This is a genomic window from Plantibacter sp. VKM Ac-2885, from assembly GCF_015351205.1.
GTDB classification, from domain to species: domain Bacteria; phylum Actinomycetota; class Actinomycetes; order Actinomycetales; family Microbacteriaceae; genus Plantibacter; species Plantibacter auratus.
In genome coordinates, this window is the sequence record NZ_JADKSK010000002.1 from 483877 (window position 1) to 539248 (window position 55372).

The 55372-nt window shown below is 69.3% G+C and carries 55 protein-coding genes and 4 tRNA genes (2 of these 59 running past the window's edge); 39 read left to right on the top strand and 20 right to left on the bottom strand.

Annotation, left to right across the window (positions count from 1 at the left end; genetic code table 11):
• From ITJ66_RS14875 to ITJ66_RS20210, 4 genes are all read left to right on the top strand, one after another.
• Window positions 1-27 (top strand) — tRNA-Tyr (locus tag ITJ66_RS14875) (it extends 55 nt beyond the left edge of the window).
• 490 nt (window positions 28-517) lie between these two features.
• On the top strand, window positions 518-1789 hold the full coding sequence (locus tag ITJ66_RS14880) for an HNH endonuclease signature motif containing protein (protein WP_194645110.1): 1272 nt from the start codon (window positions 518-520) through the stop codon (window positions 1787-1789).
• Between the two features lie 567 nt (window positions 1790-2356).
• Window positions 2357-3184 (top strand): inositol monophosphatase family protein, encoded by an 828-nt coding sequence (locus ITJ66_RS14885; RefSeq protein WP_194645111.1) that lies wholly within the window; start codon window positions 2357-2359, stop codon window positions 3182-3184.
• A gap of 260 nt (window positions 3185-3444) precedes the next feature.
• Complete coding sequence (locus tag ITJ66_RS20210; protein ID WP_194645112.1) at window positions 3445-4647, top strand: M23 family metallopeptidase; 1203 nt, start codon at window positions 3445-3447, stop codon at window positions 4645-4647.
• 501 nt (window positions 4648-5148) lie between these two features.
• Here the strand turns inward: ITJ66_RS20210 and rfbB are convergent.
• On the bottom strand, window positions 5149-6147 hold the full coding sequence (gene rfbB / locus ITJ66_RS14895; RefSeq protein WP_071258697.1) for a dTDP-glucose 4,6-dehydratase: 999 nt from the start codon (window positions 6145-6147) through the stop codon (window positions 5149-5151).
• A 55-nt stretch (window positions 6148-6202) separates the two neighbouring features.
• Window positions 6203-7939 carry a ubiquinone-dependent pyruvate dehydrogenase gene (gene poxB, locus ITJ66_RS14900; RefSeq protein ID WP_194645113.1) on the bottom strand — a complete coding sequence of 579 codons (1737 nt, stop codon included), beginning with the start codon at window positions 7937-7939 and terminating at the stop codon, window positions 6203-6205.
• Between the two features lie 244 nt (window positions 7940-8183).
• On the opposite strand from poxB, the gene ITJ66_RS14905 reads away from it, so the two are divergent.
• The 4 genes from ITJ66_RS14905 to treZ all read left to right on the top strand — a co-directional run bounded on the left by ITJ66_RS14905 (window position 8184) and on the right by treZ (window position 15520).
• Window positions 8184-9245 (top strand): serine/threonine-protein kinase, encoded by a 1062-nt coding sequence (locus ITJ66_RS14905; RefSeq protein WP_159453425.1) that lies wholly within the window; start codon window positions 8184-8186, stop codon window positions 9243-9245.
• Window positions 9246-9339: 94 nt separating this feature from the next.
• Complete coding sequence (gene glgX, locus ITJ66_RS14910) at window positions 9340-11388, top strand: glycogen debranching protein GlgX (protein WP_194645114.1); 2049 nt, start codon at window positions 9340-9342, stop codon at window positions 11386-11388.
• Window positions 11385-13739 carry a malto-oligosyltrehalose synthase gene (gene treY / locus ITJ66_RS14915; RefSeq protein ID WP_194645115.1) on the top strand — a complete coding sequence of 785 codons (2355 nt, stop codon included), beginning with the start codon at window positions 11385-11387 and terminating at the stop codon, window positions 13737-13739. The genes glgX and treY overlap by 4 nt, the downstream gene beginning before the upstream one ends.
• Window positions 13740-13744: 5 nt before the next feature.
• Window positions 13745-15520, top strand: coding sequence for a malto-oligosyltrehalose trehalohydrolase (gene treZ, locus ITJ66_RS14920; RefSeq protein WP_194645116.1), 1776 nt, complete (start codon window positions 13745-13747; stop codon window positions 15518-15520).
• A gap of 202 nt (window positions 15521-15722) precedes the next feature.
• On the opposite strand, the gene ITJ66_RS14925 is transcribed toward treZ, so the two are convergent.
• The gene (locus ITJ66_RS14925) at window positions 15723-17507 is read right to left on the bottom strand and encodes a glycoside hydrolase family 13 protein (RefSeq protein ID WP_194645117.1); all 1785 of its coding nucleotides are present in this window, start codon (window positions 17505-17507) and stop codon (window positions 15723-15725) included.
• 138 nt (window positions 17508-17645) lie between these two features.
• Between ITJ66_RS14925 and ITJ66_RS14930 the strand changes: the two genes are divergently transcribed.
• From ITJ66_RS14930 to ITJ66_RS14945, 4 genes are all read left to right on the top strand, one after another.
• Window positions 17646-18023 carry a PGPGW domain-containing protein gene (locus ITJ66_RS14930; RefSeq protein ID WP_194645118.1) on the top strand — a complete coding sequence of 126 codons (378 nt, stop codon included), beginning with the start codon at window positions 17646-17648 and terminating at the stop codon, window positions 18021-18023.
• 45 nt (window positions 18024-18068) lie between these two features.
• A complete protein-coding gene (locus ITJ66_RS20215; RefSeq protein WP_370582672.1) occupies window positions 18069-19007 on the top strand; it encodes a lytic transglycosylase domain-containing protein in 939 nt (312 codons plus the stop codon).
• 80 nt (window positions 19008-19087) lie between these two features.
• Window positions 19088-19159, top strand: a tRNA-Thr gene (locus ITJ66_RS14940).
• Window positions 19160-19201: 42 nt separating this feature from the next.
• Window positions 19202-19278 (top strand) — tRNA-Met (locus tag ITJ66_RS14945).
• A gap of 100 nt (window positions 19279-19378) precedes the next feature.
• On the opposite strand, the gene ITJ66_RS19850 is transcribed toward ITJ66_RS14945, so the two are convergent.
• The gene (locus tag ITJ66_RS19850) at window positions 19379-19711 is read right to left on the bottom strand and encodes a trehalose-phosphatase (protein ID WP_228501938.1); all 333 of its coding nucleotides are present in this window, start codon (window positions 19709-19711) and stop codon (window positions 19379-19381) included.
• Window positions 19712-19824: 113 nt separating this feature from the next.
• On the opposite strand from ITJ66_RS19850, the gene ITJ66_RS14955 reads away from it, so the two are divergent.
• Window positions 19825-20130, top strand: coding sequence for a nucleotidyltransferase family protein (locus ITJ66_RS14955; protein WP_194645119.1), 306 nt, complete (start codon window positions 19825-19827; stop codon window positions 20128-20130).
• A 39-nt stretch (window positions 20131-20169) separates the two neighbouring features.
• Here the strand turns inward: ITJ66_RS14955 and ITJ66_RS14960 are convergent, their stop codons facing one another.
• Window positions 20170-20667: a DUF3592 domain-containing protein gene (locus tag ITJ66_RS14960; RefSeq protein ID WP_194645120.1), complete on the bottom strand. Its 498-nt coding sequence runs from the start codon at window positions 20665-20667 to the stop codon at window positions 20170-20172.
• A gap of 37 nt (window positions 20668-20704) precedes the next feature.
• A complete protein-coding gene (locus ITJ66_RS14965) occupies window positions 20705-21232 on the bottom strand; it encodes a hypothetical protein (protein WP_194645121.1) in 528 nt (175 codons plus the stop codon).
• 129 nt (window positions 21233-21361) lie between these two features.
• On the opposite strand from ITJ66_RS14965, the gene ITJ66_RS14970 reads away from it, so the two are divergent.
• On the top strand, window positions 21362-21733 hold the full coding sequence (locus tag ITJ66_RS14970; protein WP_191941787.1) for a PH domain-containing protein: 372 nt from the start codon (window positions 21362-21364) through the stop codon (window positions 21731-21733).
• A gap of 31 nt (window positions 21734-21764) precedes the next feature.
• Here the strand turns inward: ITJ66_RS14970 and ITJ66_RS14975 are convergent, their stop codons facing one another.
• Both ITJ66_RS14975 and ITJ66_RS14980 read right to left on the bottom strand, forming a co-directional pair.
• A complete protein-coding gene (locus ITJ66_RS14975) occupies window positions 21765-22331 on the bottom strand; it encodes a hypothetical protein (protein WP_194645122.1) in 567 nt (188 codons plus the stop codon).
• 152 nt (window positions 22332-22483) lie between these two features.
• Complete coding sequence (locus ITJ66_RS14980; protein WP_191941785.1) at window positions 22484-22882, bottom strand: MerR family transcriptional regulator; 399 nt, start codon at window positions 22880-22882, stop codon at window positions 22484-22486.
• Between the two features lie 92 nt (window positions 22883-22974).
• Between ITJ66_RS14980 and ITJ66_RS14985 the strand changes: the two genes are divergently transcribed.
• Window positions 22975-23676 carry an SDR family oxidoreductase gene (locus ITJ66_RS14985; protein WP_194645123.1) on the top strand — a complete coding sequence of 234 codons (702 nt, stop codon included), beginning with the start codon at window positions 22975-22977 and terminating at the stop codon, window positions 23674-23676.
• Window positions 23677-23777: 101 nt separating this feature from the next.
• On the opposite strand, the gene ITJ66_RS14990 is transcribed toward ITJ66_RS14985, so the two are convergent.
• The 3 genes from ITJ66_RS14990 to ITJ66_RS15000 form a co-directional block, all read right to left on the bottom strand.
• Window positions 23778-24467, bottom strand: coding sequence for a M23 family metallopeptidase (locus tag ITJ66_RS14990; protein WP_194645124.1), 690 nt, complete (start codon window positions 24465-24467; stop codon window positions 23778-23780).
• A 103-nt stretch (window positions 24468-24570) separates the two neighbouring features.
• A complete protein-coding gene (locus ITJ66_RS14995; RefSeq protein WP_194645125.1) occupies window positions 24571-25221 on the bottom strand; it encodes a M23 family metallopeptidase in 651 nt (216 codons plus the stop codon).
• A gap of 110 nt (window positions 25222-25331) precedes the next feature.
• On the bottom strand, window positions 25332-25703 hold the full coding sequence (locus ITJ66_RS15000) for a hypothetical protein (RefSeq protein ID WP_194645126.1): 372 nt from the start codon (window positions 25701-25703) through the stop codon (window positions 25332-25334).
• Between the two features lie 154 nt (window positions 25704-25857).
• On the opposite strand from ITJ66_RS15000, the gene ITJ66_RS15005 reads away from it, so the two are divergent.
• The 8 genes from ITJ66_RS15005 to ITJ66_RS15040 all read left to right on the top strand — a co-directional run bounded on the left by ITJ66_RS15005 (window position 25858) and on the right by ITJ66_RS15040 (window position 30550).
• Window positions 25858-26301, top strand: a complete 444-nt coding sequence (locus tag ITJ66_RS15005; protein WP_085512825.1) for a helix-turn-helix domain-containing protein — start codon at window positions 25858-25860, stop codon at window positions 26299-26301.
• Window positions 26246-26692 (top strand): ImmA/IrrE family metallo-endopeptidase, encoded by a 447-nt coding sequence (locus ITJ66_RS15010; protein ID WP_191941779.1) that lies wholly within the window; start codon window positions 26246-26248, stop codon window positions 26690-26692. The genes ITJ66_RS15005 and ITJ66_RS15010 overlap by 56 nt, the downstream gene beginning before the upstream one ends.
• A gap of 21 nt (window positions 26693-26713) precedes the next feature.
• A complete protein-coding gene (locus ITJ66_RS15015) occupies window positions 26714-27067 on the top strand; it encodes a DUF3253 domain-containing protein (RefSeq protein ID WP_191941778.1) in 354 nt (117 codons plus the stop codon).
• A gap of 9 nt (window positions 27068-27076) precedes the next feature.
• A complete protein-coding gene (locus tag ITJ66_RS15020; protein ID WP_079003262.1) occupies window positions 27077-27667 on the top strand; it encodes a histidine phosphatase family protein in 591 nt (196 codons plus the stop codon).
• Window positions 27664-28461: a sulfite exporter TauE/SafE family protein gene (locus ITJ66_RS15025; RefSeq protein WP_191941777.1), complete on the top strand. Its 798-nt coding sequence runs from the start codon at window positions 27664-27666 to the stop codon at window positions 28459-28461. The genes ITJ66_RS15020 and ITJ66_RS15025 overlap by 4 nt, the downstream gene beginning before the upstream one ends.
• A 63-nt stretch (window positions 28462-28524) precedes the next feature.
• Window positions 28525-28974 (top strand): MaoC family dehydratase N-terminal domain-containing protein, encoded by a 450-nt coding sequence (locus ITJ66_RS15030; RefSeq protein ID WP_191941776.1) that lies wholly within the window; start codon window positions 28525-28527, stop codon window positions 28972-28974.
• The gene (locus tag ITJ66_RS15035) at window positions 28971-29402 is read left to right on the top strand and encodes a MaoC family dehydratase (protein WP_228501940.1); all 432 of its coding nucleotides are present in this window, start codon (window positions 28971-28973) and stop codon (window positions 29400-29402) included. The genes ITJ66_RS15030 and ITJ66_RS15035 overlap by 4 nt, the downstream gene beginning before the upstream one ends.
• 11 nt (window positions 29403-29413) lie before the next feature.
• Entirely contained in the window at window positions 29414-30550 is a 1137-nt protein-coding gene (locus ITJ66_RS15040) for a UDP-N-acetylmuramate dehydrogenase (RefSeq protein WP_194645127.1), read from the top strand.
• A 46-nt stretch (window positions 30551-30596) separates the two neighbouring features.
• On the opposite strand, the gene ITJ66_RS15045 is transcribed toward ITJ66_RS15040, so the two are convergent.
• The 4 genes from ITJ66_RS15045 to aceA form a co-directional block, all read right to left on the bottom strand.
• Complete coding sequence (locus ITJ66_RS15045) at window positions 30597-31808, bottom strand: pyridoxal phosphate-dependent aminotransferase (protein WP_194645128.1); 1212 nt, start codon at window positions 31806-31808, stop codon at window positions 30597-30599.
• A gap of 60 nt (window positions 31809-31868) precedes the next feature.
• Complete coding sequence (locus tag ITJ66_RS15050) at window positions 31869-32495, bottom strand: hypothetical protein (RefSeq protein WP_194645129.1); 627 nt, start codon at window positions 32493-32495, stop codon at window positions 31869-31871.
• A gap of 168 nt (window positions 32496-32663) precedes the next feature.
• Entirely contained in the window at window positions 32664-34319 is a 1656-nt protein-coding gene (gene aceB / locus ITJ66_RS15055; protein ID WP_194645718.1) for a malate synthase A, read from the bottom strand.
• A gap of 94 nt (window positions 34320-34413) precedes the next feature.
• Window positions 34414-35760, bottom strand: a complete 1347-nt coding sequence (gene aceA, locus ITJ66_RS15060; RefSeq protein WP_194645130.1) for an isocitrate lyase — start codon at window positions 35758-35760, stop codon at window positions 34414-34416.
• 151 nt (window positions 35761-35911) lie between these two features.
• On the opposite strand from aceA, the gene ITJ66_RS15065 reads away from it, so the two are divergent.
• A complete protein-coding gene (locus ITJ66_RS15065; RefSeq protein WP_194645131.1) occupies window positions 35912-37405 on the top strand; it encodes a helix-turn-helix transcriptional regulator in 1494 nt (497 codons plus the stop codon).
• A 60-nt stretch (window positions 37406-37465) separates the two neighbouring features.
• Here ITJ66_RS15065 and ITJ66_RS15070 read toward each other — a convergent pair whose 3' ends face one another.
• Window positions 37466-38539, bottom strand: a complete 1074-nt coding sequence (locus tag ITJ66_RS15070) for an alkene reductase (RefSeq protein ID WP_191941770.1) — start codon at window positions 38537-38539, stop codon at window positions 37466-37468.
• 271 nt (window positions 38540-38810) lie between these two features.
• Between ITJ66_RS15070 and ITJ66_RS15075 the strand changes: the two genes are divergently transcribed.
• Window positions 38811-40079 carry a low temperature requirement protein A gene (locus ITJ66_RS15075; protein ID WP_194645132.1) on the top strand — a complete coding sequence of 423 codons (1269 nt, stop codon included), beginning with the start codon at window positions 38811-38813 and terminating at the stop codon, window positions 40077-40079.
• Here the strand turns inward: ITJ66_RS15075 and ITJ66_RS15080 are convergent.
• The gene (locus ITJ66_RS15080; RefSeq protein WP_194645133.1) at window positions 40054-40614 is read right to left on the bottom strand and encodes a DUF805 domain-containing protein; all 561 of its coding nucleotides are present in this window, start codon (window positions 40612-40614) and stop codon (window positions 40054-40056) included. The genes ITJ66_RS15075 and ITJ66_RS15080 overlap by 26 nt on opposite strands.
• A gap of 140 nt (window positions 40615-40754) precedes the next feature.
• Here ITJ66_RS15080 and ITJ66_RS15085 point away from each other — a divergent pair, with 140 nt between their 5' ends.
• The 9 genes from ITJ66_RS15085 to ITJ66_RS15125 all read left to right on the top strand — a co-directional run bounded on the left by ITJ66_RS15085 (window position 40755) and on the right by ITJ66_RS15125 (window position 48636).
• Window positions 40755-41354, top strand: coding sequence for a hypothetical protein (locus tag ITJ66_RS15085; protein ID WP_194645134.1), 600 nt, complete (start codon window positions 40755-40757; stop codon window positions 41352-41354).
• An 81-nt stretch (window positions 41355-41435) separates the two neighbouring features.
• Window positions 41436-42791, top strand: coding sequence for a signal peptidase I (locus ITJ66_RS15090; RefSeq protein ID WP_194645135.1), 1356 nt, complete (start codon window positions 41436-41438; stop codon window positions 42789-42791).
• A 173-nt stretch (window positions 42792-42964) separates the two neighbouring features.
• Window positions 42965-43037: transfer RNA gene (locus ITJ66_RS15095), tRNA-Trp, on the top strand.
• Between the two features lie 41 nt (window positions 43038-43078).
• Entirely contained in the window at window positions 43079-43351 is a 273-nt protein-coding gene (gene secE, locus ITJ66_RS15100) for a preprotein translocase subunit SecE (RefSeq protein WP_079706702.1), read from the top strand.
• Between the two features lie 139 nt (window positions 43352-43490).
• Window positions 43491-44453 (top strand): transcription termination/antitermination protein NusG, encoded by a 963-nt coding sequence (gene nusG / locus ITJ66_RS15105; protein WP_079706703.1) that lies wholly within the window; start codon window positions 43491-43493, stop codon window positions 44451-44453.
• Between the two features lie 93 nt (window positions 44454-44546).
• Entirely contained in the window at window positions 44547-44978 is a 432-nt protein-coding gene (gene rplK, locus ITJ66_RS15110; protein ID WP_056014074.1) for a 50S ribosomal protein L11, read from the top strand.
• Window positions 44979-45092: 114 nt separating this feature from the next.
• Window positions 45093-45782 carry a 50S ribosomal protein L1 gene (gene rplA / locus ITJ66_RS15115; RefSeq protein ID WP_079706704.1) on the top strand — a complete coding sequence of 230 codons (690 nt, stop codon included), beginning with the start codon at window positions 45093-45095 and terminating at the stop codon, window positions 45780-45782.
• Window positions 45783-45861: 79 nt separating this feature from the next.
• Complete coding sequence (locus ITJ66_RS15120) at window positions 45862-46419, top strand: N-acetyltransferase (RefSeq protein ID WP_194645136.1); 558 nt, start codon at window positions 45862-45864, stop codon at window positions 46417-46419.
• A gap of 165 nt (window positions 46420-46584) precedes the next feature.
• On the top strand, window positions 46585-48636 hold the full coding sequence (locus ITJ66_RS15125; RefSeq protein WP_194645137.1) for a hypothetical protein: 2052 nt from the start codon (window positions 46585-46587) through the stop codon (window positions 48634-48636).
• A 33-nt stretch (window positions 48637-48669) separates the two neighbouring features.
• On the opposite strand, the gene ITJ66_RS15130 is transcribed toward ITJ66_RS15125, so the two are convergent.
• Window positions 48670-49626, bottom strand: a complete 957-nt coding sequence (locus tag ITJ66_RS15130; protein WP_191942133.1) for an NADP-dependent oxidoreductase — start codon at window positions 49624-49626, stop codon at window positions 48670-48672.
• Window positions 49627-49927: 301 nt separating this feature from the next.
• Here ITJ66_RS15130 and ITJ66_RS15135 point away from each other — a divergent pair, with 301 nt between their 5' ends.
• A complete protein-coding gene (locus ITJ66_RS15135; RefSeq protein WP_194645138.1) occupies window positions 49928-50557 on the top strand; it encodes a Pr6Pr family membrane protein in 630 nt (209 codons plus the stop codon).
• Complete coding sequence (locus ITJ66_RS15140; RefSeq protein ID WP_194645139.1) at window positions 50554-51327, top strand: DUF998 domain-containing protein; 774 nt, start codon at window positions 50554-50556, stop codon at window positions 51325-51327. Before ITJ66_RS15135 ends, ITJ66_RS15140 begins: the two co-directional genes overlap by 4 nt.
• Here the strand turns inward: ITJ66_RS15140 and ITJ66_RS15145 are convergent.
• Together ITJ66_RS15145 and ITJ66_RS15150 are read right to left on the bottom strand one after the other, a co-directional pair.
• Window positions 51294-52520 (bottom strand): ROK family transcriptional regulator, encoded by a 1227-nt coding sequence (locus ITJ66_RS15145; protein ID WP_194645140.1) that lies wholly within the window; start codon window positions 52518-52520, stop codon window positions 51294-51296. The two genes, ITJ66_RS15140 and ITJ66_RS15145, sit on opposite strands and share 34 nt — an antisense overlap.
• Window positions 52521-52562: 42 nt before the next feature.
• The gene (locus tag ITJ66_RS15150; protein ID WP_194645141.1) at window positions 52563-53225 is read right to left on the bottom strand and encodes a YqaJ viral recombinase family protein; all 663 of its coding nucleotides are present in this window, start codon (window positions 53223-53225) and stop codon (window positions 52563-52565) included.
• A 154-nt stretch (window positions 53226-53379) separates the two neighbouring features.
• Here ITJ66_RS15150 and ITJ66_RS15155 point away from each other — a divergent pair, with 154 nt between their 5' ends.
• The 3 genes in view from ITJ66_RS15155 to ITJ66_RS15165 are tightly spaced (each overlapping or abutting the next) and all read left to right on the top strand, a layout consistent with a single transcriptional unit that may run on beyond the window.
• Window positions 53380-54126: a TIM barrel protein gene (locus ITJ66_RS15155; protein WP_194645142.1), complete on the top strand. Its 747-nt coding sequence runs from the start codon at window positions 53380-53382 to the stop codon at window positions 54124-54126.
• Window positions 54123-55232, top strand: a complete 1110-nt coding sequence (locus ITJ66_RS15160) for a Gfo/Idh/MocA family protein (protein ID WP_138945157.1) — start codon at window positions 54123-54125, stop codon at window positions 55230-55232. Before ITJ66_RS15155 ends, ITJ66_RS15160 begins: the two co-directional genes overlap by 4 nt.
• Window positions 55229-55372: the 5' end (the start) of a Gfo/Idh/MocA family protein gene (locus ITJ66_RS15165; RefSeq protein ID WP_194645143.1), read on the top strand. The gene runs 975 nt beyond the window's last position; the window shows 144 of its 1119 coding nt (coding positions 1-144); the start codon lies at window positions 55229-55231; its stop codon lies off the right edge, out of view. The genes ITJ66_RS15160 and ITJ66_RS15165 overlap by 4 nt, the downstream gene beginning before the upstream one ends.

A 55372-nucleotide genomic window follows, 5' to 3' on the forward strand; every position in this document is an offset into this window, starting at 1 on the left:
TCGGGGGTTCGAATCCCTCACTCGCCACGGACAAATCGCCTCATCCTCCGGATGGGGCGATTTTTCGTCGTGCTGCTCGGACGGTCGTGCACCCATCCGCTCCCTGCGCTGCGCCGCACTGAGCCGGTCGAAGCGTCGAAGGACCCGCGAAGAACCCCGCCAATCCGCCTCGCCTCCGCCGGTCCCTGAGTAACCCTCTCCGGTCCCTGAGTAACCCTCTCCGGTCCCTGAGTAACCCTCTCCGGTCCCTGAGTAACCCTCTCCGGTCCCTGAGCAACCCTCTCCGGTCCCTGAGCAACCCTCTCCGGTCCCTGAGCTTGTCGAAGGGTACACGGAGAACCCCGCGAATCCGGCATGCCTCTTCCGGTCCCTGAACTTGTCGAAGGGCACACGGAAAACAACGCCAATCCGGCCGACCTTCACCGGTCCCTGAGCTTGTCGAAGGGCACACGAGCAACTTCCACAACCGGCTCGACTCAGCATCTGGAACGTCAGTGGTCCATGGTGGACTTGTTCCATGACCGAGACCACCGCCTCCGCAGTTCGAGCTGGCGACGAGTGCGCCGCGCAGCTCGCGGAGTTCTCGGATGCCTTCGCGGATATCCAGCGTCGGCGTGCTGCTCTGGACGCCGAGGAGGCTCGGCTGCTCGCTCGCTCTGCGGCCTACGCCGATGCCTTCGCAGACGTCACGGTCCCGGCGATCTTCCCGCCGGCCGGGCGCCTGGCGCTCTCGCGCCGGTCGACCTGCGCAGCGCTTGCGATGGCGACGCGCACGCCTGAGCGGACCATGCAGCGGGCGACGAACGACGCCGAGCGCCTCGTCAACGAAGCCCCAGCAGTTCTCGCCTCGCTCGAGGCGGGCCGCATCTCAGCGCGGCACGCGCAGACGATCATCGATCAACTCAGTGACGTGCCGACCGCTGGGCGGTCGGCGTTCCTCGCTGAAGTCCTGGCGGTCGCGGAAGAGTCCACCAACGCGAACCTCCGCAGGCGCGCCCGAGTGCTCCGCGAGCGCCTCCACCCCGAGTCCATCACTACCCGAGCGGCCCGCTCCGAGGCCGACCGTCGGGTCGAGTTCGAGCCCGCGGCCGATGGCATGGCTTGGGTGCATCTCTTCACCACGGCGCCCATCGCGCAGGGCATCATCGAGCGCATCGAGGCGGCCTCCGCCGAGTCGCGTCAGGTCGGCGACACCCGGACGTGCGCTCAGCTGCAGGCCGATGCCCTCGCGGCGCTCGCCCTGACCGGTGTCACTCCCGACGACGTGATGTCGAGCCCGGTGCTCCCGCACCCGATCGAGGTCCAGGAGCACATCAAACCGACCGTTCAGATCACCGTCCCGGCGCTGAGCATGGCCGGTGTCAGCGACGCTCCGGCCACCCTCGACGGCTACGGCCTCATCGACCCGGAGACCGCGGCACGTATCGCGGTGAACGCCCCAAGCTTCTCCCGCGTCCTCGTCCAACCCGAGACCGGCGCGGTGCTCTCGGTCGGGCGGAATCAGTACCGGGTCCCGGCCGACCTGCAACGCGCGGTCCGCTTGCGGGACGGCACCTGTCGGGCACCTGGGTGCGGGAGGCGCGCCAGGGCCTGCGATCTCGACCATTCGGTCGCGTGGGACGACGGCGGGACAACGGATGTCGGGAACCTCGCCTGCTTGTGTCGACATCACCACCGGATGAAGCACCTGCCCGGGTGGAACCTCGACCACGGACCCGGCGGGGTCCTCGAGTGGACGACACCCGACGGGAAGCAGTATCGGACGGAACCGGACCCCGCGCCGTTCTGACCTCCGCCGGTCCCAGAGCCTGTCGAAGGGTTTCTCGTGGGCACTTCGACAGGCTCAGTGACCGGGACAGGTGTGCCCGGAACGATGAGGCATCCTCGTGCGCACTTCGACAGGCTCAGTGACCGGAAGAGGTGTGCCCGGAAAGATGAGGGTTCCTCGTGCGCACTTCGACAGGCTCAGTGACCGGGAGGGGTGTGCCCGGGAGGCACCGGTCCCTGAGCTTGTCGAAGGGCACTCGGGGTGCGCTGCCTCAGTGACCGGGAGAGGTGTGCCCGGAACGGTGAGGGTTCCTTGTGGGCACTTCGACAGGCTCAGTGACCGGGGGAGGCGTGCCCGGGAGACACCGGTCCCTGAGCTTGTCGAAGGGCACTCGGGTTGCGCTGCCTCGGTGAGCGGGGAGAGGTGTGCCTGGAACGCTTCGGTCCCTGAGCTTGTCGAAGGGTGCTCGGGTCGCGCCGGGTCGGTTTGCGGAGGAGGTGTGCCCGGGTTCGCTTCGGTTCCTGAGCTGCACCGCACTGAGCCCGTCGACATGTCGAAGGGCGGCAGGGGTCGCCATAGGGTGGTGGGGTGAGCGGACACGAAGAACTCCTCCAGATCGCCACCGACATCGCCGCAGAGGCCGGCGAGCTGATCCTGCGCCGACGCCGTGAGGGCGTCGAGATCGCCGCGAGCAAGTCGTCGGTCGAGGACGTCGTGACCCGAGCCGACCGCGAGTCCGAGCAGTTCATCCGCGAACGCCTCATGGCAGCACGACCGGACGACGGATTCCTCGGCGAGGAGACCGGTGCGGAGGGCGGCGCGACGGGGACCTCCGGCCTGACCTGGGTCGTCGACCCCATCGACGGCACCGTCAACTACCTCTACGACATCCCGGCGTACGCCGTCAGCATCGGCGTCGTCGAAGGCGAACCGGACCCGGCCACCTGGACCGCCCTCGCCGGAGCCGTGGTGAACCCGGTCCTGGGCGAGCACTACACCGCCTCCCGCGGCGGGGGAGCACGACTGAACGGCCGCGCCCTCGAGGTCAACCGAGGCGTGGCCCCGAACGTGGCTCTCCTCGGCACCGGTTTCTCCTACACCGCCTCGCGGCGCATGGAACAGGCTGCCGTGCTCGGCGCCCTCCTCGGGACCTTCCGCGACGTCCGTCGGATCGGCTCCGCTGCACTCGACCTCTGCAGCGTCGCGTCCGGCCGTCTCGACGCCTACTACGAGAGCGGCCTGAAGCCGTGGGACCAGGTCGCAGGCGCGCTCATCGCCGCCGAGGCGGGCGCGACGGTCGCCGGCTTCGACGGTGCTCCGGCCACCACACAGCTCATCATGGCCGCCGATGCGCCGCTGCTCGCGGTCCTCGAACGGCTCCTTGTCGAGCAGGGCTTCGCGACGCCGATCGGGTGAAACTCCGTGCGCGCTGCCGCGGCTCGCGGTAACGCTCCGGCGGCGACTCGTTCATAAGAGAACTCTCATATGGCCTCTGACCAGGACTTTATCGGATAAAACCGAGCACTGCCATGGCTTTTTCAGCCTCCCGTTGCTAGCATTTATGCATTCGTTACCTTCGCGTTCCCCCGCGCGGATGGACGTCGAGACCTTCCTGCCAGCCCCATTGAAAGGCCCCCGCCCCCTTGTCACGCCATGCCAGCCCTGAGGACACCCCTGTGCTTCCCGACCCTCAGGACCCGCAGAACACGTCTGTCGAGCACGACGCTGCATCCCCGCAGACGCCGCCGCTCAGCCGCCGTGAACTCCGCGAACGTGAGCGTCAGGCGGCGGCCGCACTGGAGCACCAGGAGTCCGTGCTGCAGGACCCGACGCACGAGGCCAGCACCGACCAGGAGGAGACGGCCGCGGCCATCGACCCGGTCGACCAGATGATCGCCGAGGCGATCGACGCCGTGCACACCACCGACGTCGCCGACATCGCGCCGGTCGAGGCAGAGCCGCTCATCACCGAACCGGCCGTGGCTTCCGACACCACTCCGGCCACCGAGTCCATCACCGTGGCGGTCGACGCGTCCACGGTCGACGCCCCCCGTGCGCGCCGAGCCGCTGCACCGAAGCCGGCCTCGAAGCCCCGCGCATCGTCCCGCCCGGCTGCCGCACCGGCGTCGCCCCGCCCGACGACGATCGCGCGCAAGCGTCGCATCACCACCAAGATCTTCGCGGGTGCCGCGATGGGCTTCGTCGCCCTCATGGCCGTGGCCACCTCGGTGCCCGCCAACGCGCTGCTCACCGCTGAAGACGTCGCGACCTCGGTGGCCGAGGCCTCGCAGGCCGAGCTCGGCGACGGCAACGGGCTGAGCAACCAGGCCTCGCAGTCGCTCGACAGCGAGGGTTCGGCAGAGCTGACCTTCACCCGCGACGACTACACGACGAGCACCGTCGAGGAAGCCGCCGCCGCGATGGGTATCCGCCCGGCGAACACCTTCACCAACAACCCGAACGGGACCATCCAGTGGCCATTCGCGGTCGGGGTCACCATCGGCGACCGCTTCGGTGCCCGCGACTGCGCCGGGTGCTCCAGCGACCACCACGGCCAGGACTTCAACCCCGGCAACGGCGCGCCCATCCAGGTCATCGCCGACGGCGTCGTCCGCCACGTCGAAGACGGTGAAGGCTCGCTCGGCGTCAACGTCATCGTCGACCACACCATCAACGGCCGCCTCGTCTCGAGCGTCTACGCGCACATGCAGCACGGCTCGGTCCGCGTCGTCGAGGGGCAGGCGATCAAGGTCGGCACCATCCTCGGCCTCACCGGCAGCACGGGCATGTCCACGGGCCCGCACCTCCACTTCGAGATCCGACTCGACGGCGTCACCTGGGTCGACCCGCTCGAATGGCTCTACGCGAACGTCGACTGACGCCGCGCAACCCGAACGCTTCGACTGCCTCGCCCGACTCCGGGCGGGGCAGTCGTGTTTCACCCCGGGGACGGGTGCCCTTCGACAGGCTCAGGGACCGGGGTGGGTGTCCGAGACTGCGGATGGGGTTCTCGTGTGGTGCGGCGTACTTCCTTCGGTCACTGAGCTTGTCGAAGTGTCTACGAGGTACGCCGCCCTTCGACAGGCTCAGGGACCGGAGTTGGGGCTCAGGGACCGGTGGTGGGCGTCCGGGGTTGGGGATGGGGTCCTCGTGGTGCGGGGTACTTCCTTCGGTCACTGAGCTTGTCGAAGTGCCCACGGGGTGCGCCGCCCTTCGACAGGCTCAGGGACTGGGGCGGGGGCTCGGGGCCGGTGATGGGGCTGAGAGGGGTCGGTGGTGGGAGCTCAGGGGCCGGGTCTTGAGGCTCAAGGCGCCGGGCACGGAACGACGAAGGCCCGCCCGGCTGATGCCGGGCGGGCCTTCGTGACGGTGTCTGAGGGTTACTGACCCTGCTCCTGGTACTTCGCCTCGGTGGCGGCCTTCTGCGGCTTCCACCACGACTCGTTGTCGCGGTACCAGGCGATCGTGTCGGCGAGGCCGGCCTCGAAGTCGCTGAACGCCGGGGTCCAGCCGAGCTCCGTGCGCAGCTTCGACGAGTCGATCGCGTAGCGGAGGTCATGGCCGGGACGGTCGTTCACGTGGTCGTAGGCGTCCGCCGGCTGACCGAGCTGGGTGAGGATGAGCTCGACGACGTCCTTGTTGTTCTTCTCGCCATCGGCACCGATGAGGTACGTCTCGCCGATGACCCCCTTGTCGAGGATCGTGAGGACGGCGGACGAGTGGTCGTTCGCGTGGATCCAGTCGCGCACGTTCTCGCCCGTGCCATACAGCTTCGGGCGCTCGCCGCCGAGTACGTTCGTGATCTGGCGCGGGATGAACTTCTCCACGTGCTGGTACGGACCGTAGTTGTTGGAGCAGTTCGAGATCGTCGCCTTGACGCCGAAGGACCGCACCCACGCGCGGACGAGGAGGTCGCTGCCGGCCTTCGTGGAGGAGTACGGGCTCGACGGGTTGTACGGCGTCTGCTCGGTGAAGCGCTCCGGGTCGTCGAGCTCGAGGTCGCCGTAGACCTCGTCGGTCGAGATGTGGTGGAACCGCGTGCCGTGCTTGCGAGCCGCCTCGAGCAGCGTGTACGTGCCGATGATGTTCGTGTCGAGGAACGGGCGCGGGTCGTGGAGGGAGTTGTCGTTGTGCGACTCCGCCGCGTAGTGCACGACGGCGTCGTGACGGGCGAAGAGCTCGTCGACGAGCGTCGCGTCCTGGATGTCGCCGACGACGAGCTCGAAACGATCGGCCGGGAGGCCGTCGAGTGAGGCGCGGTTGCCCGCGTAGGTCATCTTGTCGAGGACGGTCACCGAGTGATCGGTGTTGTTCAGGACGTAGTGGACGAAGTTCGAGCCGATGAATCCGGCGCCGCCGGTAACGAGAAGTCTGGACACGGTAGACGAGTCTACCCGGCGGTCTCTGGATACCGCGGGGGAATCCGGCCGTCGCTCAGTGACCGGGCAGGATGCGGCGCAGCAGGTTCGTGTTCGCGAGGTCGAGCAGTTCGTCGCCGCGGCCCGACATGACCGTCCGGAGCGCGTACAGGGTGAACCCCTTCATCTGCTCGGCGGTGATCGTCGGCGGGATCGACAGCTCTTGTCTCGCCGTCACGACGTCGACGAGCGCTGGACCGTCGTGATCGAAGGCCCGACGGATGGCGCCCTCCAACTCGCTCGCCCGCTCGACGCGTTCGCCGTGGATCCCCATGCCCTCCGCCACACGCGAGAAGTCGGGGTTCACAAGGTCGGTGCCGAAGTTGACGAACCCGGCGGCCTTCATCTCCAGCTCCACGAAGTTGAGCGAGGAGTTGTTGATGACGATGATCTTCACGGGCAGCTTGTTCTGGGTGAGCGAGATGAGTTCGCCGAGCAGCATGGTGAGTCCGCCGTCGCCCGCGAGCGCGATGACCTGGCGGCCGGGGTGGGACGCCTGGGCTCCGAGACCGTGGGAGACGGCGTTCGCCATGCTGCCGTGGCTGAACGAGCCGATGAGTCGGCGCCGCCCGTTCATGGTGAGGTAGCGCGACGCCCAGACGACGGGGGAGCCGACGTCGGGGATGAACACGGCGTCGTCCGTCGCCAGCTGGTCGACGACCTTCGCGAGGTACTGCGGGTGGATCGCCTGGCCGTCGTGGTCCGCTGTCGCGAGGTCGTCGAGGCCCTTCCGCGAGCTGCGGTAGTGCTTGAGCGACTCCTCCAGGTGCTTGCGGTGCGTCTTGCGCTCGAGCTTCGGCAGCAGCGCCTCGAGCGTGTCCCGGACGGTCCCGACGAGCGGCAGGTCGACCGGGTGACGCCGGCCGATCTGCTCACCGCGGATGTCGACCTGGATGACGGTCGCGTGCTCGGGGAAGAACTGCGGATAGGGGAAGTCGGTGCCCAGCATGAGGAGGACGTCGCACGAGAGCATGGCGTGGTAGCCGCTGGCGAATCCGAGGAGGCCGGTCATGCCGACGTCGAACGGGTTGTCGTACTCGACGTGCTCCTTGCCGCGCAGGGCGTGGACGATGGGGGCGCCGAGCGCGTCCGCGGTCGCGATGAGCTGCTCGTGCGCTCCGGCGACTCCGGCTCCGGCAAGGATGGTGACCCGCTTGCCGCCGTTGAGCAGGCGAGCGGCCTCGTCGAGTTCGTGCTCCGACGGCAGGATCCGGGGTCGCGTCGCCCGGATGGCGGCGACGTGCTCCGAGACCGCGTGCTGGAGCATGACGTCGCCCGGGACGACCACGACGGCCACGCCGCGGCGCTCGACCGCGGTGCGCATCGCGATCTCGAGCACCCGCGGCAGTTGCTCCGGCTGGGAGACGAGTTCCACGTAGACGCTGCACTCACGGAACAGCTCCTGCGGGTGGGTCTCCTGGAAGTAGGTGGTCCCGATCTCGGAGCTCGGGATGTGGGCGGCGATCGCGAGCACCGGTACCCGTGAGCGGTTCGCGTCGAAGAGGCCGTTGATGAGGTGCAGGTTGCCGGGGCCGCAGCTCGCCGCGACGACCGCCAGCTCGCCGGTCAGCTCCGCTTCCGCCGCCGCGGCGAAGGCGGCCGCCTCCTCGTGGCGCACGTGCACCCAGTCGATGCCGCCGGAGGAGCGGAGAGCATCGGTGAAGCCGTTCAGGGAGTCGCCGGGGAGGCCGTAGACGCGTTGTACACCGCTGGCCTGGAGGGTGGCGACGACGGTTTCAGCGACAGTGGACATGGGTGCTCCTCGCAGCAGACGACTCGGCCCGGGTTCCCCGGCCCTCTCCATGGTCCTCGTCGCGGTTCGGGGCCCGCAAGGGAGCATCGGGGTCTTGCAGACGCCTACCAGGTGCGCTAGCCGTTCTCAACACTCCGACACGAATCCGCCTGAACGACGAACGCCTTGTAACGTGGTTGCTGGAACAGCCTGCCGAGAACACGGTGGCGCGGCCAACATCGACTGCACCGTGAAGGGGGCGGCCGTGAGCGACTCCCTGCACCGACCGCCGGCACACGCCGGATCGATCACCGATCCAGCTGCGATGTTCACCGAGCACACCGAGACGGTCGTCACCGGCGTCAGCCTGTCGAACGGGCGTTACAGCATCGGTGAGCAGCTCGGCTCCGGCGGGTCCGCCAACGTCTACCGCGCACGCGACGAGCTGCTCTCGCGCCCCGTCGCCGTGAAGCTCTTCCGCGACGAGGCCGCGACCGCGAACGACCGGCTGCGTCAGGAGCGGGAGATCCGTCTGCTCGGGGAACTCCGCCACCCGGGCCTCGTCGAGCTCTACGACTCCGGTTCCGTCGTCCACCGCGGCGTCGAGCACCGGTTCCTCGTCATGGAGTACATCCCGGGCGCCACGCTCACCGACAAGCTGCAGGCCGGCCCGATGCTCCCGCGTGACGCAGCCGCCCTCGGTGCGCAGGTCGCCGACGCGCTGTCCTTCATCCACACGCGGTCGATCGTGCACCGCGACATCAAGCCCGACAACATGCTCTTCAGCGACATCGCCGCGTTCGGCCACGCGAACCTCGTGAAGCTGTCCGACTTCGGGATCGCGCACTTCGTGGGCGGGTCGCGCCTCACGAACACCGAGGCCATCTCCGGCACGGCGTCCTACCTCTCGCCCGAGCAGGCGCTCGGCGACACCGTCGGCACCGAGACGGACATCTACTCGCTCGGACTCGTCCTGCTCGAGGCCGTCACCGGGCGCCGGGAGTTCGACGGCGGTCTCGTCGAGGCCGCCATCGCACGCCTGCACCGTGACCCGGTGATCCCGCCCGAGCTCCCCGCCGCCTGGCACCCGCTGCTGCGGTCGATGACCGCCCGCAAGCCGGAGGACCGACCCGCCGCCCACGAGGTCGCGGCCAGCCTGCGCGAGATCTGGTCGGAGTCGCGCGTGCGCCGGGTCCGTCGGGTGCGTGCACGGCTCGGTCTCGTCGTCGACCAGGGCGTCGACCCGCGGATCGCGTTGCTCCTCGCCGCCGCGACGGCCGCTGCGGGGCTCGCCATCGGTGTCGCGATCGGCATCTTCGCGTTCTGATCGGCCCATTACCACGTTTCGTCCGGAACCGGGGAAGTCATCCGGCCGGTGTACCGTCTCAACAACGATCGATCCCTTCGAGTGAAAGGGCGCCATGACGCTCTCGACCCCCTATCCGCTCGGCGTCACCCTTCGGGGCGATGGTGCGAACGTCGCCATCTACTCGGAGACCGCCGACGCCGTCACCGTGTGCATCTTCCCCGAGGGCGGGGAGGAGCAGCAGACGCGCCTCGAACAGCGCACCGGACACGTGTTCCACGGACTGGTGGAGGGCCTCGTCCCCGGGACGCGGTACGGCATCCGCGTCGACGGCCCCTGGGACCCGGCGAACGGTCTCCGCCACAACCCGGCGAAGGTGCTGCTCGACCCGCACGCGACGGCGGTCACGGGGCGCTACGACCTCGGCCAGGCGCAGTTCAGCCACCGCCTCGACGCTCCGGAGACGATGGACGACACCGACTCCGCAGGCCACGTCGCGCTCGGTGTGGTCACCGACCCGTCCTCGTTCGACTGGGACGCCGACGGCCAGGACGTCGCTCCGCGCATCCCGCTCGCCGAGACGATCGTGTACGAGGTCCACGTGAAGGGCTTCACCAAGCAGCTCGCCGAGGTGCCCGAGGAGATCCGCGGCACCTACGCCGGCCTCGCCCACCCGGCAGCCATCCGCTACCTCACCGACCTCGGCGTGACCGCGGTCGAACTCCTCCCGGTGCACCAGTTCGTGCAGGACAGCCACCTCGAGGAGAAGGGGCTCCGCAACTACTGGGGCTACAACTCCATCGGCTTCTTCGCCCCGCACGGCGAGTACGCGGCCGCCGGCGACACCGGTGGGCAGGTCGACGAGTTCAAGGCCATGGTCAAGGCGATGCACGCCGCCGGCCTCGAGGTCATCCTCGACGTCGTCTACAACCACACGGCCGAGGGCAACCACATGGGCCCGACCCTGTCGTTCAAGGGCATCGACAACGCGGCCTACTACCGTCTCGTCGACGAGGACCGCGAGCACTACTTCGACACCACGGGCACGGGCAACAGCGTCAACGTCGGCCACCCCGCGGCGCTCGGCCTCATCATGGACTCCCTGCGCTACTGGGTGACCGAGATGCACGTCGACGGCTTCCGCTTCGACCTCGCGACGACGCTGACCCGCCAGGACGGTTCCGCCGAGATCCACAGTGCGTTCCTCTCGCTCATCGAGCAGGACCCGGTGCTCGCCCCGATCAAGATGATCGCCGAGCCGTGGGACACCGCCGGCTACCAGGTCGGTGGCTTCCCCGCGAGCTGGTCCGAGTGGAACGGGAAGTTCCGCGACGACGTCCGCGACTTCTGGAACGGCGCCGACAGCGTGCTCGGCACCATGTCGCAGCGCGTCCTCGGCAGCCCGGACGTCTACGAGGCGTCCCGGCGCTCGCCGCTGTCCAGCGTCAACTTCGTCACCGCGCACGACGGCTTCACCCTCGCCGACCTCACGGCGTACTCGATGAAGCACAACGCGGCGAACGGCGAGGACAACAACGACGGCGAGAGCGACAACCGCTCCAGCAACAACGGCGCGGAGGGCCCGACGGACGACCCCGCCGTGAACGCGCGCCGCGACCGCCAGCGTCGCAACTTCCTCGCGACGGTCCTGCTGTCGGCCGGTGTCCCGATGATCCTCGGCGGCGACGAGATCGCCCGCACCCAGGGCGGCAACAACAACGCCTACTGCCAGGACAACGAGGTGTCGTGGTTCGACTGGGAGCACGCCGACCACGACCTCCTCGGCTTCACGAAGCGTCTGATCGCCCTGCGCCGAGCCGAGCCGGCGCTGCGACCCGACTGGTTCCGCCAGGGGCCGGGCTCCAAGGCCGACGACCGGGTCTTCATCACCCGGTCCGACGACGAGCCCTTCGCCGACGAGGACTGGGACAACCCCGACGCCCGCTCGATCACCTTCGTGTTCCGGCACGCCGGATCGGCTTCGTTCGCCCTGCTGCTCAACGCGGCCGAGAACGGTGTCGAGTTCAGCCTGCCGAAGGCTCCCGGCCTGCCGTGGACGCTCGTCGAGTCGAGCGACCCGGAGCAGATGCTCGCCGAGGGGTCGACGACGGTGATCGTGCAGGGGACCTCCTTCACCCTCCTGCGATCGGGGGTCGCATCATGACCGACGTGTCCGGCGGCGGGCCACAGCGTTCCGCCGTGCCCGTCTCGACCTACCGCCTCCAGCTGACCGCCGACTTCTGGCTGCAGGACGCCGCGGCGCTCGTCGACTACCTCCAGGCCCTCGGTGCCGACTGGGTCTACCTGTCGCCGATCCTCCGAGCTGAACCCGGATCCACCCACGGCTACGACGTCGTCGACCACACCGAGGTCGACCCGGAACGCGGCGGTGCCGAGGGGCTCACGGCGCTCGCCGAAGCAGCCCATGCGGCTGGCCTCGGCGTCCTCATCGACACCGTCCCGAACCACATGGGCGTCGCGACACCGATTGAGAACGCCTGGTGGTGGGACCTGCTCCAGCACGGTCGGGATGCAGCGCACGCGGCCGCGTTCGACGTCGACTGGGAGGCCGGCGACGGTCGGATCCGCGTGCCGATCCTCGGCGACGACGAGGAAGGCCGCAGCGCGCTCGACGACCTCAGTATCGAGGACGGCGAACTGCGCTACTTCGACCACCGACTGCCCATCGCTCCCGGGACGGCCGACGACGATGCGAGCCCGCGCGAGGTCCACGACCGGCAGCACTACGAACTCGTCAACTGGCGCCGCGCCGACAGCGAGCTGAACTACCGACGGTTCTTCGCCGTCAACACGCTCGCCGCGATCCGCGTCGAGGACCCGGCGGTCTTCGACGGCTCGCACGTCGAGATCGGTCGCTGGTTCGACGACGGCCTCGCCGACGGGATCCGCGTGGACCACCCGGACGGACTCCTCGACCCCGGTGCCTACCTTGATCGACTGTCCGAGCGCATCGGTGGAGCACCCATCTGGGTGGAGAAGATCCTCGAGGGCGAAGAGGACCTGCCGGCCGAGTGGGCCACGCTCGGGACCACCGGCTACGACGCCCTGGGCGACGTCGACCGCGTGCTCGTCGACCCGACCGGTCTGCCGACGCTCGGTCAGCTCGCGGGGGTCGAGCTGACGCGCGACGCCTGGGACGACCTCGTGCACACCACCAAGCGGGGCATCGCCGACGGGATCCTTGGGTCCGAGGTCCGCCGCCTCGCCAGGCTCGTCCCCGAGGTGCCGGACGCCGTCGACGCGCTCGCCGAGATCCTCACCGCGTTCCCCGTCTACCGCTCCTACCTGCCGCTCGGCGACGAATACCTGGACGCCGCACTCGACGAGGCGGAGACGCGCCGGCCGGACCTCGCCGACGCCTTCGCCGCGCTGGCTCCGCGCCTGCGCAGCTCGACCGATCCGCTCGCCGCGCGCTTCCAGCAGACCTCGGGCATGGTGATGGCGAAGGGCGTCGAGGACACCGCGTTCTACCGCTACACGGCGCTCACCTCGCTGACCGAGGTCGGCGGAGACCCCGCCGAGACCGACATCAGCGTCGCCGAGTTCCACCACCGCCAGGCACGGCGGCAGGCGGAGTGGCCGTCCTCGATGACGACGCTCAGCACGCACGACACGAAGCGCAGCGAGGACGTCCGCGCCCGCATCGACGCCCTGAGCGAGGTCGCGGACCGGTGGGCGGAGCACGCCGTCGCCCTCCACACGTCGAACGGCTTCCCCGACCGGCAGCTCGAGCAGTTGGTCTGGCAGGCGGCCGTCGGTGCGTGGCCGATCGAACGCGAGCGACTGCACGCCTACGTCGAGAAGGCCGCCCGTGAGGCCGGCGATTCGACCACCTGGACCGCACCGGACGAGACGTTCGAGGCCGCCCTGCATGCGGCGGTCGACGGACTGTACGACAGCCGTCGTGCGAACGCCGCGCTGCTCGACGCCGTCGCGGACGTCGAGGCGGCCGGATGGTCGAACAGCCTGGTCGCCAAGGCGATCCAGCTGACGATGCCGGGCGTGCCGGACGTGTACCAGGGCAGCGAGCTCTGGGACCGATCGCTCGTGGACCCCGACAACCGTCGCCCGGTCGACTACGCCGAGCGTCGCGCGGTGCTCGCCCGTCTCGACGAGGGTTGGCTGCCGCCGGTCGACGCGGACGGAGCGGCGAAGCTCCTCGTGACCAGCCGGCTCCTCCGCCTGCGACGGGAGCACCCGTCGCGGTTCGCCGAGTACACCCCCATCGGGGCGGACGGACCGGCCGCCGACCACGTCGTCGCGTTCTCACGCGGTGGCGTGACCACGGTCGCGACCCGGCTCTCGCTCCGGCTCGCGGAGCACGGCGGATGGAAGTCGACCACGGTGACCCTGCCGGAAGGCCGGCTCGTCGACGTGCTGACCGGCCGTGAGTTGCAGGGTGGCGAGGTCCGTCTCGCGGCGCTGCTGGAGCAGTATCCCGTCGCCGTCCTGACACGGCCCGACGATGCGGCCGAGGCCGCGAGCGAGGAGTGAGCACGATGACGACCAGCACCACGAGTCCGGCTGACGGGTTCCGCGTCTGGGCACCCGAGGCTCAGCGCGTCGACCTCGTCCTGGACGGTGAGCAGCACCCGATGGACCGCGACGTCGCCGAGGGGTGGTGGATCGCGCTCGACGGTGCCGAGCCACGCGCGGCGGTCGTCGACAGCGACTACCGCTACCTCGTCGACGGTGAGGGTCCGTTCGCCGATCCGCGCTCGCGTCGGCAGCCGGAGGGCGTCCACGGCCCGTCGCGCGTCGTCGCATCCGACCCCGTGCCGTGCGACGGGACCGGCTGGCGGGGTCGCTCCCTCATCGGTGCCGTGCTCTACGAACTCCACATCGGCACCTTCACCGAGGCGGCCACTTTCGACGGGGCGATCGAACGCCTCGACGAGCTGGTCGAGCTGGGCGTCGACGCCGTCGAGATCCTGCCGGTCAACGCGTTCAACGGTGTCTGGAACTGGGGCTATGACGGCGTCTTCTGGTCGGCGGTCCACGAGGCCTACGGCGGACCGGACGGCTACCGTCGCTTCGTCGCCGCGTGTCACGAGCGCGGGCTCGCCGTCATCCAGGACGTCGTGTACAACCACCTCGGTCCCTCCGGCAACGTCCTGCCCCGCTTCGGCCCGTACCTCGCGGACGGCGCCGGCAACACCTGGGGCGACAGCCTCAACCTCGACGGGCCGGACTCCGACGAGGTGCGTCGGTACATCATCGACAGCGCACTGCTGTGGTTCGAGGAGTATGGCGTCGACGGCCTGCGCCTCGACGCCGTCCATGCCCTGCACGACACCCGTGCGATCCACCTCCTCGAGGAACTCGACGCCGCGGTCGATGCGCTCAGCGCCGACCTCGGCCGACCGTTCACGCTGATCGCCGAGTCGGATCTGAACGACCCGAAGCTCATCACGCCCCGGGGCCCCGGCGGTGCTGGCGGGTACGGTCTCGACGCGCAGTGGAGCGACGACTTCCACCACGCCCTCCATGTCGCGCTCACCGGCGAGGTGTCCGGCTACTACGCCGACTTCGCGCCGCTCGGTGCACTCGGCAAGGTCATGGAGGAGGGGTTCTTCCACAACGGCACCTGGTCGAGCTTCCGCAAGCGCCACCACGGCCGCCGCATCGACCTCGAACGGACGCCGAGCTGGCGGCTCGTCGTCTCCGACCAGAACCACGACCAGATCGGGAACCGCGCCACGGGCGACCGGCTGGCCGCGACCCTCGACGACGGGCAGCTCGCCATCGCGGCCGCCGTCACGCTGCTCGGGCCGTTCACCCCGATGCTGTTCATGGGGGAGGAGTGGGCCGCCTCGACGCCCTGGCAGTTCTTCACCTCGCACCCGGAGCCCGAGCTCGGTGAGGCGACGGCGAAGGGCCGGATCGCCGAGTTCGCCCGGATGGGTTGGAACGAGGCCGACGTGCCGGATCCCCAGGATCCCGAGACCTACCGTCGGTCGGTGCTCGACTGGTCGGAGCGATCCCGTGGTCGGCACGCGACGCTGCTGACCTGGTACCGACGGGTCATCGAGTTGCGGCGGACGGTCCCGGCGTTCACCGATCCGGCGTTCGCCGACACGACCGCGATCGTCGACGAGGCGACCGGCTCCTTCGTCCTGCGTCGAGGCTCGGCGACCCTGGCGGTCAACTTCGGGACGGAGCCGGTCGAGCTCGCACTGCGGGTCGGCGAACTCCTCGACAGCTTCGGTGAGGTCGTCACGACGGACGGATCACTCCGGCTCGGCGCCCACGCGGTCGCGATCCTCCACCACTGACCTGACGGCCCTCGGGCCAGCGCGGTGCGCTGGCCCGAGCGCGGGTCTACGGCGTGAGCGCGCCCCTCCAGAGGGGCGCGCTCACTCGCACGCCCCGCGGCGGGGCCGATTCCGGCGCGCTCACGTCAGCGCACCGCGCCGGCGCCGAAACGCCCGCGGTCACGTCGGCGCACCGCGCTGGCACACCGGCCCGCGGAGTGTCTCAGGCGACGGGCAGGGTCGAGGGCGTCGTGAACCAGACCGTCGTGTCGCCGTGGATGGTCCTGCCGTCGAAGGGTCCGCTCGCGACGAGCACGGCCGAGTCCGCGAGCGACGAGGGCACGGCGATGTCGTCGGCACCGGTGTTCGCGACGACCGTGACCGCGCCGTTGGTCAGCGCGAGAATGGTGTCGGGTGCCCCTTCGATCCAGGCGATCGAACCGAGTCCCAGCGTATGCTCGCGGCGCAGGCGGAGCAGCGTGCGGTACAGCTCCAGCGTCGAACCGGGGATGCCGGCCTGTGCGTCGCGCGAGTAGTCGTTCCAGTCGTCGGGCTGCGGCAGCCAGGACGCACCGGTCGTGTTGAAGCCGTACGCGGGGTGCCCGGCCTCCCACGGGATCGGCACGCGGCAGCCGTCGCGGCCGTACCGTTCGTGGTTCGTTCGGAACCAGGTCGGATCCTGTCGGGCGTCGTCCGGCAGGTCGATGACCTCGGGAAGTCCGAGTTCCTCGCCCTGGTAGAGGTACGCCCCACCGGGCAGGCTCAGCATGAGGGCGGTCGCCGCCCTGGCCCGCTGCAACCCGAGGGCCCGGTCCGGCTGGCCGGGGGTGTTCGGACCGACGCCGTAGCCCTGGGGGTTCTCCTCCGTGAGCGCGAGGCGGGACGCGTGCCGCACGACGTCGTGGTTGGACAGCACCCACGTGCTCGGAGCACCGACCTGCGCGAACGCCCGCAGCGACTCGCCGATGACCGCCTTGAGGTCCGCCGCGTTCCACGGGGTCTCGAGGTACGGGAAGTTGAACGCCTGCTGCATCTCGTCGGGGCGCACCCACAGGGCCATCTTGTCGAGCGGGTCGACCCAGGCCTCGGCGCACAGCACGCGGTCGCCGTCGTACGTCTCCAGGAGCTCGTGCCAGTCGCGGTAGATCTCGTGCACGCCGTCCTGACCCCAGTAGGGCGCGGTCTCCGGCCACGAGGCGGGCCCCGTGCTGATGCCGGGTTCGAGCGCGACGCCCGCCGAGGCGCCACCCATGCTGCCGCCCTCGGCCGGTGGGGTGTAGTCGGGCAGGCCGTCGGCCTTGATCATGCCGTGCGCCACGTCGACGCGGAACCCGTCGACGCCGCGGTCGAGCCAGAACCGGAGGACGTCGCGGAACTGCTCGCGGACCCACGGGTTCGTCCAGTCGAAGTCGGGCTGCGAGGAGTCGAAGATGTGCAGGTACCACTGGCCAGGCGCGCCGTCGGCCTCGGTGACGCGCGTCCAGGCCGGACCGCCGAAGACGGACTCCCAGTTGTTGGGGGCGATCTCGCCGTGCTCGCCCTTGCCGTCGCGGAACATGTACCGGGCGCGCTCCGCCGAGCCGGGCCCGGCCGCGAGGGCTTCCTGGAACCAGCGGTGGGCGCTCGAGGAGTGGTTGGGGACGAGGTCGACGATGACGCGGATGCCGGCAGCGTGCGCGGCGGCGGTCATCGCGTCGAAGTCGGCGAGCGTGCCGAAGATGGGGTCGACGTCGCAGTAATCGGCGACGTCGTAACCGGCGTCCTTCTGCGGGCTCGTCATGAACGGGGACAGCCAGATGGCGTCGACGCCGAGCTCCTGCAGGGCGCCGAGGCGGGAGGTGATCCCGGGCAGGTCGCCGAGGCCGTCGCCGTTCGCGTCCGCGAAGGATCGCGGGTAGATCTGGTAGATGACGGCGGAGCGCCACCACTCCGAACCGGGGGTGGAGCCTCCTGCGGGGGAGGCATGCTGAGCTGCGGTCGCCGACGTGGTCGGGAGGGCGGAGTCCATGTCGCTACCCTAGGCCATTCACGGGGCCCGTCGCCGCTCGTGGACTGGCCACCGCGGTGTCGCCAGGGCGGGCGCGCGGCTGTCGATTCGGACCGGATTCCCGGCCACCGACCCGCCCACCCTGCTTAGAGTGGGAACATGACCACGGAATCGGACGGCTCGGCCCGCAGCACGGCGAAGCGCGTCGCCGCGCAGGCGGGAAGCATCGCCGGATCAGCGGCCCGGACGACGCGTGGCATCATCCGCCGGAATCCGACCGCGAACCGGGTGTACCGGGCGGGCGTCGGAGTCGTCGGCGGTGGCACCGTGGCCCTCGGCGTGGCCCTGATCCCGCTCCCCGGACCGGGAGCATTGATCGCCGTCGGCGGGCTCGCCGTCCTCGCCTCGGAGTTCGAGGGTGCGAAGCAGGCCAGCACGAAGGCGAACGCCGCCGCCAAGAAGGGCGTCGCCGTCGCGAAAGACCTTCGGGAGAAGCGCCAGGCCAAGCAGGCCGCGAAGGCTGCGCCGGAGCACTGACCCCACGGCGCACGGCGCCGACCGACGCGCGGGTACGGTGGACCGGTGGGTACGTCGGCGAAGGGGAGTGGAGCCCGCCGGCCCGCACAACGCAAGACCGCAGCGCCCGGACGCCGCACGGCCAGCGCCACCCGTTCGACGCGGAAGCCGCGGTCCCGGCCGTCCGGCGCGCGCAACCGCTCCCGGCGCCCCGTCGCACCGACGCGCCGGAACCGTCGGTCGGGCATCCGTGTGGGATGGCTCGTCGCCGGCGGAGCGGTCGCGATCGTCGGTCTCGCCGTCATCGTGGCAGCGGTCGTCTGGGGGCCGGAGCTCATCAGTCGGGCGGAAGCACGGGACTCTACCCTCGGAACCGCGCCACATGCTGCCGTCGAGGGACCGGGCATCCCCGCCGCGGGGTCGGCTGGAACAGCGCCGGCGGCGATCACCGACCGCGTGGACCGTGCCTGGGCGACGGCCACGGCGCTCCGCCTCGGCATCCCCGAGCGGGCGATGGTCGCCTACGCCGGTGCGGCGCTCGCCGTCGCGGAGAGCCAGCCGGGCTGCGGGATCGCCTGGAACACCCTGGCTGCGCTCGGGAGCGTCGAGTCCGGCCACGGCACGATCTTCGGTGGTGCGCTCGACGACACCGGTCGGGCCGTTCCACCCATCGTCGGCCCGGCACTCACCGGCACCGAGTTCGACGCCGTCACCGACACGGACCGCGGCGCCTTCGACGGCGACGCCAGATGGGACCGCGCGGTCGGCCCGATGCAGTTCATCCCGTCCACCTGGCAGCGGTGGGGAGCGGACGGGAACGGCGACGGCGTCGCGGACCCGCAGCAGATCGACGACGCGGCGCTCGCCGCAGCGCACTACCTGTGCCACGGTGGCCGGGACCTCCGCATCGAGGCCGATTGGACCGCGGCGATCGGGTCGTACAACGGGGCCGCGTCGTACCTGCAGAAGGTCGTCCACGCCGCGGACACCTTCGCCGCGAACTGATCCCGATCCGGTGTACGAAGCACCCCTCGCGGGATGCTAGTCTCTACTGGTGCCATTTCCGCGTGAGCGGTCTGGTTCGCGCTCCGATAGCTCAGTGGTAGAGCACTTCCTTGGTAAGGAAGAGGTCGCGGGTTCAAGTCCCGCTCGGGGCTCGTTCTCTCCGTCACTGCTCTCGCCGGCATACGGAGAGACGTGGCAGGGTAGCTCAGTTGGTGAGAGCGCACGACTCATAATCGTGAGGTCGAGAGTTCGAATCTCTCTCCTGCTACCAGATCAGCTGTTCAAGAGAGAAGCACCGGAGATTTCTTCGGTGCTTTTCTGTTGGGCCGTGGCGTCCGCTTCTTCGCGCACGACCGCGAGGAGCGGTCCGGTCATCCCAGAGCGTCGTCGAGTTGCCCGAGCCACTGCTGGAACTCGCCGGGACATGAGAAGTGGACTCCGGCCACCGAAGCGACCTCCTCCGCAGCATCGGGGCCGTCGACGACGAGTGCATACCCGCCGCTGGCCAGCGCCACCCTGAACGCAGGCAGGTCCCCACGGTCGTCACCGGCGTATGCGACGACACCCCAGCCATCAGCCCGGATGATCCTGTGCAGCGCCGTCCCTTTGTCCTCATCCAATGGCATCCGCAGCTCTTCGACGCACTTGCCGGGTTCTCGCCTGAGCCCGAATTCGTCGATGATGTGCTCGACGAGCGGCGCCACCAATTGCTCGGCCGCCGCGCGGTCGAGTGCACGGCGCCACCGAGATCGTGACGAGCACGAGCTCGGGCCCTTCCGCCTGCCGCGGCTGGTGCCGAATCGGTAGACTTTCCTCCATGACGTCAAGGATCTCGGTCGACGCGAACGCGCTCGGAGTGATCTGTCGCGCGCGCGGGGTCGCCAGATTGCGTATCTTCGGCTCCGCCCTATCCGATCGGTTCGACGACGGCCGGAGCGACGTCGACCTGCTCGTCGAATTCGTGCCGGGGTCGGCAGATCCGTTCGACGCGTACTTCGGTCTTCGAGAGGACCTTGAGTCCTTGTTCGGCCGCCCGGTCGACCTCGTGATGGCTTCCGCTGTTCGGAACCCCTATTTCGCTGCCTCGGCCTACGCCGGCGCAGAAGATCTGTATGCGGCCTGAATCGGCAGCTCTCCTGTGGGATGCGCGAACAGCGTGGCGTCAACCCTTCGAAGTCTCGCCGGGGTCGGGTCCCCGGCCCGCACGGAGCAGGACGCCCACGAGCATGGCGGTGCCGATCAGGAGACTCACGCCGGTCAGCACGATACCGACACCGACGACCGAGGTCCCCGGCCCGTCATAGCCCTCGAGCACCGCCGTGCCGGGGTCGTCCGCGCGGTAGATCACCGTGACGACGTCGCCGACGGCGGGTTTGCCGTCGAGGGGCCAGTCCGCCCAGACGCGCTGCTCCGTACCGTCGGGTGCCAGGTAGTCGGTCCTGAACCGGTGGTCCGACGCCTTCCTTCCGTCGTCCACCTCGGTGACCGTCCCACTCGTCCGCTCGCCGTTCTGCAGCAGGTCACTGTCGGCAGCCATCATGAAGGAGCCGACGACCACGGCCACCGGACCGGCCAACAGCATCAAGACGATCGCCACCGTCTGGAACACCCTGCTGTGCAGGAAGCCCCGTGTGTCGCCCTTCGCGCGTTTCCGTGCCATCACCAGTGCGCCACCGTCCCGATTCGAAGCTCCTGCATCACTGGTTCCCAGTGAGGGAAAGACTCAGCATGATGATGGCGGGCACGATCAGGCCGATCGCGACGCCACCGGCCGCCGCCCAGAGCCCGATGCTGACGTGGGGGCTCATGCGAGGACGCAGACCGAGTTCCTCGCCGATCTCCGTGATGCGCGCGCGTTCGTTCTCGGGGCTGAACGCGATCTCGAACCCTCCGGGAGAGGTCCCGAGCATGATGACCCTGCCGTACCGGACACGGCCGGACTGCCAGGAGAACGACCAGGAGAGGCGCGGCACGAAGCCGGAGACACCAGCCGACCAGCTCATCCGCTTGACCGTGTCGGTGATGCTGAACCGCCGACGTCGCTCATCGACCCGCACGGTGTAGGTGATGCTGTCGGACACCTCGTTCAGCTGGAGGACGTTCCACCAGCGGGCGTCCGCGAGGTCGTATCCGACCTGGAACCCGTCGGGGAGGCGGGTGACGATGAACGGGGTGTTCTGCAGCTCTGCCTCGACGGCCCACTGATAGTCCTCGAGCACACTCATCGGGTGTCGTCGGTTCCGGGCATGCAGCAAGTATGCCAACGGCGCGGGCCTGCGACGTGATCGACGGATGGGGAGAGGTCCCCATCCCGATGCGACCGCACCACCGCCATCCTCTGCCACACTCAGGCCATGGAAAGCGCACCGATCATGGCCTGGACCCTGCAGAACGAGATCCCGATCCCCGCCGATGTGACACAGCTGCTCGTTCAGGGTGAGCAAGCCGTTGCAGCGTTCAAGACGTTCCGCGACTCCGCGGTGTTCACGACCAAGCGCCTGATCGTGCGCGATGCGCAGGGCATCTCCGGCAAGAAGGTCGAGATCTACTCCTTGCCGTACAGCTCGATCAACATGTGGTCGTCGGAGAACGCCGGAACGCTCGACTGGAATTCCGAGATCGAGCTCTGGACCCGGGCCGGGCACATCAAGGTGAAGCTCGCGAAGGGCGCGGACGTCCGTCGTCTGGACAGCCTCATCGCCTGGGCGGTCCTGCAGTCGCACTAGCTGATCGCATCGGCGGGGGACTGGGACTGCCTCATCGCTCCCAGATGCGACGGTAACCGGGCATGAAGGCGATCATCGCCGCGAGCAGGGTGCCGAGATTGAGGAGTGGCAGGGCAGGTCCGATGGCCCAGGGCGAGTCGGCATAGACCCCCATCAGCATCACCATCCAGGCGCCGATGTTGCCGAGGATGAGCACGATGATGAAGGTGACCGCAGTCGCTCCCGCTCGCGACGAGACCCGCTTGCCCGCGAGCATCGGCGCGGTGCAGATCGTGCCGATGATCACCACGATGAGCACCAGGAACGCACTCGCGAACAGGATCGAGGCGGCCTCCGGGTCGCCGTCGTCGTCACGATCGGCGAATCCCGCGAGGAAGAAGAACAGGTTGAAGGCCTCGGGGTCCTCATCCGTCTTCGTCTGGTTCGCGTAGGGGACGAACAGCGAGAGGATGAGCGCGATCTCGAGCAGCAGCATCGGGACCGAGATCAGGATCGACTCGATGCCCGCCACGCGCTCCTCGAGCCGGGTGCGCGCCGCCTGGGCGGCGACCGACTCGGTCGCGGTCGCTGGGCTCTGCTTCGCTGACCCCTGTTTCACTGATTCACTCATCACTGACCCCCGGATCGGGAGTCGGGCTCAGGCGTGCCCGACTCGGCTGCCGCGAAGGCGAGCGACCGGTAGCCCTCGACCTCCGACGTGGTCATGGTAGCCGCGATGGGCCGACTCTGCCGGAGCCGTGCCGGATGGCGTCAGGCGGCGTCCAGCTCGGCCGGAAGCTCCTCGCGCAGCGCGGGGCAGTGCTCCGGCGTCGGGTGGAGCGTGATGTCGATGACCGTTTCCAAACGGGCGCGTGCTGCTTCGAGGTCGGCCATCTGCGCGGTGATGCGGTCGCGTTCGGTCCGGAGCAGCGCGAGCGACTCCGGCGTCGCGACTCCCGCATCGACACAGGGGAGCAGTTGGACGATCGTGCGGCTCGGCAGCCCGGCGGCGAAGAGCTGCTGCACGAGCTCGACGCGTTCCACCGCCGCTCGTTCATAGGTCCGTTGGCCAGTCGTCGTGCGGGTGGCGGTGAGCAGCCCCTGCTCCTCGTAGTACCGGAGCGAGCGGACGCTCACCCCGGTCCGAGCCGCGAGATCTCCGATGCGCATCGAGCTTCCGTTCCTGGCTTGCACCTGACATTGATGTGAGGTCTTAGCCTAACCAGGCTGCTGCGGGATCGCCCCGCACGCGGAAGGGAATCATGGACATCGCAGGATCCGTCGCACTCGTCACCGGCTCGAACCGGGGCATCGGCCGCCGGTTCGTCGTGCAACTGCTCGAGCGCGGCGCGTCGAAGGTGTACGCCACCGCGCGGCGCCCGGAACTCGTCGACATCCCGGGCGTGGAGGTGCTGCAGCTCGACATCACCGATCAGGCGTCCGTCGCTGCGGCGGCCGAGATCGCGACCGACGTCACGTTGCTCGTCAACAACGCCGGGATCGCGACGCAGGGCTCGATGCTGACCGGCGACCTCGCGGACGCTCGGCGGGAGATGGACACGCACTACTGGGGCAACCTCGCCATGGTGCGTGCGTTCGCGCCGGTGATCGAAGCGAACGGTGGAGGGACGATCGTCAACGTGCTCTCCGCCCTGAGCTGGTTCGCCCACCCCGGCTCCGGCGGATACGCCGCGGCCAAGGCTGCGGAGTGGAACATGACGAACGCGGTCCGTCTGGAACTCGCCCCGAAGGGTGTCACGGTGCAGGGGCTCCACCTCGGGGCCGCCGACACCGACATCATGGCCGGCTACGACGGCCCCATGGTCGACCCCGCGGACGTCGCACGGGCGAGCCTCGACGGCGTCGCGGCCGGCGCTTCCGAGGTCGTCGTCGACGACTGGAGCGCGATGGTCAAGGCGTCGCTCGCCCACGACCCTGACGCGTTCTACGCGCAGTTCGCCTGAGCATCGAGCCTGCACGCTGTGCTCCGGGCGTGCACGGTGCAGAATGGAGGAAGCCCCCGAACAGTTACGGTCTGCTCGGGGGCTTCCTCATGCCCGTGTGGCTACCGCAGCCCCGCGACGAGTTCGGCGAAATGCTGACCTCGTGCGTTCGCCTCCGCGACGAGCGTCGTGACCTGGTCTTCGGTCAAGCCGCTGACCTGACCGTAGGCCTGCGTGTTCGCGGCGATGGAGAATCCCTGCGCGCCGTCGGGGGACGTGTACATCGTTCCGAAGGTCTCGGTCACCAGTGCGATGGTGCCGGCCGGAACGCTGATGATCTTGGGCATGTCTGACTCCTTGAGTGGGTGTCCAGGGTCGTCGCCGTTCAGACGAGCGTTGATGAACGGATACGGATCGGTGGTGACGCCGATGTCGGCGTTGTTCCACGTTCCGTCCGCGGTGAAGGTGATGGTGAGGTGCAGATGGGCTCCGCTGGAAGCGGATCCGGTGTTCCCGACGACACCGACGGGTTCACCACGGACGATCGCCGCGCCGACCTGGTGCGGTGGGGCGGCCGCCAGGTGCGAGTAGCCCGAGTACATGCCGTCGGGGTGGGCGATGACCAGGACGTTGCCCAGGGCCGCGTTCCACCGGTTGGCGGAGACGACGCCGGCAGCGACCGCCGGGATCGCGGCTCCGGCGCCGGGCTGGTAGTCCAGCCCGCGGTGCGGTTGGGTCCGCCCGCCGGCCATCGATCCCCAGCCGTCGGCCAGATCCATCTGCAGGAACGGGTGTTGATAGCGGAGGACCATGTGGCTCCTTTCGTGGCGCGGAGGGCGGGCCCCCGAGCAGTTACGGTCTGCTCGGAGGCCGTTCTCCGTTGCCGGTCAGTGGTGACTCGAGGTCACCGGTGCGCTACGCCTGGTTCGACGTGAGCTCCCGGATGGTGGTGTAGAACTGGTCGCCCGTGAGGTTCACGTACGGCCCGTAGGTCGGCACCAGCGCGTCGTAGACGACGGGTGCTGCGATGTAGCGGACGTAGCCGGGGCCGACGAGCGCGATGGCGCCGAAGGTCTGCTTGCCCTGCCAGACGTAGCCGGACTGTCCCTGACGGATGATCTTCACGAGTTGTTCTCCTGTGTTTGTGGATGGGTTCGCGGAGCCGAAGTAGCTCCACGGGTTCTGGCGGCTGCCAGAGGGGTCGAGCAGGTGACGGTGGAGGTGCTGAGGCACGCCTCCCGTGTTGCCCGAATAGGCGATGATGTCGCCCTGGTTGAAGTGCTGACCGTTGCTCCCGACGTATCGGTCGAGGTGCGAGAACACATCGGCCCATCCGGGGTTCTGGTCATGGTTGAAGCGGCACGAGTTGCCCGCTGATCCGTCGTTCGGAACCCAGTTCATGGTTCCGGGCGTGGGTGCGAGCACCGGGGTGCCCACAGCGGCGACGAGGTCGACCCCGCCTCGGCCGGTTCGGTCGAGGTGGTTCTGCCAGGACACGTAGGGATCGCGGTTGTCGTCCGCGATCACCGTGGACGGGCCGTTCAGCACGTAGTTGTTGAGCGCCACTCTGCCTCCAATCTGTTGTTTCGTGGAGGATGTGTCCTCCGACATTCGAACGTGTGTTCGAGAGAGACTCTACGACGATCTCGTCATCTTGTCCAGTTCATTTTGCCGATTCACCGTGAAATTCTTTCTTCAGAGGCAGATTCGGCGCCGGAATCGAGTCGAGCATGGCGGGGTGTGGATCCTGCTCTCAGTCTCGTCAGGAACCCGTTCACGCCGGGGATCGCCATGATCCGCGCCAGCGCTGCGGCGATTGCCGCCGTCGTGGCCACGGCCGCCGCCGCCCAGGCGTAGACGTCATCCGGAAGGAGTTCCCGGATCGCCTCCAGGAGTTGTGGCGCGATGATGCTCGCGGTCGTGATGCAGGCCACCGAGCTCAAGATCACCGCCGCGGTCGTCTGGATCACGGTGCGGATGATCCGCTGTGCTGGAAACGGGACGGGCGGTGGTGTCGGTGGTTCCGGTGATGTTCGGTGTTCGGTCATGATGCCTCCTCGGGCGTCGTGGGTGGTGATGGACGACCCGGATGGTTTCCAGAAGTTGTCTCATCTGGCATCATTCAGGTCGGAGGTGACACTATAGAGCGCATGAGGCAGGTTTTCTGTCGTTCACGACAGGGTTTCTGGCTACGATCGGAACGTGAACGCAGCAGAGGCGATGGTCAATCAGGCGTTGGCGGACGAACTCGTCGCCGCCTACAAGCGGCGACGCATGAATCAGCGCGCCCTGGCTGAGGCGACCGGGATGAGTCCGACGACACTGCAACGTGTCCTCGCCGGTCGCAGCGAGATCAGCGGCCCGACCTTCGTCACGCTCTGCGCCGCGACCGGTGCCGATCCGGTGCGACTCCTGGCCGACGCCCTCCAAGCCGTCGGGGGGATGAGTCGGATCGAGGCCGAACTGCAGGCGAGCGACGACGAGCGAGTGGCTCCCGTGTCGGACACCACTGCTACGAATGACGAGCTGGATCGCAGACGCCGGCAGAGGGAAGCTGCGTCGTGGACGACGGAGCAGTTGGAGGGGGAACGTGGGGCGGCAATCACCGATGGAGAACTGGAGCAACCCGAGCCGGAAGCCCCGTGAGCGTGGACGCGCCTACGACCCGTATGCGCACGCGGAGGAGCTCGGTCTCGCCGTGATCTTCCGGCCCCTGCGGGTGTCCCATGAGCGCTGGCTGCCGTCCGCGCACACGATCGTCATCCAGGAGTCGCTCCGGTCCGTCCATCGGCGGAACGCCCTCGCCCACGGCATCGCGCACTGCGTGCTCGGCCACGAGGACGACCGACCGAAGCACGAGGTGCAGGCCGACCGCTTCGCCGCGTCGAACCTCATCGACCTCGACGAGTTCCGGGCCATCGCGCGCTGGGCACCGGACCTCGAGCATCTCGTCGCGGAACTCGGCGTCACGAAGCGTCTGGCCCGGGCGTTCGTCGCGCAGCATACGGATCTGTCCCGGCACGCCGACCTCGCGTAGCGGCGCGCGCATACTGGGACCATGACCGACGAAGCCGCACCGGACCCGACGCCTGCGGCAGCCGTAGACGACGACCTCCTGGAGTCGACGATGCTCGACCTGCTGGGGAAGCGGGCCGCGACCTCGTCCATCTGTCCGTCCGACGTCGCTCGAGCGGTCGGTGGCGACGACTGGCGAGCGCTGATGGACGACACCCGCCGGGTCGCCTGGCGCTTGGTCGAAGAAGGACGGGTGCGGATCACGCAGGGCGACGAGGCGGTCGACCGCGAGACGGTCCGCGGCCCCATCCGGATCCGATGGGCCAAGGACGCCGACGTCGAGTCGTGCGCCCCCTGTCGTCCTGAGACCGGAGGCGCTCGGTCCGACGCCGGTTAGGCTGGAGACATGACCATCGCCCTCATCCGTCACGGACAGACCGCCTGGAACTTCGAACGACGGCTGCAGGGCACGACGGACATCCCCCTGAACGACACCGGGCGGGAGCAGGCGGCGACGGTCGCCCCGCGGCTCACCGGCACCTGGGACGTCGTCGTCAGCTCCCCGTTGGGGCGCGCACGCGAGACCGCGCAGATCATCGCGGACGCGCTCGGTCTCGAACTCGGCCCCACCTACCCCGACGTCGTCGAGCGCCACTACGGCGACGCCGAGGGCGCGACGGCGCAGATGGTCCTCGAGAACTGGCCAGACCACCAGTACCCGAACCTCGAGACCGAGGAGTCGGTCATCGAACGCGGACTCCGCGGCATCGACGCCATCGCACGCGACTTCCCCGGGCAGAACGTCCTCGTCGTGAGCCACGGCACGCTCATCCGACTCACGCTCAGCCACCTCTCCGGTACGACGGTCCCGCCGCTGGAGAACTGCTCCGTGTCGGTCATCGAGGCGACGGACTCCGGTTGGTCGCTCCTGGACGCCGGTACCGCTCGCACGACGCCCTCGCTCGAGACGGCGCTGTCCGGCTCCAGCGCGCAGTGAGCGGGAGCGACCCGACCGGCCGTCCGGTCCGCTCCCCGTCGGGCATCGCCTGGCTCATCGGCATCGGACTGACCGCCGGATTCCTCTCCGGGCTGTTCGGGGTCGGCGGCGGCATCCTCATCGTCCCCGCCGTCGTCTTCCTGCTCGGCTTCGGCCAGCGGCTCGCCGCCGGAACGTCGCTCGCGGCGATCGTCCCGACCTCGCTCGTCGGCGTCGTGTCCTACGCGGTGAACGGCACCGTCGACTGGGTGGCGGCGATCCTCCTGGCGGTCGGCGCGATCGGCGGCGCACAACTCGGCAGCTACCTCCTCTCCAAGCTCCCCAAGAAGGCGCTCCAGTGGGGCTTCATCGGCTTCCTGCTCGTCGTGGTGGTCTCGCTGTTCCTCATCGTCCCGTCCCGCACAGCCGAGATCGATCTGCACGTCGGCTCGATCATCGGCCTCATCGTGCTCGGCTTCCTGACCGGCGTCCTGTCGGGGCTGCTCGGCATCGGCGGCGGGGTCGTCGTCGTGCCGATGCTCATTCTCTTGTTCGGCGCGAGCGACCTCATCGCGAAGGGCACCTCGCTGCTCATGATGGTGCCGACCGCGATCTCCGGCACCATCGGCAACGTCAGGCGAGGCAACGTCGACCTGACGGCCGCAGCGATCATCGGTGTCGCCGCCTGCACGACCACGGCCCTCGGCGCCATCGTCGCGTCGGTCGTCCCGCCGTTCGTCGGCAACCTGCTCTTCGCGGCGTTCCTCGTGGTCATCGCCATCCGCATGGTGTTCCAGGCGCTCAAGCGCTCCTGACCGACCCTCGCCGGTCCATCCGTGCCCGTTCGTCGAGCCGAGGCAGCGGGTAGGCTGGAGGGCGTGTCAGTGAACCCAGAGCTCGCCGGTCGGGTCTTCCCGCCCGTCGCCCCGTACCTGGTCGGACGCGAGAAGATCCGCGAGTTCTCGCGGGCCGTCTTCGCGACGAACCCGATCAACCTCGACCCGGAGGCGGCCCGCGCCGCAGGATACGCCGACGTCGTGGCGCCGCCCACCTTCGCCGTCGTCGTCCAGGAGCACACGCTCCAGCAACTGCTCGCCGCACCCGACGCGGGTATCGACTTCACCCGGGTGGTCCACGGCGACCAGCGCTTCGTGCACCACCGTCCGATCGTCGCCGGCGACGAGCTCACCGCGCAGCTGACCGTCACCGCGGTGAAGTCCCTGGGCGGCCACTCGATGGTGACGTGCGACTCGGTCATGACCGACGCCACCGGCGAGCCGGTGGTCACAGCGACCTCGACGCTCGTGGTGCGAGGAGACGAAGGATGAGCGACGTGCAGCAGACCCCGTCCATGCCGGCTGTCGGAGACGTCGTCGCGGAGCGGACCGTCCACCTGACGCGCGACGCCCTCGTGCGGTACGCCGGCGCCTCCGGAGACTTCAACCCCATCCACTACCGCGACGACGTCGCCGCATCCGTCGGGCTGCCGGGCGTGCTCGCCCACGGCATGCTGACGATGGGGATCGCGGCCCAGCCGGTGGTCGACTGGATCGGCGACCCCGGTCGGGTGCTCGAATACCAGGTGCGGTTCACCCGACCGGTCGTCGTCGACCCCGAGACCGGTGCCGACCTCCAGATCGTCGCCAAGGTCGGCAAGGTCGACGAGGAAGCCAACACCGCGCGCGTCGACCTCACCGTCACCTACGCCGAGCAGACGGTGCTCGGCAAGGCGCAGCTGGTCATCAGCTTCGCCTGACCCGGAGGATCATGAACGACGCCATCCGTCTGAGCGAGCTCACCACCCTCGGGGTGGGCGGGCCCGCCGCCGCCTTCGTGGAGTGCACGAGCGAGGCTGAGCTGATCGATGCCGTGCTCGACGTCTGGAACACCGACCAGCCGTGGCTGCTGCTTGGCGGCGGGTCGAACCTGCTGATCGGCGACGAGCCCCTCGACGCGACCGTCATCCGGGCGGCGAACCGCGGCATCGAACGCCTCGACGCCCCGTCCGGCCGTGTCCGCCTGCGGGTGCAGGCCGGTGAGGACTGGGATGCGCTCGTCGCCTTCACCGTCGAGCACGGCTGGGCGGGCATCGAGGCACTCTCCGGCATCCCGGGATCCTGCGGGGCTGCGCCCGTGCAGAACATCGGCGCCTACGGGCAGGAGATCGTGTCGTCGCTCGTCGCCGTCGACCTGCTCGACGAGGAGTCGCAGACCGTCGAGCGCGTTCCCGCCGCGGAGCTCGGGCTCGGCTACCGGACCTCGGTCTTGAAGCGCCACGGTGGCGGAGAGCCTGAGCGCTCCGGCGTGGTCGTGGCGATCATCATCGACCTCGACGATGTCGGCGCCGACGGCCTGGCCGCACCGATCGCCTATCAGCAGCTCGCCTTCGCGCTCGGCGTGGAGGTCGGCGAGCAGGTCCGCCTGGCCCAGGTGCGCACGACGGTGCTCGCGCTCCGGGCGTCGAAGGGCATGGTGCTCGACCCCGACGACCCCGACACCGCCAGCGCCGGGTCGTTCTTCACGAACCCGATCGTGTCCGAGCACGTCGCCCGGTCGCTGCCGGGAGACGCCCCGTGGTGGCCGGTGGACCCGGCGGCCGACGACGACACCGAGTACGTCTTCCCGCTCGGCGAGGTCGTCAACCCGCCCCGACCGGCTCCCGTGGAGCGCCTCGCGAAGCTCTCGGCCGCCTGGCTGATCGAGCGGGCCGGCGTCCGTCGCGGGTTCGCGCTCCCCGGATCGCACGCCGCGGTCTCCACGAAGCACACGCTCGCCTTGACGAACCGGGGCGGGGCGACCGCCACCGAGGTCGCCGAGCTCGCGCGATTCGTGCAGGCGCGCGTCCACGCCGAGTTCGGCGTCCTCCTGCAGCCCGAGCCCGTGGCGGTCGGCGCCACGATCTGACGCTGCCGAGGTCCGCTCGCCCGGAGACGAGCGAGCGGACCACAGGTCAGGACGCGAACAGGCGCTGGAGACGCTGGACGCCCTCGAGCAGCTGGTCGTCGCCGAGTGCGTAGCTGAAGCGCAGGTAGCCGGACGGCCCGAACGCCTCGCCGGGCACGGCCGCGACCTCGGCCTGGTCGAGCATGAGGTCGGCGAGTTCGAGCGACGTCGTGGGCGTCACGCCGCCGAACGTGCGGCCGAGCAGCGCCGTGACGTCGGGGTAGACGTAGAAGGCGCCCTGCGGGGTCGGCGTCTCGAAGCCGTCGATCTTGTTGAGCTCACCGACGATGAGCTTGCGGCGGCGGTCGAACGCCTCACGCATCGCCTCAGCGGCTTCCTGCGGACCGGTGAGGGCCGCGATCGCCGCGCGCTGCGCGATGTTGTTCACGTTGCCGGAGAGGTGCGACTGGAGGTTGCCGAGCGCCTTGATCGCGTCCGCCGGGCCCACGGTCCACCCGACGCGCCAGCCCGTCATCGCATACGTCTTGGCGACGCCGTTGACGAGGAGCGTCTGCTCGGCGAGCTCGGGCACCGCTTCGACGATCGACGTCGCGCGGACGCCGTCGTAGGTGAGGTTCTGGTAGATCTCGTCGGTGATGACCCAGATGCCGTGCTCGAGCGCCCACTCGCCGATCGCCTTCGTCTGCTCCGGGGAGTAGACGGACCCGGTCGGGTTCGAGGGGGAGACGAACAGCAGGACCTTGGTGCGCGGGGTGCGCGCCGCCTCGAGCTGTTCGACCGTGACCTGGTAGTTCTGCGAGGCGTCGGCGAAGACGTCGACCGCGACACCGTCGGCGAGGGCGATGGCCTCGGGGTAGGTGGTCCAGAACGGAGTCGGGACGATGACCTCGTCGCCCGGGTTCAAGAGGACCTGGAACGCCTCGTACACCGACTGCTTACCGCCGTTGGTGACGATGACGCGGCTCGGGTCGACCTCGAGGCCGGAGTCGCGGCGCGTCTTCTCCGCGATGGCGGCGCGGAGGTCGGGCAGGCCGGCCGCGGGGGTGTACCGGTGCGCCTTCGGGTCGCGGGCGGCGACGAGCGCCGCTTCGACGATGTGCTCGGGTGTCGGGAAGTCCGGCTCGCCCGCCGCGTAGGAGATCACCGATCGGCCTTGCGCCTGCAGCGCCTTCGCCTTCGCGTCCACCTTCAGCGTGGCGGACTCGGCGATCGCTGAGATCTTCGTGGACAGGCGGGGCGTGGGAGTCGATTCAGGCACGACTCCGAGCGTACCGAACCCGGTGTCGCGAGGACAGTGCGTGACGCCGTCGCTCGGCGGTTACACGGATCGGGTGCGGTCGATGGCGGCGCCGGCCCAGGCGACGCCGATGCCGATGAGTCCCGAGACGATCAGGAGGAGTTCCTCACGGACGACACCCGACCAACCGGTGTAGCTCAGCCGTTCGGCCAGTGTTGGAAGGACCGCGAACGCGAGGAGCAGGATCAGCGTCGGCCAGGATCGTCCGCGGACGATCAGCCATGCGGCCGCGCCTGCGAGTCCACCGAGGGTCACGGCGAACGACGCGAACAGCAGGAACGGCGGCGTCGAGATGCTCGCCGTCGCGGATCCCACGACGTGGAACGCGAGACAGGCCACGACGACCGCGGCCGCGATCAGCCGACGACCAACCGACACCGGGGCGAGTGACACACCTCCGAGGAGGACGGCGCCGGCGACGACGAACTCGAGGACGAAGTTCCCGATCACCTCCGTATCGCTGGCCGGCTGCAGCCACATGACGTTCAGGGGTGCGCGCATGACGAGGTACGCTCCGAGGATGATCGCGACGAGCGAGGCGCCGTAGCGGCTCGAGGCGTTCCATCGATGCGCCTGCTGGAGTGCCGACGACGGCCCACCCGGCGACATGTTCCCGACGGTCGATGCTTCCTGCACGTTCTGGGTCATACGCCCGACTCTACGGGGGCCCGTGCGGACCGGACAAGGGCGCTGGAACCGCCGTGCGTCGGTCCACAACTCCTGCGCCAGCACCGATGGCCTCGACCGCTGCGCGTGGATGGTGCGCGGGCCGGAGCTGACGGTCCATGGCGAGCAGGAGTTGTGGACGCCGTGCACCTACGCCGGGTCGACGAGGTACCGCGTGTACGCCGGAACGGTGAGGAAGGTCGGGAACTCGTCCCTGAGCGCGACCTCGCGGAACAGCTCGGCGGCATCGTCGAAGCGGTCGTCCGCGGTGCGGGGCAGCGAGGCGAGGAGCTCGTCGAGGAGGTCCTCGACCCGCTCACGGGTGATCGGACGGCCGTCGTCGGTCGCGACGTCCTGGTGGATCCACTGCCACACCTGCGATCGACTGATCTCCGCCGTCGCCGCATCCTCCATCAAGCCGTCGATGGCCGCGGCGCCGATCCCGCGGAGCCAGGAGTCGAGGTAGCGGACGGCGATCGACACGTTGTCGCGGAGACCGGCGTCCGTGACCGCGCGACCGATGCGGACGTCGAGGAGCTGCGACGGTGTCACCGACACGTCCTCCCGCAGGCGGTCGAGCTGGTTCGGACGATCACCGAGGACCGCGTCGAACTCGGCCCTGGCGGTCTCGATGAGGTCCGGGTGCGCCACCCAGGTCCCGTCGAAGCCGTCGCCTGCCTCGCGGCGTTTGTCGGCTGAGACCTTCTCGATCGCGCGCGCCGTCGCCTCCGGATCACGCCGGTTCGGGATGAACGCGGACATCCCGCCGATCGCGTGCGCGCCGCGGCGGTGGCACGTCTGCACGAGGAGCTCGGTGTAGGCGCGCATGAACGGCACCGTCATCGTCACCTCGCTGCGGTCGGGCAGGACGAACCGGGCACCGCGCCCCCGGTAGTTCTTGATGATCGAGAAGATGTAGTCCCACCGACCGGCGTTGAGACCGGCGCAGTGGTCGCGGAGCGCGTACAGGATCTCGTCCATCTCGAACGCCGCCGGCAGCGTCTCGATGAGCACGGTGGCGCGGATCGTCCCATGGTCGAGACCCAGGCGTTCCTCGGTGAACGTGAAGACGTCGTCCCAGAGCTGCGCCTCCTCGCTCGACTCCAACTTCGGGAGGTAGAAGTACGGCCCGCGGCCGGCGTCGATGAGCGGTCGGGCGTTGTGGAAGATGTAGAGGCCGTAGTCGACGAGGCCGCCGGAGGCCGCCATCGCCGCCCCGGATCGGTCGATGAACCGCAGGTGCTTCTCCACGAGGTGCCAGCCGCGCGGTCGCATGACGATCGTCGGCGTCTCCGTCGCGGTGACGCGGTACACCTTCCCCGCCTCGTTCGTGAACGTCAGCTCACCGCGGACGGCGTCGCGCAGCGAGAGCTGACCACCGATGACGTTGGCCCACGTCGGGCTCGTCGCGTCCTCCTGGTCGGCGAGCCAGACGTTCGCGCCGGAGTTGAGGGCGTTGATCGTCATCTTCGGATCGGTGGGGCCGGTGATCTCGACCCGGCGGTCCTCGAGACCTGGCCCGGCGCCGGCGACGCGCCAGGAGCGGTCCTCCCGGATCGCCGCGGTGTCATCGCGGAACCGCGGGTCGCGGCCGTTCCCGATCTCGAAGCGTCGGCGCATGCGCTCGGCGAGGCGGTCATGGCGCGCACCCGCGAACCGCTGGTGCAGTTCGGCGAGGAAGGCGAGGGCGTCCGGGGTGAGGATCTCCTCGTACCGGTCCCCGAGACGACCGACGACCTCGATGGCGGGGCCGGTGCGCTGCGTGGGCACCGGCGCGGTGGTGGGTGTGGACGGGGAAGCGAGCATGGTGTTCATGGGGTGACTCCGTTTCGGATGGTCGTGCGTCGGGTGGGCCCTTCGAGCGGTCCCTGAGCTTGTCGAAGGGCGGGGCTGGTCTGTTTCAGTGGAACTGTTGTTCCTCGGTCGACCCGGCGAGGGCGAGGGTGGCGCTGCCGGGGTTGAGGGCGGTCGCGACCAGGTCGAAGTAGCCGGTACCGACTTCCCGCTGGTGCTTGGTGGCGGTGTAGCCGCTGGCCTCTGCGGCGAACTCGGCTTCCTGGAGGTCGACGTAGGCGCTCATGGCCCGTTCCTTGTAGTCGCTCGCCAGGGTGAACATCGAGTGGTTCAGCGCGTGGAAGCCGGCGAGGGTGATGAACTGGAACGCGTATCCCATGGCGGCGAGCTCGCGCTGGAAGGACGCGATCTGCGCATCGTCGAGGTGCGACTTCCAGTTGAACGACGGCGAGCAGTTGTAGGCGAGCAGCTTGCCCGGGAACCGCTCGTGGACGGCCTCGGCGAACCGACGGGCGAGGTCGAGGTCGGGTTCCGCGGACTCGACCCAGAGCAGGTCGGCGTACTCCGCGTAGGCGAGGCCGCGAGCGAGCACCGGACCGATGCCGTTCTCCACCTCGTAGAAGCCTTCCGGGGTCCGGTTCCCGTTCAGGAACGGCAGATCGCGGTCGTCGATGTCGCTCGTGAGGAGCGTGGCGGCCAGTGCATCGGTGCGGGCGATGACGATGGTCGGGACGCCGGCGACGTCCGCCGCCAGCCGGGCCGCATTGAGGGTCCGGATGTGCTGGCTCGTCGGCACCAGCACCTTGCCGCCCATGTGGCCGCACTTCTTCTCAGCCGCGAGCTGGTCCTCCCAGTGGACGCCCGCGGCGCCGGCCTGGATCATGCCGGCCATGAGTTCGTAGGCGTTGAGCGGTCCACCGAAACCCGCTTCGGCGTCGGCGACGATCGGCGCGAGCCAGTCGATCGCCTTGGATCCCGGCGTCTCCCCGACGGCTCGCTCGGCGAAGTCGATCTGCTCGGCCCGGAGCAGCGCGTTGTTGATCCGCCGGACGACCGCCGGAACCGAGTTCGCCGGGTAGAGGCTCTGATCGGGGTAGGTCTGACCGGAGAGGTTCGCGTCGGCGGCGACCTGCCATCCGGAGAGGTAGATCGCCTGCAGGCCCGCCCGGACCTGCTGCACGGCCTGGTTGCCGGTCAGCGCGCCGAGTGCAGGAACCCACTCCTCGGTGTGGAGGAGGTTCCACAGCCGCTCCGCCCCTCGGCGGGCGAGCGTCGGTTCCTCCCGGACACCGCCGCGCAGGCGGACGACGTCCTCGGCGGTGTAGTCGCGACGGACCCCGTCCCAGCGCGGGTCGGTGTCCCACTCGCGCTGCAGTTCCTCGGCCGTCTGCGTCTGGTCGCCGGCGCGGAGGGGCGTGCGGTGGTCGGTCGGTCGGGTGGCTTCGTTGCTCACGATGACTCCTGTGGTGTCGAGGTCGGTGGGGCGGGTCGTGCTGTGGGAACGATCCTGCGCTCGCCGCAACCCCGACGGACGTCATCCGTGGACAGAAGAACGGCCGACCTTCTGTTTGCCGGAACAACCGGCGCGTGTGAGCATGATCACCATGACCAGCACCGCCGCTGCTCCACCCGCCTCCGCCACCCCTGGTGACGGACCTGCTCCGCACGCGGACGCCCTCGTCCTCGGGCGCCGGATCCGCGATGCCCGATCGCGCGCGGGCCTCACGCTCGACGACCTCGCGCAGGCGATCGACCGAGCACCGTCCCAGGCGTCGGCGATCGAGAACGGGCATCGGGAGCCGAGCCTGTCGATGCTCCGCGTCATCGCCACCGCCCTCGGCACCACCGTCGACGACCTGCTCCGTGACGAACCGCCGAGTGACCGCGCCGCGCTCGAGATCGCCGTCGAGCGTGCCCAGCGGGGCCCCGTCTTCTCCGCCCTCGGGATCGCACCCATCCGCGTCTCGAAAGGGACCGCGGACGAGACGCTCCGCACCGCGCTGGCACTGCACGATGAGGTCGCCCGCCTGCATCGGGAGCGAGCGGCGACGCCCGAGGAGGCGCGCCGGGCCAACGCGGTCCTCCGGGCGGACATGCGGGCGGCCGACAACCACTTCCCCGACCTCGAGGCCGTCGCGAAGGGACTGCTCGACGCCGTCGGCTACACCGGAGGGCCGGTCTCGCACCAGACGGTCGCGGAGATGGCACAGCACCTCGGGTTCTCGCTCCACTACGTCGGCGACCTGCCGCACTCGACGCGCTCGGTCACCGACCGGCGCAACGGTCGGATCTACCTGCCGACCGAACCCTCGATGTCCCGTGACTCGCGATCACCCATCCTCCAGGCGTTCGCCAGTCACCTGTGCGGACACGAGGAGCCGGGAAACTACGCGGACTTTCTGCGGCAGCGCGTCGAGACCAACTACCTGACGGCGGCCATCCTGCTGCCCGAGCGCGACGCCGTGCGCGTCCTCGGTGAGGCGAAACAGCTCCGGCGCATCTCGATGGAGGACCTGCGCGACGCGTTCGCGGTGTCGTACGAGACCGCCGCGCACCGCTTCACGAACCTCGCGACGAGGCACCTCGGACTCCCGGTGCATTTCATGAAGGTGCACGAGTCGGGGACGATCATCAAGGCGTACGAGAACGACGGGGTCACGTTCCCGTCCGACGTCCTCGGGGCGGTGGAGGGCTCGCTCGTCTGCCGCAACTGGACGGCCAGGACCGTCTTCGACGTCGAGGACCGATTCAGCCCCTGGTATCAGTACACGGACATGGACACGGGCACCTTCTGGTGCACCTCGCGGATCGAGAAGGCCAAGGAGGGCGAGTACTCGGTCAGCGTCGGCGTCCCGTTCGCGCACGTGAAGTGGTTCCGCGGACGCGAGACGCCGCATCGGTCCACCTCGAACTGCCCCGACGAGCGATGCTGTCGTCGGGCGTCGCCGGCGCTCGCCGACCGGTGGGAGGGGAAAGCCTGGCCGGCGGCGCGGACGCCGACGAGTCTGCTGGCGGCGCTGCCGACCGGATCCTTCCCGGGGGTCGACTCCGTCGAGGTGTACGAGTTCCTCGAGTCGCACGCGCCGCGGGCGGACTGAGGTGAGGCACCTCGTCGCCCGACGTGGTGTCGAGCGATGAGGTGCCTCACCTCAGCGTGATCAGCTCGCGAGGCGCGGGTAGTCGGTGTAGCCCTCGGCGCCCGGGCCGTAGAAGGTGGCCGGGTTCGGCGTGTTCTCCTCGTGCTCGCCCGCCCAACGCTCGACGAGGTCGGGGTTCGCGATGGCGAGACGCCCGACGGCGACGGCGTCGGCGTGCGCGTGCTCGACGAGGGCGATCGCCTCGTCGCGCGTCGTGACGGTGCCGAAGCCGCTGTTGACGATGAGCTTGCCGCCGAAGTGACCGCGCAGGTCCTGGACGAGCGCGCCGGCCGGGTCCTCGTGGAGGATGCTGAGGTAGGCGAGGCCGAGCGGTGCCAGGGCGTCGAGCAGTGCCTCGTAGGTCGCGCGGACGTCGGCCTCGTCGGTCTCCGCCGTGTCACCGGCGCCGTTCATCGGGGAGATGCGGATGCCGACGCGCGCTGCACCGACCGCCTCGGCGACGGCGCTGACGACCTCGGCGACGTACGACGCGCGAGCCTCCGGGCTGCCTCCGGCGCGGTCGTCGCGCACGTTGGAGACGGGGGAGAGGAACTGGTGCAGCAGGTAGCCGTTCGCGGCGTGCAGCTCGACGCCGTCGAGTCCTGCCTCGATCGCGTTGCGGGCGGCCTGGACGAACTCCTCGCGGACCGTGTCGAGCTCCTCGGTGGTCAGCGCGTGCGGGACGGGGTACGGCTGGGCGCCCGCCGGTGTCCGGACCTCGCCGGCGATGGCGATCGCGCTCGGCGCGACGATGCGGTCGGTGCCAGTGATGTCGGTGTGCGAGACACGGCCACCGTTCATGAGCTGCATGACGATGAGCCCGCCTGCGCCGTGCACGGCCTCCGCGACGCCCCGCCAGCCCTCGACCTGCTCGGGGGTGACGATGCCGGGCTGGCCCGGGTAGGAGCGCGACTCGGCGCTCGGGTAGGTGCCCTCCGTGATGATGAGCCCGAGTCCTGCGCGCTGGCTGTAGTGCTCGGCGACGAGGTCGCCGGGGACGCCGTCGGCTCCGGACCGCATGCGGGTGAGCGGGGCCATGACGACGCGGTTGGCGAGTTCGAGATCGCCGAGTCGGACGGGGGCGAAGAGATCCATACGGGTGATGCCTTTCGTGGGGGTGCGGCACGCGGACGACGCGGCCTCCGGACGCAACCCGCCGGTGACCGTCGATATTCCGATGATGCTTCTGGACCTTGTGCATCTGGAATACTTCTTGCTACGCTCGCAGGGTGGTCGTCGGGCTCTGTCCCCGCAGCTCGCGACGAGCACGACCCGGTGTCGACGAATCCGAGGGGGAGGCGTCGGCACCGGGACCCCTCCTCGGTCGCTCCCCGGATCTCCGTGGAATGCCTGCCAGGATACGAAGATGCCCGCCCCCAGATTCGGCCTCGTCTCCGATCTCCGTCGTCCGGAGTCCGGTGAACGCGCCGAGCGCGTCACCTTCGTCGAGTTGTTCTTCGACCTCGTCTTCGTCTTCGCGCTCACCCAGCTGAGCAAGCTCATCGCCGACGACCAGAGCATCACCGCCGCCCTCGAGTCGATCGTCCTCATCCTGGCGCTCTGGTGGTCCTGGGTGTCCACGAGCTGGGTGACGAATTGGCTCGACCCGGAACGGCTCGCGGTGCGACTCGCGCTCATCGGCTTCGGCCTGTTGGCGTTCGTCGCGGCGGTGTCGGTGTCGGCGTCGTTCACCGACCGCGCGCTGGCGTTCGCCGTCGCCTACGTCGCGCTCCAGCTCGTCCGGACGCTGTTCATGGTCGTGGCGACCTGGCGGCACGACCGCGACGTGGCCCTGAGTTTCGCGCGCGTCCTCGTCTGGACCGCGTTCGCCGCGGTCTTCTGGATCGCCGGCGCGCTGGTGCCGGCCGACTGGCAACTGGCGTTCTGGATCTGCGCCGTCGCCATCGAGTACGGCGGCGGGGCGCTCGGATTCCGGCTGCCGGGTGTGCGGGCCTCGAAGGTCGAGAGCTGGGAGCTCTCCGGTGCGCACCTCTCCGAGCGGGCGTCGCTCTTCATCATCATCGCGATCGGCGAGTCACTGCTCGTCACCGGGTTCGCGTTCGTCGAGCTCGAGACGTCGGCCGCCGCCGTCGTCGGGATGCTGAGTGCCTTCGTCTCCGCGGTCGCGCTGTGGTGGTTGTACTTCCACCGCACGGAGGCGGCAGGACGCCGAGCGGTGGAGGCCGCCGAGGAGGAGGGCGACCGCGCCGACCGCGACGGAGGCCGACCCGGGCGACGGGGGCCGGGCCGTCTCGGACGCATCGCGCGCGACGGATACAGCTACGCCCACGTCGTGATCGTCGCCGGGATCGTGCTCGTCTCGGTGGGGGACAAGGAGATCCTCGACCGACCGGCCGACGCCGTCGAACTCGCCGCGGGCGTCGTCATCCTCGGCGGACCGGTCCTCTACCTGCTCGGGCTGTCGCTGTTCCGGTTCGTCGTCGACCGTGCCGTCCCCCTCGCGCCGGTCATCGGCCTCGCGATGCTCGCGGGCTGCGCGGTCGCCGCGTTCCTCGCCCCACAGCTCGGGGAACTCGTCCTCGGGTGTCTCTGCACGGTGGTGCTCGTCCTCGCCGCGATCGCCGACACGGTCCTCCCGAACCGGCGGGTCACTGCGGAGCGTCGGCCGGCTTGATCTGGGCGCCCTCGCGGTTCGGCCCCGTGTCGTAGCGGGCACCGCCCGGGTCACTCGGCTGCGCCGCGAGCCAGATGAAGAAGAACCACCCGAAGATCGGGACCAGGTTGATGAGCTGCCACCAGCCGCTGTGGTCCGTGTCGTGCATGCGGCGTGCGTTCAGCGACAGCCCCGGGATGATCGTCGCGAGACCCCAGATCCCCGACAGGATGCTCTGGACGCCCCAGGCGGGGCCTTCGGTGACCTGACCCTCCCAGAAACCGGCCGTCACCCCGGTCGCGACGTCGACACCGCGTCCGATCACCAGGAGTGCGGTGACGATGACGGCGTGGACGACCACCCACCACCAGAACTCGCTCCGGCTGGCCCGCCCGGTGAAGATCGGATACCGCTTCCAGAAGCGGAGGAACGCTTGGATCGGGCCGGCGCCCGGGAGCGGGCTGTCATCCGCGAACCGGGCCGGGATCCGGCGATCGTCCTCTCGGTTCGTCTCCGCCGCCTTCGCGGTCACTGCGTGTTCGTCTGCGCTGCTCATCGGTCCCCCTGGGTCGAGTCGTCGTGCATTCGTGCGTCCACCCTACCGACATCGCCGGCACATGTTGTATTTCAGCACAATATATGGAATATTAGTTGTACAACACGTGCCGATTTCGGCCCCGACCCTGGAGAATCACCATGACCACCGCCCTGTCCCCTCGATCCCGCCGCCTCGTCCGCTGGGCCGCGCTACCCGTCGCCGTCCTGGCGAGCGGCGTCATCGTCTCGACCGCCTCCTACGCCGCCTTCACCTCGTCGACCGACAACTCCGGCAACGCCTGGAGTGCCGGAGCGATCGCGCTGAGCGATGACGACTCGGGCGCCGCGATGTTCGCCGCGGACGACCTGCAGCCCGGCTCGACCGGCGAGAACTGCATCGCCGTCACCTCGGACGGTTCGCTGGCGTCCGACATCCGCCTCTATGCGGACAACGCGGCGCAGACGCAGGACCTCGACCAGTACCTCCAGCTCGAGATCGTCCAGGGCGCCGGCGGCGGCTACGGGTCCTGCGAGGACTTCGTCCCCGCGACCACGGGTGCGTCCGTCTACAGTGGCACCCTCGCCGGCCTCGCGACCACTGCGGTCGACCACGCGTCCGGACTCGGCTCGTGGGCCTCCGTCGGCGGCGGCGAGGAGCGGGTCTTCAAGGTCTCGTACACCCTGTCCGCGGACGCCCCGAACACCGTCCAGGGCGGCTCCGCAGGTCTCGACCTCGTGTGGGAGGGTCGCACCTCCTAGGCGATCCCGGTGCTCCCGTCCCGCTGACGGGAGCACCCTGGCCCGCACGTCCCCGTCCACCTCGTCCCTCCGGGAGCTCTCATGGAACCGTCATCCGCACGCCGGCGCATCGTGTCGTCCGGCATCGTGGTCGTCGCCCTCGGTGCGCGCGTCCTCGCGTTGCTCGCGCTGTGCCTCCTGGCGTGGGCGGCCGTGCCGAAGCTCGTCGGGTGGATGCCGACCACCGTGGCGTCAGGTTCCATGGAGCCGCGCGTCCTGGCGGGCGACGTCGTCGTCTCGATGCCGATCGACGGCTCCGACGCCGCGGCAGGACAGGTGGTCCTCGTCGACGATCCGGGCGAGGACGACGCGCTGCTCCTGCACCGCGTCGTCGAGCGGGAGGCGGAGGGGCTCCGCCTCAAGGGTGACGCGAACCGGCAACCGGATCGACAGCTCGTCCAGGACGAAGCCGTTCGCGGCGTCGGCGTCCTCCGAGTCCCGTACATCGGCCTTCCCATCGTCTGGGCGAACGAGGGTGCCTGGGTTCCCCTGGCGCTCTCCGCGGCGCTCGCGGCGGCGACCCTCGGGGCGATCGCAGCCACGCGGCGGTACCTCGTCGAGGATCGCGACGCCACCGCGCCGATCGGTCGAGTGCGTCGGGTCGCCCCGATCGGCGGCGCCGCCCTGGCGGGGGTCCTGGCCGTCGTGTCGGTGCTGCCGACCGCTGGCGCGAACTGGCAGAGCTTCGCCGGTGCCGCCGACAACCGCCTCGGCGCGGGGTCCTTCTCGTGCCTCGGGCAGCCGTTGGGCTCGCCCGATTTCCGACTGGACTTCAGCGAGGCCGACGGGGCAGAGGTCGTGAACAGCGGAACCGGCAGTGGCATCGCGCAGCTGGGCGGCACGGCGGAGCGCGTCGGCGGTGGCTGCGGCGACAGTCCGTTCGTCCGACTCGACGGCCAGGCCGGTCAGGTGGTCACCATGCCGCAGCTTCCGCAGCAGACCACCTTCACGCTCGAGACCTGGTTCCGGACCACTGAGTCGCAGGGCAAGCTGATCGGCTTCGGGAACGCGCAGACCGTCCCGTCCAGCGCGCATGACCGCCACCTCTACATCGACCGGGACGGCCGTCTCGTCTTCGGGACGTGGAGCGGTTCGCCGCAGACGATCGTGACGCCGGACGCGGTCACGGACGGACGGTGGCACCACGTCATGGCGACCATGTCGACCACGGACGGCATGCGTCTCTACCTCGACGGCGCACTGGTCGGAACGAATTCGAACACGGTGCTGCAGAGCTACCGGGGGTATTGGCGCATCGGCCACGACACGATCGCGTCCACCTGGCCTGGTGCGCCCTCCTCTGCCTGGTTCGCCGGAGATCTCGACGGCGTCGGGATCCACTCGCGGGTGCTGTCGGCCGAGGAAGCTGCCGAGCACGCAGCGGTCGGGCGCCCGTGAGGCGTGCGGCCGCGCGCATGCCGACGCCGGTTTTACAGCCGGGCGACCGTGCCGTACACTGGATGGAGGTAGTTGAAATCTGCCATGATTTTCTGCGCCTGTTTTCACCCGTGTGGTGAGGCAACGCTCAGGAGGTCAGGGTAGCTTCGACCCCTCCGGTGCGTCAGCACTGAAGGGCGGTGGCTCAATTGGTAGAGCAGCGGTCTCCAAAACCGCAGGTTGCAGGTTCAAGTCCTGTCCGCCCTGCGAGTCGGTGCGTATGCACCGGCACACGAAAGGTGTAACGAGTGGCCCCGAAGAGTACCGACACGCCCGGCGAGGACGTCGTCGTCAAGGCGAAGGCGGACCGTGCCGAACGGCGCGGCTTCTTCTCGGGCATCGTCCTGTTCCTGAAGCAGGTCTTCGCGGAACTCAAGAAGGTCGTCACGCCGACGCGGAAGGAACTCCTCAGCTACACGGCTGTGGTGCTCGTCTTCGTCTGCATCATGATGGCGCTCGTCTACGGCATCGACTTCGTCTTCGCCTGGGTCGTCACGCTGGTGTTCGGTACCGCGAGCTAGTTCCGCTCAGGTTCCGGTGCTCCGGTCCGGCACCCGGGTTCCACAATCACAGACGGCGACGCAGTCGTCACGCGCCAGGATCTGGCGCCGCGGTCGGGGATCACCCACGATCCGCACAACAGAAACGGAATGGAAATCAGTGTCTGAGCGAAACTCGAACGACGTCGACTGGGCAACCGCTGCCGAGCAGTCCTCGGAGGACGACGAGGCCCAGGAGGGCAACGTGCTCTCGGCCGACGAGCACTCCGTCGACCCCGCTGAGCACAACGCCGTCCACGTCGAGGAGACCGGCGACACCGAGGTCGACCTCGACGCCGTGCTCGACGCGATGGCCGAGGCCGTCGACCCCGAGGCCGACGCCGTCGTCGACGACGCCCTCGAGCTCGACGAAGCAGCCGAGGTCGAAGCCGCAGCGGAGGCCATCGCCGAAGAAGAGGCAGACCCCACCGACGCCGACGCCGAGCCCGCCGAGGAGTCCGAGGAAGACCCCTACGACGCGTTCCGCAAGGAACTCCGCTTCCTGCCCGGCAAGTGGTACGTCATCCACTCCTACGCCGGTTTCGAGCGCAAGGTGAAGGCCAACATCGAGCAGCGCAAGTCGACGCTCGAGGTCGCGGACTACATCTACCAGGTCGAGGTCCCCATGGAAGACGTGGTCGAGATCAAGAACGGCCAGCGCAAGATGGTCACCCGTGTGCGCATCCCCGGCTACGTGCTCGTCCGCATGGACCTCAACGAGGACAGCTGGTCGGTCGTCCGCCACACGCCTGGCGTCACCGGCTTCGTCGGCAACGCGCACAACCCCACGCCGCTCCGCTTCGAAGAGTCCTTCAACATGTTGAAGTCGCTCGTCGAGGTCAAGGAGACCGCGCCCGTCAAGGGCTCCGGCACCAAGGGCAGCGCAACGCAGCAGCGTGTCATCCCCGCCGAGGTCGACTTCGAGATCGGCGAGACCATCACGATCAAGGAAGGCTCGTTCGCGGGCCTCCCCGGCTCCATCAGCGAGATCAAGCCCGAGAGCGGCAAGCTCACGGTGCTCGTCTCCCTCTTCGAGCGCGAGACGCCGGTCGAGCTCAGCTTCGACCAGGTCACCAAGCTCTAAGCCGCACGGCTCCACAGTCCACCGCCGCCCGACGGGCGCGCGGGAGAGCGCACATCATCCGATGGCGTTCGAACCCCAGAAGAAGGAAGAAACATGGCACCGAAGAAGAAGGTCACGGGTCTCATCAAGCTGCAGATCCAGGCCGGCGCCGCAAACCCTGCTCCCCCCATCGGCCCCGCCCTTGGTCAGCACGGCGTCAACATCATGGAGTTCTGCAAGGCGTACAACGCGGCCACCGAGTCGCAGCGCGGCAACGTCATCCCCGTCGAGATCACCGTCTACGAGGACCGTTCGTTCACCTTCATCCTGAAGACCCCGCCCGCAGCGGAGCTCATCAAGAAGGCCGCCGGCGTCGCCAAGGGCTCCGGTACCCCGCACACCGTCAAGGTCGCGAAGCTCACCAAGGAGCAGGTCCGTCAGATCGCCGAGCAGAAGGCTCCCGACCTGAACTCGAACGACATCGACGCAGCCGCGAAGATCATCGCCGGCACCGCCCGCTCCATGGGCATCACGGTCGAGGGCTAGTCCTTCCGAACCGCACGGGGTGAGCCGTCCAGGCCACACCCTCGCACCTTTCTTTTTCACTCGTGGCAGCGCCGGCCAGGCGCAGATGACCACATTTCTCATAGGAGAACACACATGGCACAGAAGTCGAAGGCCTACCGGGCCGCAGCCGAGAAGATCGAGGCTGACAAGTTCTACACCCCGAACGAGGCCGTCGCCCTCGCCAAGGAGACCGGTTCCGCCAAGTTCAACAGCACCGTCGAGGTCGCCCTCAAGCTCGGTGTCGACCCGCGCAAGGCGGACCAGATGGTCCGCGGCACGGTCATCCTCCCGCACGGCACGGGCAAGACCGCCCGCGTCATCGTCTTCGCGACGGGCCCGGCAGCGGAGGCCGCGATCGCGGCCGGTGCTGACGAGGTCGGCGGCGACGAGCTCATCGCGAAGGTCGCCGAGGGCTACACCTCGTTCGACTCCGCGGTCTCCACCCCGGAGCTCATGGGTAAGGTCGGTCGTCTCGGTAAGGTCCTCGGTCCCCGTGGCCTCATGCCGAACCCCAAGACCGGCACCGTGACGCCGGACGTGGCCAAGGCCGTGTCCGACATCAAGGGCGGCAAGATCGAGTTCCGCGTCGACAAGCACTCCAACGTGCACTTCGTCGTCGGCAAGGCCTCGTTCGACGCATCGCAGCTCGAGGAGAACATCAACACCGCGCTCGAGGAGATCCTCCGCCTCAAGCCGTCCTCCTCGAAGGGCCGTTACATCCAGAAGGGCGCCGTGTCGACCACGTTCGGCCCCGGCATCCCGCTGGACGTCAACTCCATCTAGTCTCACCAGTACGAAGGCCCGGTCGCGTCATGCGACCGGGCCTTCGCCGTTCTCCGGGGTGGCGTCGTACGATGCAGGGATGGTCTCCACCCGCACTGCTCAGGCCGACGACGCCGCCACCCTCGGCACGCTCGCCGCAGCGACCTTCGCCCTCGCCTGCCCACCCGGCACCGCGCAGGAGCACATCGACGCGTTCATCGCCGAGCACTTCACCCTCGACCGGTTCACCGGCTACCTGGCAGATCCCGGACGCGCGCTCCGGCTCCTCGTCGACGACGATGACGGCACGGCCATCGGCTACACGATGCTCGTCTTCGGTGATCCGATCGACCCCGACGTGCTCGCCGCGGTCACGCACCGCCCGACAGCGGAACTCAGCAAGCTGTACGTGCTCCCCGCGAGCCACGGTGCCGGCGGAGCGCGCACGCTCATGGAGGCGACGCTCGACGACGCCCGGTCGCGCGGGGCGCGATCGGTGTGGCTCGGGGTGAACCAGCAGAACGCCAGGGCGATCCGGTTCTACGGCAAGAGCGGGTTCGCGATCGTCGGGACGAAGACCTTCCTCGTCGGACCCGAACGGCACGACGACTTCGTGATGGAGCGGCGGGTGGACGAGGACGCGGTGCCGCGGGGGTGACCCGGACGGGTGCTGCTCCAGACGTGCGGCCAAGGCGGTCACCTGATATGTTGGCGTCTGGCATGTGACAAAGGGTCGTGGTTTCCGACCCGAGCTCCTGCCTGGGGCCCGCCGCAGTTGTGCCGTCGGGCCTCCTGGACGACCACGAAAGGACGCTTCCTCCCTATGAAGCTGCACTCCGCCCTGTCGCTCTTCGTGCTGACGGCGATCACCGCCACCGCGCTCGTCTCCGGCCCGGCGTCGGCGGATCCCGCCCCCGTCTCCGGTGACGAGGCGGCGGCGGTCACGGCGAACCAGCCGCGCCTCCGAGGCAAGTTCGTGACCGATCCCTCGTGGTCCACGGGCTTCCACGGCTGGGCGCCGAGCGGTTCCATGCAATGGCTCACGCATCCGCAGTCGATCGGCACCGGTGGGCCGTACGGCCTGTCGTATGAGGCGGCGCTGGCTGCTGCGGCGACGGCGACCTTCCCGGCAGTCGGCACCAGCGGCCGGATCGAGATCAACGGCCAGTGCCTCACCACGGACCGGGGCGGTACGAGGACCGACCTCGTCCGTGTGGCGAGCTGCTCCTCGGCGAGCACCCAGTACACGATGGCCGCCGACGGATTCCTCACCGATCCGTCCGGCCGGCGACTGAACGTCCTCGGGGTCGGGTCGAAGGACATGCAACTCGGGTTCGGGCCGAACAACGATGCCGACGTCAGCAAGCTGGTCATGAGTCAGCTGGTACCCGACGTGTCCCCGTCGGCGTCCGTGTCCACCCCCACGGTCCAACAGGGCCAGTCCGTGCAGGTCCAGGCGACCTTCAACGCCGACGCGGGGGGCCAACGGATCGATGTGGTCCCACCTCGGGGCACGAGGATCACTGCTGTCGCGAACCCGGCATTCGGCCTGGATGGTGCCGGCATGGGTGGCAACCTGCCCGTCGGTACCACCGCGGTCACCTTCACCTTGACGGCGGACATCGACGCCGCGCTCGGCTCGGCGACCGGCGGCAGCATCACCTGGAGTCAGAACCGGGTGAAGCTCGCCGACTTCTCCGCGAACATCGTCGCGGCCCCGATCGCCCCGGGTGTGACGATCCCGAACGTCACGGTGAAGCAGGGGGATCCCGTGGAGGTGCCGGTCGCCTTCACCGAGACGGCCTCCGGCCAGGTCGAGATCATCCTCCCCGCCGGCCTCGAACCCGCTGGCGCCGCCCCCGCCGGATTCACCTGGAACGCGCAGCTCAACGGATTCGAGGGGACGCTCACGGGCGCCAACAGATCGTTCACCCTGTCGCTGGCGGCGAAGGCGGACACCGCCATCGGGACCTTCGACGGCGCGGTGCGAGCGACCGGCATCGACCAGGTGTGGAGCGCGACGATCGAATCGGGGACGCCCGCGCCGGACGCCCCGGTCGTCCTGCTCTCGCCCGCCGTCGGCGAGGTGCTCGAGCCGGGGGCGCCGGTCTTCTCCGGGACGGGGCAGCCTGGCGCGACCATCCGGGTTTACGGCGCCTGGGGCTCGCTCCTCGGCGAGGCCGTCGTGCAGGACGATACGACCTGGTCGTTGACCTGGAACAAGGCGCTGGCTCCTGGCACCTACACCGGAGGATCAGCCCGCCAGTACATCGAGGGAAAGCCGTTCACGAGCGTCCCGTACGACTTCCGGGTCGCGTGGCCGACTGTGGACCCGCTCGTCGTGACGTCGCCGACGACGGGCGCGACCATCGTCGAGACGACGCCCGTCTTCACGGGGACCGCGCAGCCGGGCGCCACCGTCGAGATCCGTGGTGTGTGGGGCGACCTGCTGGGCGCCGTCGAACGAGTCGCTGACGACGGACGCTGGACCATCACGTGGAACAAGACGCTGCTCCCCAACCGGTATGTGGGCGGCACCGTGAAACAGTTCGTGGACGGGAAGGAGACCCACTCGCTGCTCTACGACTTCACCATCGTCGTGCCGAGGCTCGAGGTCGTCTCGCCCGCCGTCGGCGGCACCATCACCGGCACCCGGCCGGTCTTCACCGGCACGGCGAACCCCGGTGCCGTGATCCAGATCCGCGGCGCGTGGGGCACCGATCTCGGAAGCATCACCGCCGACCCACAGGGGCGTTGGAGCATCACCTGGCCATCCGACTACCTCCCGGCCCGGTACTCCGGGGGTACCGTCACCGAAACCGTGGGAGGCAAGGTCATCCGGACGCTTCCGTACGACTTCACGCTCGCGCGTTAGTCGGCGGACGGACGGCCGGCTGCGCAGATGGACTCAGCCGTCGGCTACCTTCAGGACGATCTTGCCGCGTGAGTGCCCGCCCTCGAGGAGCACGTGGGCCTGCCGGACGGCGTCGAGGTCGAACACCTGGTCGACGAACACCCGGACGTCCCCGGACTCCAGCAGCCTGCTGATGGTGTCGAGCGTGGCACCGTCGGGTGCCACGGTGAACCGCGTCGCTCGGACGCCCGCGGCGCGGGCCTCCTCCTCGAGCGTCGGCCAGGAACCGGTCGGCGCGTTGATGATGAGCCCGCCGGGACGCAGGACGCGTAGGGAACGCGACCCCGTGTCCTCCACGGTGTTGCCCACGAGGTCGATCACGACGTCGACCTGGTCGACGACGTCCTCGAACCGGTGCAACTCGTGGTCGACCGCCTGATGGGCGCCGAGTTCGCGCAGCCAACCGACGTTCCGACCGGAGCCGGTGGCGATCACCCGCGCGCCGAAGTAGGTGGCGAACTGCACGGCGAAATGCCCGACACCGCCGCTCCCGGCGTGGATGAGGATGCGCTGCCCCTCGTGCGCCTTCGCGACGTCGACGACCATGCCCCATGCGGTGAGCGCGGCGAGGGGGACCCCGGCGGCCTCGACGTGCGACAGGGTCGTCGGCTTCCGCGTCAGGCTCAGAGAGGACACCGTGACGTACTCGGCGTAGCTGCCGCCCGTCCGCGGGAAGCTCGTCATGCCGTAGACCTCGTCGCCGGGCAGGAGACCGGCAGCGGCGAAGGGCGACTCGACCACGATGCCGCTGAAGTCGTACCCGAGGACGGCCGGCATCGCCGTGATGGAGGAGGAGACGCCCCGGCCCGCGCGGGTCTTGGCGTCGACCGGGTTCACGCCGGCCGCGACGACCTTCACGAGGAACTCCGCCATGACCGGACGCGGTGTCGGTACGGTCTCCATCCGGAGGACCTCAGGGCTGCCGACGGCGTCGATCACCGCGGCTCGCATGGTCTCCGGTGCTGGCTTCACCGCGTCCGCGGTTGTCGCCAGAGACCAGGAGTGTCCGACTCCTTGACGCATCGAGTACTCCTTCGTCGTTCATCCCCCGAAAGCTCCACCCGGCGGAGGTCGGCTCGGCGACGAGTCTCGCTCCGGTGCGTGGTCCGGCTCTGTTCTCATCAAAGCCGTCGAATGAGTCGGCGCTGTTACGGGGGTGTCAATTGGCTGGAAACGATTCCCTCTCTTCGGGGGACACGGCGGCCCGGCTGTCGCCTGATCCTCGGGCGCGTGCTTCCGATACAGTGGCGCAATGCGCGCACTGTTCGGAGTCATCAGGATCATCGCGGGTGGGGTGATCATCGCCGCCATCGTCGGCCAGTTCGTCTACACCCTGTCCTTCGGTGATGCGCCCGACGACTTCTTCGTCAACTTCTTCAGCTACTTCACGATCCTGTCGAACGCGCTGAGTGCGATCGTCCTGTTGGTCGGTGCCGGGTTCTGCTTCCGGCTGCGACGCGATCCGGCCTGGTACAACCTGGTCCTCGGCTGCGTCGTGACCTACATGGCGACCACGGGCGTCGTCTACAACCTGCTGCTCCGCGGCATCGCCCTCGACCAGGGGCACACCCTCGGCTGGTCGAACGAGGTGCTGCACCTCATCGCACCGATCTACCTGGTGCTCGTCTGGATCGTGACGCCCGGCAAGTCCCGCCTCGAATGGCGTCAGGTGTGGGCGATCATCGCGTTCCCGCTCGTCTGGACCGTCTACACGATGATCCGCGGATCGATCGTCGGCTGGTACCCGTACCCGTTCCTCAACCCGGCTCAGCCCGGCGGCTGGGGAGCCGTCATCGTCTACATGATCGCCATCGCCGGGTTCATCGGCCTGATGGGCTGCGCCGTCATCGCGTTGAGCCGGACGAGGCTCATCCGCGGATGACGGGGGCCACATCAGACCAGCGGATTCCTCGCCCCTCGGCGGTCCGCCGTCGCCGGTCCGTCGCCCTCGCGTTCGCGATCACCGGTGGCGTGCTCGTCGTGGTCGCCACGGTCATGATCTGGGCGGCGCGTCTCAGCCTCGGTAAGAACAGCTATGTGAGCGGCCTCGGTGCCACCGGCGAGGTGACGGCGCCGGTCTTCAACGCGGCACTGCTCATGGTCGCGGTCGGTGGTCTCAGCATCGCCGTAGCGCTGCAGCGAGTCGTCCCGTCCCGCGAGCCCGGTCAGCGCCGCACGAGGGTTGGACTGCTGCTCGTCCCCTGGCTGCTCGTGGGACTGTCGAGTCTGTGCTTCCTCGTGGCATCCCGGGTGACGTGCACCTACGAGTGCCCGATCCCGTCGAATCCGCTGTTCACGCTCCAGGACGCGGTGCACATCTCCTTCGCGGTGCTGGGCTTCGCCCTCGCCTGCCTGGCGATGATCGGGTCGGCCCTCGGATCCCGGCTGCGCGCCGTCCGGCGGCTGTCCTGGTTCGCCGGGTCCGCCGTCGCCGTGATCGCGGGGCTCGGCGGCCTGCTCTCGCTCGCCGAGGTCGGGCAGCAGGTCGGCAGTTGGTTGGAGTTCGCGGCGATGACCATCGCCCTGCTCTGGCTCGTCGGGTACGGCCTGGCGGAGGTGCTCGCCGTCGGGAAGACGGACGACACCGGACGCCCCGGTTCCGCAGTGGAGGACGCGCGTCAGGTCGATGCCGCGTCGAGCGCCCGGGGCTGAGTCATCGCGTCGATCGCCGGTGCGGACAGGGCGTCGCGCAGCACCATGATCGCCGCGCCCAACACCCCGGCCTCCTCGCCGGCCGTCGAGGTGACGATGCCGAGGTGCCCCGTGGCGAGCGGCATCGATCGACGGTAGACCACTTCGCGGACGCCGGTGAGGAGATGTTCCCCCGCCCGGGTCATCGTCCCACCGAGCACGATCACCGTCGGGTTCAGGAGGTTCACCACGACACTGAGCACTTCACCGATCTCCCGGCCGGCCTGCCGCGTGGTCTCGATGGCCGTCCGGTCGCCCGCGCGGATGAGCGCTGCGACGTCACGACTGCTCACGGCGTCGATCCCGTTGGCGCGGAGCTCGGTGGCGATCGCCGGCCCGCTCGCGATGGCCTCGAGGTCGCGCTCGTCGTCCGCTGCGCGCGGGGAGTCTCGGCCGACGGGGACCTGCACGTGCCCGATGTCGCCGGCCGCACCGAGTGCCCCGCGCTGCAGCTCGCCACCCGCGATGATGCCGGCACCGATACCCGTGGACACCTTCACGTAGACGAGGTCGTCGGTGTCCGGCCAGGAGATCGCGTGCTCGCCGAGCGCGAGGACGTTCACGTCGTTGTCGACGAGGACCGGGACGTCGATGGTCCGTCGGATGTAGGCGGGGACGTCGAAGCGGTCCCAGCCCGGCATGATCGGCGGGTTGGTCGGCCGTCCGGTGGAGTGCTCGACCGGCCCCGGGAGGCCGATCCCGATCCCGATGACCGGGGGAGCGACCGGCTGGGGTGTGGCCCAGGTCTGCGGAGCGGCCAACAGGGCCGACGCCGCTTCGACCACCCAGTCGAGGACGGGCTCGGGTCCTGCGGCGATCTGCAGCTCCGACCGGCTCGTCGCGAGGATCGCTCCGGACAGGTCGGTGACGGCCACCGTCCCGTGCGTCGCCCCCAGGTCGACGGCGACGACGACGCGCGCGAGCGGGTTGAATGCGATCCGTGCGGGCGGGCGACCACCCGAGGAGGCTGCCTCTCCAGCGGGACGGAGCAGGTCTGCGGCCACGAGGGCGTCGATCCGGAGGGAGACGGTGGAGCGGGCCAGGCCGGTCAGGGCGCACAACTCCGACTTCGTGCGTGCCTCACCGCCGCGGAAGAGTTGGAAGAGGTCGCCGGCGCCCGGTGCTCCGGGGGAGGGGCGTTGCGGCTCGGTCATGGCCACAGTCAACCACCTCGGCCGACTTCTGTCGACTTGTCGTCAGAAGTCGAGGCTCAGCAGGGGTTCCCGGAGCGGCCGCGTGACGGGCGCGGGCTCCGGAAGGGCCGGGCGCCGAGCGGCTGGATTGGTGCGGTGGTACAGCTCGTCGATGAGTGCGTTCGCGAGGCCGACCAGCTTCGCGATCTCGGCGTCGTCGCGCTCGACCCACCGACAGAGCGGTTCGTCGTCGATGGGGACGAAGTCCTTGTGCTCCTCCCAGACCACGAGCGTCCGCTCCGCGCCGATCACGTACTGCTGCCACCACACCTGACGTAGGTAGTTGCGAGGGATCGAGCGCCAGGACTTCGTCGTGGTCTTGATCTCCGCGAGCACGACGGCCCCGCGCTCGGTCACGGCGATGCCGTCGGGGGTGGCGAGGTGACGGTGTTCGACCTCGGCCCGGAAGAGCGCCGACGAGGGGTTGATCCCGTGCGTCGCGGCGACCCACCGGGCGATCTCAGGCTCGCGGGCGCGCCCGTGGTCGGTGAAGGCGTTGCCCGAGAAGCCCGTCCCGCCGAGCTTCGCGTCGGCCGCGCGCTGGATCGAGGCCGGGGTCGAGAGCGTGGCGACGTCGGTCGCGGTGATCCCGCGCGAACGAGCCCGCAACCACGAGATGCGGTCGCTGGAGTCAGCGACGATCCGGGAGAGCAGAGCTGAGTTCACCTCTCCATTGTCCCCCACGCTTCCGACTCCTGCGGTATTCGTCGCCGGGGGAGCGGCGACCGGTGGGAGACTTTTGTTTGACCACCGACAGAAGTGTGGTTAGCCTGGATCTCGCAGCAGCGGCTGCCTGACACCATCATCATTGAGGAGCATCGTGTCGACTTCCCAACTCTCTGTCCAGCTCTACTCGGTACGGGAGCCGCTCACCGCGGATCGTGCCGCAGCGCTGCAGCGCCTGACCGAGATCGGTTTCCGCCAGGCCGAGCCGTTCGGCTTCGGTCCCGGTGTCAGCCTGCAGGACATCCACGATGCCGGCCTCGTCACGCCGAGCGCGCACGGCAAGGTCATCGCCGACGACATCGACCTGTCGGCGGCCTTCGGCGCGGCGGCCGAGCAGGGCGTGCAGGTCCTCATCGATCCCGCCATCGCCGAAGAGCGCTTCGCCACGGCCGAGACGGTCGCGTCGATCGCCGACGAGCTGAACGCCGCGGCAGTGGTCGCCGCCGGTCACGGGGTCCAGGTGGGCTACCACAACCACTGGTGGGAGCTCGAGGGCGACGTCGCGGGCACCAGCCCGCTCGAGCACCTCGCCGCACTCACCGACCCGGCCGTCGTCTTCGAGGTCGACACCTACTGGGTCGAGGTCGGCGGACGCCGCGCGGTCGACGTCCTCGGTGCGATCGGCGATCGCGTGCGCTTCATCCACGTCAAGGACGGCGACGCCTCCCGCGACACGCTGAAGCAGCTGCCCGCGGGTGCCGGGGTCGTCCCGGTGCTCGACATCCTCGCCGCGGCACCGCAGGCCCTGCGCGTCGTCGAGTTCGACGCGTTCGATGGCGACATCTTCCAGGGGCTCCAGCAGAGCTTCACGTACCTCACCACGAACGGAGTCCAGGCATGAGCAACAGCACCGGAACGGTCGGTGTCGGCCTCATCGGCGCCGGCGTCATCAGCGACCAGTACCTCAGCAACCTGGTCACCTTCCCCGACCTCGACGTCCGGTTCGTCGCGGACCTCGACCTCGAGCGGGCGAAGACGCAGGCCGAGAAGTACGGGGTGCCCGGCCACGGCTCGGTCGCCGAGCTCCTGGCCGACCCCGAGATCGAGATCGTCGTCAACCTGACGATCCCGAAGGTCCACGTCGAGGTCGCCATGCAGATCCTCGACGCCGGTAAGCACGTGTGGAGCGAGAAGCCGTTCGCGCTCGACCGTGAGAGCGGGCAGGCCCTGCTGGCCGCCGCGACGGAGAAGGGGCTCCGCGTCGCCACGGCTCCGGACACCTTCCTCGGCGCCGGTATCCAGTCCGCCCGCCGACTCGTCGAGGCCGGTGGCATCGGCCAGCCCCTCACCGCGCTGACCCTCATGCAGAGCCCCGGCCCGGAGTCGTGGCACCCGAACCCCGACTTCCTGTTCCAGGACGGCGCCGGTCCGCTCTTCGACATCGGCCCGTACTACATCACGGCGCTCGTGCAGCTGTTCGGTCCGATCGCCCGTGTCACCGCGCTGGCCTCGCAGGCCTTCCCGCAGCGGACGATCGGATCCGGCCCGCGTGCGGGTCAGTCCTTCGACGTGACGGTGCCGACGCACGTGAGCGCCCTCTTCGAGTTCGAGAGCGGCCAGCTCGCGCAGAGCGTCTTCAGCTTCGACTCCAAGCTCGGCCGCACGCAGTTCGAGGTCGCCGGCTCGACCGGCACGCTCGTCGTCCCCGACCCGAACACCTTCGAGGGCGACCTGCTCGTCTACGGCGGTGGCGAGGAGCCCGAGTCGATCCCGTCGACCGGTCCGACGCAGGGTCGCGGAACCGGGGTGGTCGAGCTCGCCCAGGCGATCCGCGCCGGTCGCCCCGAGCGCGCCTCCGGTGAGCTCGCGTACCACGTGCTCGACGTGATGGTCTCGACGGCCGAGTCGGGTCTCAGCCGTACCTCGGTCGACGTCGTCAGCACCGTGGAACTCGCTCCCGCACTGCCAGAGTCGTGGACCCCGGCGGACGGCACCTTCGGAGCATGACCGTGGCCGGTCCCGGTATCGCGGTGGTGGGCGGTGGCTTCATGGCCACCGTCCACAGCCGGGCGGCCCGCGCTGCGGGTGCCCGGCTGGTCGGTGTCGTCGCCTCGACGCCCGAACGCTCGCGCGAGGTCGCCGCGAGT

What these genes read in the sequence shown, in the direction of transcription:
- ITJ66_RS14880 (WP_194645110.1), top strand. Translation starts at nt 518, where the DNA reads ATGACCGAGACCACCGCCTCCGCAGTTCGAGCTGGCGACGAGTGCGCC.
- poxB (WP_194645113.1), bottom strand. Translation starts at nt 7,939, where the DNA reads ATGTCCACTGTCGCTGAAACCGTCGTCGCCACCCTCCAGGCCAGCGGT.
- glgX (WP_194645114.1), top strand. Translation starts at nt 9,340, where the DNA reads ATGACGCTCTCGACCCCCTATCCGCTCGGCGTCACCCTTCGGGGCGAT.
- treY (WP_194645115.1), top strand. Translation starts at nt 11,385, where the DNA reads ATGACCGACGTGTCCGGCGGCGGGCCACAGCGTTCCGCCGTGCCCGTC.
- treZ (WP_194645116.1), top strand. Translation starts at nt 13,745, where the DNA reads ATGACGACCAGCACCACGAGTCCGGCTGACGGGTTCCGCGTCTGGGCA.
- ITJ66_RS14925 (WP_194645117.1), bottom strand. Translation starts at nt 17,507, where the DNA reads ATGGACTCCGCCCTCCCGACCACGTCGGCGACCGCAGCTCAGCATGCC.
- ITJ66_RS14930 (WP_194645118.1), top strand. Translation starts at nt 17,646, where the DNA reads ATGACCACGGAATCGGACGGCTCGGCCCGCAGCACGGCGAAGCGCGTC.
- ITJ66_RS14955 (WP_194645119.1), top strand. Translation starts at nt 19,825, where the DNA reads ATGACGTCAAGGATCTCGGTCGACGCGAACGCGCTCGGAGTGATCTGT.
- ITJ66_RS14960 (WP_194645120.1), bottom strand. Translation starts at nt 20,667, where the DNA reads ATGGCACGGAAACGCGCGAAGGGCGACACACGGGGCTTCCTGCACAGC.
- ITJ66_RS14965 (WP_194645121.1), bottom strand. Translation starts at nt 21,232, where the DNA reads ATGAGTGTGCTCGAGGACTATCAGTGGGCCGTCGAGGCAGAGCTGCAG.
- ITJ66_RS14970 (WP_191941787.1), top strand. Translation starts at nt 21,362, where the DNA reads ATGGAAAGCGCACCGATCATGGCCTGGACCCTGCAGAACGAGATCCCG.
- ITJ66_RS14980 (WP_191941785.1), bottom strand. Translation starts at nt 22,882, where the DNA reads ATGCGCATCGGAGATCTCGCGGCTCGGACCGGGGTGAGCGTCCGCTCG.
- ITJ66_RS14985 (WP_194645123.1), top strand. Translation starts at nt 22,975, where the DNA reads ATGGACATCGCAGGATCCGTCGCACTCGTCACCGGCTCGAACCGGGGC.
- ITJ66_RS14990 (WP_194645124.1), bottom strand. Translation starts at nt 24,467, where the DNA reads ATGGTCCTCCGCTATCAACACCCGTTCCTGCAGATGGATCTGGCCGAC.
- ITJ66_RS15000 (WP_194645126.1), bottom strand. Translation starts at nt 25,703, where the DNA reads ATGACCGAACACCGAACATCACCGGAACCACCGACACCACCGCCCGTC.
- ITJ66_RS15015 (WP_191941778.1), top strand. Translation starts at nt 26,714, where the DNA reads ATGACCGACGAAGCCGCACCGGACCCGACGCCTGCGGCAGCCGTAGAC.
- ITJ66_RS15020 (WP_079003262.1), top strand. Translation starts at nt 27,077, where the DNA reads ATGACCATCGCCCTCATCCGTCACGGACAGACCGCCTGGAACTTCGAA.
- ITJ66_RS15035 (WP_228501940.1), top strand. Translation starts at nt 28,971, where the DNA reads ATGAGCGACGTGCAGCAGACCCCGTCCATGCCGGCTGTCGGAGACGTC.
- ITJ66_RS15040 (WP_194645127.1), top strand. Translation starts at nt 29,414, where the DNA reads ATGAACGACGCCATCCGTCTGAGCGAGCTCACCACCCTCGGGGTGGGC.
- ITJ66_RS15050 (WP_194645129.1), bottom strand. Translation starts at nt 32,495, where the DNA reads ATGACCCAGAACGTGCAGGAAGCATCGACCGTCGGGAACATGTCGCCG.
- aceB (WP_194645718.1), bottom strand. Translation starts at nt 34,319, where the DNA reads ATGCTCGCTTCCCCGTCCACACCCACCACCGCGCCGGTGCCCACGCAG.
- ITJ66_RS15065 (WP_194645131.1), top strand. Translation starts at nt 35,912, where the DNA reads ATGACCAGCACCGCCGCTGCTCCACCCGCCTCCGCCACCCCTGGTGAC.
- ITJ66_RS15070 (WP_191941770.1), bottom strand. Translation starts at nt 38,539, where the DNA reads ATGGATCTCTTCGCCCCCGTCCGACTCGGCGATCTCGAACTCGCCAAC.
- ITJ66_RS15075 (WP_194645132.1), top strand. Translation starts at nt 38,811, where the DNA reads ATGCCCGCCCCCAGATTCGGCCTCGTCTCCGATCTCCGTCGTCCGGAG.
- ITJ66_RS15080 (WP_194645133.1), bottom strand. Translation starts at nt 40,614, where the DNA reads ATGAGCAGCGCAGACGAACACGCAGTGACCGCGAAGGCGGCGGAGACG.
- ITJ66_RS15085 (WP_194645134.1), top strand. Translation starts at nt 40,755, where the DNA reads ATGACCACCGCCCTGTCCCCTCGATCCCGCCGCCTCGTCCGCTGGGCC.
- ITJ66_RS15090 (WP_194645135.1), top strand. Translation starts at nt 41,436, where the DNA reads ATGGAACCGTCATCCGCACGCCGGCGCATCGTGTCGTCCGGCATCGTG.
- rplK (WP_056014074.1), top strand. Translation starts at nt 44,547, where the DNA reads ATGGCACCGAAGAAGAAGGTCACGGGTCTCATCAAGCTGCAGATCCAG.
- rplA (WP_079706704.1), top strand. Translation starts at nt 45,093, where the DNA reads ATGGCACAGAAGTCGAAGGCCTACCGGGCCGCAGCCGAGAAGATCGAG.
- ITJ66_RS15120 (WP_194645136.1), top strand. Translation starts at nt 45,862, where the DNA reads ATGGTCTCCACCCGCACTGCTCAGGCCGACGACGCCGCCACCCTCGGC.
- ITJ66_RS15125 (WP_194645137.1), top strand. Translation starts at nt 46,585, where the DNA reads ATGAAGCTGCACTCCGCCCTGTCGCTCTTCGTGCTGACGGCGATCACC.
- ITJ66_RS15130 (WP_191942133.1), bottom strand. Translation starts at nt 49,626, where the DNA reads ATGCGAGCCGCGGTGATCGACGCCGTCGGCAGCCCTGAGGTCCTCCGG.
- ITJ66_RS15135 (WP_194645138.1), top strand. Translation starts at nt 49,928, where the DNA reads ATGCGCGCACTGTTCGGAGTCATCAGGATCATCGCGGGTGGGGTGATC.
- ITJ66_RS15140 (WP_194645139.1), top strand. Translation starts at nt 50,554, where the DNA reads ATGACGGGGGCCACATCAGACCAGCGGATTCCTCGCCCCTCGGCGGTC.
- ITJ66_RS15145 (WP_194645140.1), bottom strand. Translation starts at nt 52,520, where the DNA reads ATGACCGAGCCGCAACGCCCCTCCCCCGGAGCACCGGGCGCCGGCGAC.
- ITJ66_RS15160 (WP_138945157.1), top strand. Translation starts at nt 54,123, where the DNA reads ATGAGCAACAGCACCGGAACGGTCGGTGTCGGCCTCATCGGCGCCGGC.